Genomic DNA, 57,671 nt, shown 5'->3' with positions numbered 1-57,671 from the left:
CATTGTGGCGCTTGTTTCCATCGGAGCCACATCGCGCATTGAAACGAGTATTCCTGGCCTCGGCTTACAGGTGATCGCAGGAAGCCTGATTCTGATCGGAGCAGGCGTCATCCACCTTGGGGTCACATCGGATGTGCTGCGAGTTACGCTCGGTTTGCTTACCATGCTGACCGGGTTCGAAATCCTTTATGCGGCAGTAGAGAGTTCCATTCTAGTGGCTGGCCTGCTGGCGCTGACAAATCTGGGATTGGGAATCGTTGGTTCCTATTTGATGATCGCGGGCTCTATTCCGCTTGAAACCGAGGAAGACGTATGAGCGCGCCGGTCATTTGGATTCTCGTTCCATTTCTCGCCGGGGTTCTGATTCTGTTTCTGTTGCAGGAACGTGTTTCGTCATTTGTCGGCGGGGTCGTATCCATGCTTCTGGCGTTGACCGCCTTGATCTTCCCCATCGATACGGCGCTCCTGCTCGGTACTGTCTCCATCAAGATCTCAGCGTCTGTTCAATTTTTTGGGCGCAGCTTCGCGCTCAACACCGCAGATGGACCGTTGCTCGCCATCATTTATGGATTAGCCACCCTGTGGTTCTTCGGCACGCAGGCGTCGGGTACCGCCAATCGATTCGTTTCGCTGGGATTGATGATCGTGGCATTGCTGACAGCCTCCATTGCAGTGGAACCTTTTCTTTTCGCAGCACTTCTGATCACCATGGCGGCCATGTTGGTGATTCCGCTGCTGGTTCCGCTGCACCAGCGACCGGGTCCCGGTATTGTGCGGTTCCTCATCCACCAAATTCTTGCGATGCCTTTCATCCTCTTTTCGGGGTGGATGCTTGCAGGCGTGGAAGCCAGCCCTGGCGACATCGGCAACACCATTCAAGCAGGCACCATGCTCAGCCTGGGGTTTGCCTTCCTGCTGGCGGTCTTTCCACTCTATAGTTGGATTCCCATGCTAACCGAGGAAGCATCGCCTTATGCTACAGGTTTCCTGTTGTGGGCGCTGCCAACTTTCACAGTGATCTTCCTGCTCAATTTTTTAGATCGGTACACGTGGCTGCGCAGCACTCCCCAACTTTCAAGCGCCATCCAATATGCGGGCGTGTTCATGGTCGCCAGCGGCGGACTCTTCGCTTCGCAGCAAAAGCACATCGGGAGAATGATGGGCTACGCTTCGATCGTGGAAACAGGTCTGTTGCTGCTGGCCGCAGGCTTGAGATCAAACGAAGTTGTAAATGTCACCTTCCTTCTGCTCACCCCGCGCGGATTGGAACTGGCGGTCTGGGCACTGGCGATTTCAATCATTAAACGCAAGGTATATTCTCTGCGTTTTAGTGAAGTCCGCGGATTGGCTCGTAGTTATCCCATTGCTGTGACTTCCATTATTCTGGCGCATCTCTCGATGGCAGGTTTCCCATTGCTGGCAGGCTTCCCATCACGAGCTGCATTATGGCAGGAACTGGGCGGAGAATCTCTCACCATTTCACTGTGGGTGTTCATCGGGTTGCTTGGATTGCTCATTGGGGCAATACGTACCTTGGCGGTATTCGTCATGGCCGAGGAGAACAAGGCCTGGGAGTTGAATGAAACCTGGGTACAGGTGATCATGCTCGGGGTGGGTGTGATCGGGCTCTTCATCCTCGGAATTTTCCCGCAGGTATTGCAGCCATTTATCGCAAATCTGCCTGCGTTGTTCGAGCATCTCGGCCAATAATCCCGTTTTGCGGGCGTGCTATAATTTCGTACTCGAGTAAATCATTTCTCAAACAGCCATCGGAGATAAAAATGGAATTCGAACAAATCATCAAACGCCTTGAATGGTTGGACAAACAGCAGCGCAATAATCAGGATGCGCTCACAGGCCTGGACGGGCGTTTGGAATCGTTTGAGACGACCATTAACGCCGTTTCAAAACAAATGAAGAACTTTACCAGGCAAATCACCGACGTCTCCCCCATGGAAAAGCGCCTGGATCAATTTGATACGTTAATGACCCGCCAGCGCGCCGAATTCGTCAAACTGCTGGAGGAAAAAGAAAAAGAACAGACCCGCGTCACCCGCGAAAACCTGAAATATGTCCAAACGGAGTTGACCGAGATCCAGAAGGTCATCGCAAATATCAAAACGACGACCAACTTAACGGAGATCAAAAAACAACTTAAGGAACGCGGCGATGAAATGCAGCGCGTCTTGAACAATGTAGCCGATTTGAAATTCCGTGTGGACGAAGTTGCCCGCACAAAAGACGACGCTGTTCACGCCCTGAAAGCCATTGAGGAAACACGCAAAAATGACTTGAAACGCGTCGCCGATATTCAAGGCGAAGTGACAGCCCTGCGCAAACGCGTGGATGAAAACCGCGACAAAGCCACCATCACCGCCGACAGCATCCGCAATGTTGAGAATCGTTTTACCGACCTGATTGCATCGGAGCTCGAACGCAAACAGGCCCAAGCCGCCTTTCTTGAACAACAAACCCTGGCGCAGATCGACCGCGACCGCGCATGGAAAGAATGGAAGGAAAAATACGAGTCCTTCCAAAAGGAAGCCGCCAATCTCGACATCCACATTCAGAATCTGGATGAAGCCCTGCGCGGAGCAAAAAAGGCGCAGGAAACCTATCTCGAACTCAATACCAAACTCGAACGCCGCATCAATGAAGTCACTGAAATGCAGCGCCTCGCCGAAGACCGCCTGCGTCAGGAATGGGTCAGCTTCAAGACCGACGACCAAAAACGCTGGACTGGTTACAGCCTCTCCTCCGAAGAATCCTTCCGCGATATTCGCAAGGAAGTGCAAAAGATCGAAACCCGCATCACGCCGCTCGATGATGCTGCACAGGTCGTTCAAGACCAACTACACCAAACTACCGATGCAACCGAAAAGCAATTGCAGGAAATGATGAACGTCATCCACGAATGGATGCTTTCCTACCAACGCATCATGGGGCACGGAAAGAAAACAAAAAAGTCGTAGGCACAAAATCCCGCAGGGAAATCCTGCGGGATTTTTCTTTAACTTTGTGGTTAAATAGTAAACATGAGAGTCATTGGAACAGCAGGCCATGTAGACCACGGCAAGTCAACGCTTATCGCAGCACTCACCGGCACTCACCCCGACCGCCTCAAGGAAGAACAAGCCCGCGAAATGACCATTGAACTCGGTTTCGGCTGGATGAATCTACCCAATGGCGAAGAGGTGGGCATTGTAGATGTGCCCGGGCACCGCGACTTCATCGAGAACATGCTTTCAGGCATCGGCGGAATCGACGCGGCTTTGCTCGTCATCGCCGCCGATGAAGGGGTCATGCCGCAGACCAGGGAACATCTGCTGATTTTGGATCTGCTGCAGATTCCCGCTGGATTGATCGTCTTGACGAAAACAGATCTCGCTTCTGATTCAGGGTGGCTTGATCTGCTCGAAACAGACATTCGCTCTGCTGTGAGTGAGACCGTACTAAAAGACGCCCCCATCGTTAGAGTCTCTGCCAAAAACAAAACGGGACTCAAAGAGTTGCTTTCGGCCATTGAGATCCTGCTAAAAGACAAACCTTCGCGCCCCGACCTAAACCGTCCACGCCTGCCGATCGACCGTGTGTTCAGCATGAGCGGATTTGGCACAGTGGTCACAGGCACGCTTAGTGATGGTCATCTCTCGATTGGTGATGAAGTGGAAATTCTGCCTTCGGGTCAAACGGGGCGCATACGCGGTCTGCAAACCCATAAGAAAAAAGAGGAAAGTGCTGTGCCGGGCTCCCGCACCGCGGTCAATATCTCCGGCGTGAATACAGATTTGATCCAGCGCGGCGAAGTGGTGGTCCACCCCCATCAATATACAGCCACGCGCAGGATCGACGCGCGGTTTCGTTTACTGAAGGAAGTTTCCAAGCCCATTAAACATAACGACGAAGTGAAATTCTTTACAGGCGCAAGCGAAACGGTCGCCACTTTGCGTTTGCTGGGAACCGAAGAACTTCAGGAAGGCGAAGAAGGCTGGATCCAGCTGGAATTGCGCGACCCCATCGTCGCGGTACGCGGAGATCGCTACATTCTTCGCCGCCCTTCGCCAAGCGAAACCATCGGTGGCGGCATGATCGTTGACCACCAGCCTAAAGGCAGGCACAAGCGGTTTGACGAAACCGTGCTGAAATCTCTGGAGTCCCTCGCGCAAGGTTCGCCCGCCGACGTTTTGTTTGAAGCCGCGCTGGCATTGAACGCCGCTTCGCTGAAAGAAATGACGGCGCGTTCGCGCCTTGAACTCAACCCTGCAAATGAAGCGTTGAACGAATTGATCGCAGACGGCAGGTTGGTCGCCCTTGAAGAAGGAGAACTGTCGGCCTCGAGCAATATACTGGCCATTACACTCCCGTATTGGAATTCCCTGCGGGAAAAGACCATACAGCTTGTCGATGCTTATCACAAACAATATCCATTGCGGCGCGGCATTCCACGTGAAGAATTAAAGAGCAAACTAAAACTCACACCGCGCGTCTTCAATGCGGCGATCGGACTCCTTGTCAACCGCGCACAGTTGGTGGATTTGCGCGGCTCAGTGGCTCAAACCGTCCATGAGATAAAATTCAATGGACAGGATCAGGCCAGGGTTAATGGGTTGATGCGTAAATTCGCCGAGAATCCTTTCGGCCCGCCAAGCGTCAAAGAATGTCAGGCAGAGGTCGGCGAGGAAATCTTCAACGCCCTGATTGAAATGAATGAATTATTTGCCGTATCTCCGGATGTGGTTTTCAAAAAACAAGACTACGAATTAATCGTGAGGAAGATACGCGAAGAACTTGAAGCAAAAGAAACGATCACTCTTGCAGAGGTCCGCGACTTATTGAGCACGACCAGAAAATATGCGCAGGCCTTGCTCGAACATCTTGATGCGATCAACATCACGATGCGTGACGGGGATGCTCGCAAACTCAGGAAATAAACTTTCATTATGGATAATATATTCAAGCCACCCACGTTTGACAACGAGGAAAAGTCTCACAAGGCTTTTTTGTTGCATGTCATCGTGTGGGGCTTGATCTTTGTCCCCGTTCCCTACCTGATATTTACTCTGGTTTCAGAACCGCAGGATTTCAGCCGGGCAGTGATACAGTCGATGTTTGGTGAAGTTATCAACTTTCTGGTTCTGTATTTATCCAGAAAAGGATTTGTGCACCAGGCATCGATTATTCAATCTGGGATGTTGTGGATATTCTTTACCATCACAGCTTTTTCCGGAGACGGCGCGCATAGCGAAGCCTACGTCATGGGCTATCCGCTGGTGATCCTCATTGCGGGAATTCTTTTTGGAGGGCGAGCGGCTTCCTACGTCACCGTCCTATCGCTTTTAGCTGGCACGGGGATGATCTACGCGGAAGTCGACAAACTGATCGTCGTTGAAAGCCTCAACACATCCATGAACATGTGGGTGATCAGTCTGGTCATATTCCCCATGATCGCAATATTGCAACACCTTTCTGGACGGTCAGCACAAAATGCATTAAAGCGCGCCAGGATCAGCGAACAAAAATACATGATGCTTTCCAACATCAGTACAGATTATGTATTCGAAACCAAGGTAGATGAAAACGGGAATAACGACTTGTATTGGGTGGGTGGCGCCTTTGAAAAGATGACAGGCTACACTTTCGAGGAATATCTGGCCGCGGGCAGCTGGGTCGCTCATGTTCACCCGGACGATCTCGAAAAAGACAATCAGGATATGGAAGCACTTGCCCGGAACGAGGACATAAAATCCGAGATCCGCACGATTACAAAGAGTGGAGAGATCCGATGGGAAAGAATATTTGCGCACCCGATCTGGGATGAAAGCAGGAACAGGCTTGCAGGCGTCATTGGCGCCGTGCAGGACATCACCGAAGTCAAACTCGCCGAAGAAACCCTGATCGCCGCCCTTAGCCAGTCTGCGGAAATGGTGCGGACGATTCCCGACATGGCCTGGTTGAAGGATGTGAACAGTAAATACATTGCCGTTAATGCGAAGTTCGCAACAGTGGCCGGTCTTCAAGTAGAGGATATCGTCGGAAAAACCGATGCAGAAATTTGGGCAGAAGCCTTTGCCCAAAAATACCGCGAAGATGACCTGATAGTCATTGAATCGCAAAAACTCAGGCGAATCGAAGAAAAACAAATGGACCACACAGGCAGGATGTACTGGGTGGAGACCATCAAAACTCCCATTTTCAACGGAAAGGGCGAAGTCATCGGCACCACCGGTGTTGCCCGCGACATCAACGAACGCAAGGAAGCTGAACTTACCGAAAAACGCCGCGGCGAAATGCTCGAAAAAGTGATCGAGCTTGGCAAGCGTGTTACTGAATCAAGCGACTTAAAAGGGACTATTCATAAAATATGGCACGGCGTTCACGACGATCTGCAATTTGACCGGCTTGCGATCTTCCTCTACAACTCCGAGCGCAATCAAATGGATGACACATTGGGAACGGATAAACACGGTCAAATGACAGATAACTATGGCATATCCTTCCCTGTCGGCGAGGATACAGATGGATCGACATTTGCCTATCTGCTTGAAAGACCCGACGGTTTTTATTTCACGAACAATTACGCCGCGGAAAACAATATTCCGCCCGAGCATGAAATGCACAAAGTCAGGGATTACGCGGCTGTTGCGGCATGGGCAGGCAACAAACCCGTTGCCGTGATCTGCGCAGACAACCTGATCTCGCAGCGCCCCATTACAAGCGAACAGTTGGAAGGGTTGCGGTTATTCGCTGGCTATGCTGGTCTCGCCATTGAGAATACACGCCTGAATACCGCCATCCAAAATGAATTGAACTTGCAAAAACGAGCGGAACAACGCGAAGCACGCCGTCGCGCCACTCTCGAAAAAGTGATCAAGTTGGGGCAGGGCGTGACCGAGGTACACAACCTGCGCGCCACTCTCGAAAGGATCTGGCATGGCGTCCACGACGGGTTGGGATTTGACCGTCTGGCGATCTTCCTTTATAACGCCGAACGCAACTCTGTCGACGGCTCTCTGGGCACAAACAACGATGGACAGATCGTGGAGGAATGGGAATACTCTCATTCTCTTAATCGGGAAAGCCCGTCATCTTTTACGGTAACACTGGAGAGTTCAGACGGCCTGTATTTCTCGAAGAATTTTGGCGTTGAAAATAACATACCCGAAGGCCATGAAATGCACGACGTAAAGGACTTCGCCGCCGTAGCCGCGTGGGCAGGTGAAAAACCTGTTGCCATCATCTCTGTGGATAACCTCCCAAGCGGCCGCCCGATCACGGAAGAACAACTGGAAGCGCTCCGTCTATTCGGCGGCTATGCAGGGTTGGCAATCGAAAATGCCCGCCTGAATGAAACCATTCAAAAAGAACTCTCTGATGAGATCCTTTTGCAGGAACGGGAGAAACGACGCCGCGCGATCCTTGAAAAAGTTGTCAAGCTAGGCCAGAGCGTGACCGAAGTGAATGATCTCCGCACTACGTTGACAAGAATTTGGCAGGGCGTTCACGATGGGCTCGAATTTGACCGCACTGGAATCTACCTCTACAATCCCGCGCGGACTTCCATGGATGGCACATTCGGAACAAACGATCTGGGAGAAATGGTTGATGAATGGCATACCTGGATTTCCATCGCACAGGATGGCAAAGACGCAAAATCATTCATCTACCTGCTGGATAATCCTGATTCAATTTATATTACGCACAGCTACGACGATGAACACAACGCCCAACCGGGCAACATTATGTATGGAGTAAAAGATTTTGCCGCTGTTGCCGCAAGAGTGGGTGAAAAACCGGTGGCGATCATCTGCGTGGATCATAAGATCAGCGGGCTTCCCATCTTGGATGAACAGCTCGAAGCCCTGCGGCTATTTGCGGGGTATGCAGGTTTGGCCATTGAGAATGCACGGCTCAACACGGCACTTCAAAACGAACTCGTTCAGCGAAAGACCTTTATCGAAGAGCTTGAAGCAAAAAATGCCGAGTTGGAGAGATTCACCTACACCGTCTCTCACGACCTGAAATCACCGCTGGTCACCATTCGAGGATTTCTCGGTTACCTCGAGCAGGATGCCGTTTCAGGCAGTTTCGAAAAATTCAAGCAGGATATTTCACGCATCGAAACCGCAGTGGAGAAAATGCAAAACCTGCTCAGGGACTTGCTTGAGCTATCGCGCATCGGCAGGTTGATCAATCCGCCGACCTATATCGCATTCAACGAGATCGTCAAAGACGCGCTGGAGATCGTCCACGGGCAGATCGAAGGGAGGAGTGTTCTTGTCATTTACAAAGAGACCGATGTCAAAATACACTGTGACCGGGTGCGCCTGACGGAAGTGATGCAAAACCTGATCGAGAACGCAATAAAATTCATGGGCAGCCAGTCATCCCCTTGTATCGAGATCGGCACATACAACGGTGAAGAAGAGCAGGCTGTGTTTTACGTAAAAGATAACGGCTCAGGCATTGCCCCTGAGTTCCACGAAAAGATATTTGGTCTGTTCAACAAGCTTTCCAGCGATTCCAGCGGAACCGGCATCGGCCTCGCACTCGTAAAAAGGATCATCGAAGTACACGGTGGACGCATTTGGGTCGAATCGCAAGCCGACAAAGGCGCAACATTTTTCTTTACGCTGCCATAAGATAAGGAGATACCATGTGTGGAAGATTTACTCTTACTGTTGACCCATCAGAATTACAGGACGCATTTTCGGATTTCACATTTCCAGATCAATTCTCCCCGCGTTTCAATATCGCGCCAACCCAACCCGTCCTTGCCATTCCAAATGATGCAAAGAACAAAGCGGATTTTTTCCTTTGGGGGCTGATCCCTTCATGGGCAAAGGATCCGTCCATTGCCAACAAACTGATCAACGCACGCGGCGAGACCATTTCTGAAAAACCATCCTTTCGCGGCGGATTCAAATACAAGCGCTGCCTCATCATCGCCGATGGATTTTACGAATGGAAAGCGCAGCCCGGTGTTAAAACCAAAACGCCCTATTTCATTCACATGAAAGACCGCAAGCCATTCGCCTTCGCAGGCCTTTGGGATGAATGGCATTCCCCGGATGGCGGCTCGGTTCGCACTTGCACCATCATTACCACCGAACCCAATGAGTTGATGTCGACTCTGCACAACCGCATGCCGGTGATCCTTAACCAAAAGGATTATGCCGACTGGCTCGACGCCGCGCCTCGGACTCCCGACAGCCTGCTACACCTTATCAAATCTTTCCCCGCTGACAAAATGTCCGCCTACCCTGTTTCGACCATGGTCAACGCTCCAGGCAATGACCGTGCCGAATTGGTGGTTCCCGTTCAATAAGATAAATATTTTCAGGAACGGATTCCGTCGCTCTTTCTTCGTCAACTCACAACATGCATAAAATCCAAATCCTTTTAGCACAACGCTTTCCAGCGTTAGGCTCGCGTGATTTCGCCATTTTTTGGGTAGGTCATCTCACATCTCTGATCGGCACATCCATGCAAAACACGGCTTTGCCATTACTGGCTTACCGCATCAGCGGCCGTCCGTTCGATTTGGGGTTGATCGGTTTTGCTGTAACCCTGCCAACCTTCTTTTTGGCGTTGCCCGGTGGCGTGCTCATCGAACACGTGGACAAACGCAAGGCGATCATTTTCCTTCAATCCATCATGATGCTGGACACTTTTGCGCTTGCCATTCTTGCATTAAGTGGGTTCATACAGATATGGCACATCGTGATCACATCGCTAATTCTCGGCATCGCCACGGCTTTCGAGATCACAGCACGCCAGGCCATGCTGATCGAACTGGTTGGGCGAGAATCCCTGCCGAATGCCATTGCACTGCAATCCACAGCCTTCAACATGTCACGTGTACTTGGGCCTGCACTCGCGGCCCCTGCCCTCCTCCTCTTTTCAACCAATGGCGAAGGCTGGATATTTCTTCTCAATGGAATCAGCTTCGTCGCCATCATTACCAGTTTGTTTTTTGTGCAGACTCGTTACAAGTCACCAGTGTTGCCACGCACCCGCCCAATGTTGGTTGAATTACAGGAAGGCACCCAGTATCTTTTCAAGAATTCGTCTGTGGGGCTGTTGGTCGTCATTGCGGCCATATTAGGAGTTTTCGCTTTCCCTATTATTCAACAACTCCCAGTAATTTCCAAAGACCTGCTAAAACAGGCAAGCGATACAAAAGCCATAGTGGATATACGCAATAGCCTGCTCTATACCGCCCAAGGCGTAGGCGCATTGACCGCAGCATTTTCGATCGCCATGAACAACACCTCACGTTGGCGTGGTTTGCGCCTTTTGCTGGGCGAAGCGGCTTTCATCCTGGGCATGATCGTCATCCCCATCTCGAACTCTGTTTGGATCGCAATGATCATTATTGCATTAATGGGCTGGGGAGCCGTCACACAACTGGCTACAATGAATACACTTTTGCAATTGCAAGTGCCAGACATACTGCGTGGACGTGTTTTCAGCATCTATCTTTGGGCGCTGCAAGGCATTGCCCCATTTGGCAGCCTGCTCGTCGGCTGGATGACACAGGAATTCGGCCTGACCAACACGACCCTGTTATGCGGCTTGATTTCCCTGGGAATTATTGGCGGAATTCAGGTATTTCGCCCGGATATACGCGGAACGACGGGTTAATATAGGATTAGCGTTTGATATGCATCTTGACTTTGATTTTTTGGGCATGTTATGATGAACCATATGCAAAACGATTTTAACGAAGAAGCAGACAATTCTCCGAGAACAAAAGAGAAAAATGAGCAGCCATCACCTGAAAGACGGCGCAGTTTTATTACACGCTGGATGAATACGCTCGTTCAAATGGGACTTGGTGAATCACTTCTGCGAAGCGGCACGAATCTGTTTTCCATCGTCGCCATTGCCGTGGTAATTCTGCTCGTGCAGGCGTTCAATCGCCAAACGGCGAATCCACTTTCAGGAAACAGCAATCAGGCATCAGGTTCCGCTCCGACCGTTGAAGTGGATATCAATTCGATCCCCGCGTTGGAAAATCCACTGGTGGCAGGCATCTCCCGTTCGGCACAAATTCACACGAATATTCCTTCACGTCCCCGCAATGAGATCACCACCTACACTGTGCAGGATGGCGATACCGTGTTTGGCATTGCAGAGAAATTCGGGTTGGAGCCGCAAACCATTTTGTGGGGTAATTACAATATTCTATTGGATGATCCGCACTCCTTGAAGCCTGGCCAGGAATTAAGCATTCTGCCAGTGGACGGCGTGTATTGGGAGTGGCTCGGCGGCATTCCATTTGGAGATTGGGCCGAGTTCTATGGTGTCACTGCCGCTGAGATTATCGAATATCCCACCAACGAAATCGATCTCAATACGGTTGGCGATTATTCCAACGCAAATATCAAAACTGGCACATGGCTGATCATCCCCAATGGAAGACGGGAGTTCGTTAATTGGAGTGCGCCGTTAGGCGTGACTCGTGAAAACCCCGCATCGGCCCGCGTGCTTGGGCAGGGCGCCTGTGAACCAATCAGTGGTGGTGCTGTCGGTTATGGCACCTACGTCTACCCGACGAACAAACACTTCCTCTCGGGGTTTGATTACAACGAAAAAACAAATCATCGCGGCCTTGACTTTGCAGGCAGCGAAGGCGAAGGCGTGTATGCCGCAGATGCTGGCGTGGTTGTGTACTCTGGCTGGAATAATTACGGCTACGGCAATATGATCATGATCGATCACGGAAACGGCTTTCAATCACTATATGCCCACTTGAGCGCGATCTATCGCGGCTGCGGCCAGAGTGTTGGTCAGGGTGAGGGAATTGGCGCTGTTGGTTCCACCGGGCGCTCCTCAGGCCCGCATCTCCATTTTGAGCTGATGACCGCCACATGGAAGGTCAATCCTTGGGATTATTTGCCTCCGCCGTAGGCACTTGCCAAAGGTGGAAGGCTATACTATAATGCCCATCGTTCCCGGGCGCGTAGCTCAGTTGGTTAGAGCGCATGTATCACACACATGAGGTCGGGGGTTCGAGCCCCTCCGTGCCCACCAAAACAAAAAAAACTGCCAATTGGCAGTTTTTTTTGTTTTGGTGGGTTACTATTTTACTTTGAGGCCACAGGCACAACTTCCCATATTCGATTCTCATCCTGCATACAAGTCTTCGTTTTGAAAACTGGGGGGGTATGAACATTTATCTTATATGCCACTATGTAATCTTCCGAGTTCCCATAAATAGGCATAAGACTCATCCAAGAGGGTATGTTGTCAGGAGAAGGGACAAAATCCATATATAAATGTCGTACAGTATAGTTTTTTTCATAGGCAACATAAGTATATCCCTGGCGGTAAGCCTCCTCCCAGAATTCATCTGTGCTCCTTAAGGATGCAGCGCGAAGAACGGAATACTCATCTGCCTTTGTGGAACACGCAAAAAGATCGGAACGGAGATAATATCTGAATGCGCTCAAAGTTAACACCCGCTCCCCAAGAGCAGCCTGGTCACTTATGGGTTTTAGATAATCGCAAAAATAGTAGTTATTGCACTGGGGATTTCCACGCGAATCCAATGGAGAGTAAGTATCAAGCGAAATATAAATAACTCTAAAATTGACAAACAACAAGACTACAACGAGCATTAATTTCATAATCTTACCTATGTCATCTTTTAGATCGAACAAGCCTTCAGCAATCACAGCGAGGGGCATGAATAGAATTATCCATAGAAAAAACACATATCGAATTTCGACCACTGTAAAGAAAAGCATTATCCAAAGGAGTAGTGTAATCAAAGTTAGAGATGTCAGATACAACAATGTTTTTTGTTCAAAAAGTCTTTCCCTGACATTTTTTATGAAAACCCCAGGAAAAAACGCCAGAAATAGCGGGGAAATAGTGCCAAGGCTTTGGGGAGAATTCAAAAATGTTACGACGAATGGATAGAAAGCCCGAAATGCCCATATCTCATTTGGGTCGAAAGACCATTGCCATCCTGAGGTGTTCAACTTTGCGGCGTTTGTAAAAGCTGCCAGCGGGTCACCTAGGATCATCCAGTTGGCGGCTAGATGAAATAAAGCGAGACCCAGAAGCGCCGAGAGGAGCCAGAAAAAACGGCTGAAGAGAGATTTGAGATTCAGTCCATCATTTTTCCACGCTGAATACATTTCTTGTAAATAGAAAAGCGCGAAGAAGATGCCCAATAAAACGGCGTTAAAAGGTCGCGAGATGATGGCGAAACCTGCCAGAAAGCCCACGAAAAAGAATCCGCTATTGCGCGCTTTGATGCCGTTTACGACCATCCAATAAACAGCAGCAACGGCGGGCGCGGAAGCTGCGAGGTCAATTTTGCCGTCTCCCAATAGGTCGGTAAACGCGGTGGTGGTTAGGAGCAGGGCTAGCAATATCCGCCTTGCCTGTTTGGATAAGCCGAGTTGTTCTCCCAGCGCCAGGGTGAAGATGATAATTACAAAACCGTTGGCCCATGAATACAGCCGCGCGGCCTGGTCTCCAAATATCTGGGCAATTGCTGCATACTGTATCCCGGTGTGGAATGAACTGGCAATAAATGAATCGTTCAGAAAGTATTGGATGTGATTCGTCATTGCAGTGATCTTTGCATCTGAAAAATACAAGGCAACTGAATCGTAGCTCAGCCGCGATGAGGAATACATCAAACTTAATAATAAAATGCCGAGGGAAAGCCCGTAAACCAGTCTGGCGTTATTGTCTGTCCCTTCAAAAAGATTGAAGCTGTGATCTTCTGCATGGGTCTTGATAAATTTCACGAATGATCGAAGCCCCAGGACTAGTCCGCCAAGTGTTATTGCGATCACAAAAGCAGGCGTTAGCTTGTATAGTCCGCCGAGGGTAAGAAAAATAATGGAAAATAATTCGCTCCCGATCAAAAAAGCTGACCCGATCAGGACGGGACGGGCAGGCTTGTTTGAGATGTCGCTTTTCTCGTCCCATAACAAAGAGGTGAAGATAGTCCCCAGTGAAGTACATGCTAGGAAAAAAAAGGCGACTCCGAAAAATGCTCCAATGATGTCGGCAAGATAATTGATTGGCTCAATTCTTGAAAGTTTGGGCAGGATGATTTCCCAATTAAAAAGAAGTGATCCATGCAAGACGCTCGCCCTGCCGGAAAACAAAACAAAGAGGGCAACGCATAAGGTTGCCCATGCGCTAAAAAATATTCTTCCGTACATTGACCATTTATTTGCTCGTTGCATTGGGTCTCCCTGCTGTAGATTTTTCATTTTTTGTCCTATTGTATCTTGATATAATTGAAAGAAAGGAACCGCTTCCATTGAAAATTCTACTTGTAGGTAATTATTATTATCCAGAACATCTGGGGGGCGTTGAGATCGTTTCTTTCAATCTGGTAAAACATTATCGCGAATTCTCGCACGAGGTGCGTTGGATGGCGGCGGATGTGCCCCCTAATTTGCGAGTTGCTGGTAGGGGTGATGTACCTATCTCCTCCTGGAATATAGCTGAGGAGAAACTGGGCTTTCCCCATCCCTTGCCGCATCCAAATGTGTTGAAAAAATTATTTGACAATATTCAGTGGTGCGATGTCGTGCATTTGCAGGACAGCTTGTATTTGATCAACATCCTTGCTTTTTTTATCGCCAAACTGCTGGGGAAACCTGTCCTCCTTACCCAGTATGCAAAATTTATACCTTATAAACAATATTACAAACGTTTTTTGCAGACCGCGGCGTATCGAACCGTTGGCTGGCTTATGTTCAATCTTGCAGATCGTTTAGCGTTCATTACTGAAAATGTGCGCGCGGGCATGGCGTATCTTACCCCGAAGTCCAGGCAGGAGGTGGTTCCGCTTGGCGTGGATACAGACCTATTTGTTCCGTTGGCGAAGGATGAACGAGCGCGCCTGCGTGAACAATTGAGCGGAAGTGTGGAAAGACCGATCATCCTTTTTGTAGGTCGTTTAGTAGAACGTAAAGGTGTGCATCTAATACGCCCTTTAATAGAAAAACATCAGGAATGGTTTTGGGTATTAGTTGGCAGGCCCGATGACTTTAATCCCTCTGAATGGCAATTACCCAACTTAAAACATTTGCAAAACCTTCAAGAAGATGAATTAAGCAAACTTTTCGCCAGCGCAGATATTTTGGTTCATCCATCCGTCGGGGAAGGAATAACTTTAACAGTTTCCAACAGTCTCGCTTGTGGAACGCCTGTGGTAATTTCTGAGGAATCACTATATGAACTAGACACAGCGTCACGCAAATTATTCTTTGCTGTATTGCCACAGACACATGACATAGAAGAAAAACTAAATATGGCACTTTCTAATTGCGCCGCTCCAGAAAACCTTCGTGCTGCCTGTAGAGATTTTGCCATTAACCAATTAAGTTGGAAAAAGATGTGCGAGCGATATCTTGAAATATTGCAGGATATTGCTCGCACAGCACAGTAAAATGACAACAAAATTCCCGTTAAAAGCGGTTTCGCTCTTTTAACAAATTTACACTTTTTCTTCAGACAATGTAACAGGCTTTTGGCAGCTACAGATCATGGATTCTGACCAACATTTCTGAATACGCCCAATTTCTGCAAATTTAATAATCATTGCAAAAAGCCGAATCACCTGCCATATCAAAAAAAGAGGAAAGTGAATAAAAAGACCCGGCCCAAGCTCCTTTATTTTCACATTATCAAAATTTGTAACAGTCAAGATATTCTTTAGTGACAAAGGGGACAAAATTGTAAAATGAGTTAAATCACCGTAAATAACATAGTTCGGCATCAAGCCATCACCATTGGGTGTCTGGATAATAAATAGCCCGCCAGGCTTCAAAGCTTGTTGTATTAACACAAGCAATTCATAAAGCTCCTCTTTTTTGAAGTGCTCAATTATGTCAATCGCAACAATTATCTCATACTCATCCACATGCTCCTTCAAGAAGGACATCACATCTGCATGAAAAACATTAAATCCACGCTCTTTTGCTATTTTGACTTGCTCTTCTGAAATATCCACACCTGACAAGTTGGTAAAACCAACAGATTGCAGGTACCTTAACATAAATCCTTGCCCACACCCCAAGTCAAGGATGGCTTCATCCCGTTTCCTTCCTTTGAACAAAGGCAGGTATTTTTCGTTGTACCAAAGTTTGAGATGCAGAAAACCAAACTTCTCTCGCGGTTCCCCCATCTTAAAAGCGGAATAGTATTTTTCATAAAGCGGCTTGCGAATATCTTTCATGAGTTTAGAGCCTTTCTTTATAAATATTCATTGCGTTTTACGCTGAATAGTCTTGATTTCTTAATCCCTGATTCTTATTCCCAAAATACTTAATACAAAACTGGTAATGATGATCTGCCATCCCAGCGCCATAGCAAGGCACCCACCAAAGACCAGGCGAATACTTGTGTTAAAACCAATCGCGTTAAATTCGGGAGAGAGCATGAGCGCCTTAATTGTTATAAAGAGTCCAAGCATAAACACTACAAACCCAATCCCCAAACCGAACTCAAGAGTAAAATACTTGAACAACGGGTAAAACTCCGGTTTTGAAGGAAGGAGTTTAGTATTATAGGCGTAAACCCGCGTTATCACAGCAAAAGAGATCATGTTTACTGCAAGCATCATGATTGTTCCTGTAACAATGAAACTGTGAAAGTCGATCAGCCTAAAGCCAATGTTCACAGGGCCAAAGAACAAGGCCAGGTTGAAAACCCCAGCTAATGTCAGCAATACAAGACCCGGATATAGAAAGAGCCAAGTGGGGCTATACATCAATAGAAATCTCAAATGTCTCCATCCATCGCGGAAACTGCGAAGATGGGGAGGTCTATCCCTTCCGTCAGGGGACAAAGTTGTGGGAACCTCGCAAACATTCATTTCCATTACGGAGGACTTGATGACAATCTCACTGGCCAGCTCCATCCCCGTTGTTTGTAATTCCATTCTTTCAATGGCTTCTTTTGTAAACCCGCGCAAGCCACAGTGGAAATCATTTACTGGAGTTTTAAAAAAAAGCTTTCCGAGGAAGGATAATACAGGATTCCCTATATATCTATGATGCCAAGGCATGGCTCCTTTTTTGATGCCGCCCTTAAAACGATTACCCATAACAAGTTCATATCCTTCGCGTAGCTTCTCAATAAAAGGCGTGAGGTTTTCGAGATCGTAACTATCATCTGCATCCGCCATGATGATGTATTGTCCAAGCGCTGCCACAAATCCACTGCGCAGAGCATTACCATACCCTTTTTCCTCAACATGGATAACCCTCGCACCAAGCGAGGCTGCGATCTCTACGGATTTATCCGTGCTACCATTATCCGCCACGATCACTTCACCATTGACTTCTCCCTTTTTCAGGGAGTATAGAGCTTTTTTAACGCAGACTCCCACTGTACGTTCTTCGTTAAGGCATGGCAATACGATGCTTACTTCCATCCCATCAGGAGTTTTTTTGTTTATCTTGATTGGCATATGTATCCACCTTCTCAGGTTACTCTGACATTTCCCATTCTAGAATGGGGTTGCACAATGGTATGGATAAAGTTGTGTTTTGCTGAAAATTAAGAACAAGCGCTATAGCGTCAGTTTTTTCTATATTCAAAACAAAATCCCCGGCTCCTGAGGTAATTTGTTTTAAATATAACATCGAGATGGGTTCGGATAGCGAAAACACCTGCATGGAAACACCAACAGGAGGGCATCCTTCATCTGAAAATTTCGCCTTTCCGGTTATTAGATATTGGGCAGGATCGGCACCAGCATAAAGAAAAGAAAGCGATGGAGAATCCTTTGATATTGTAACAGAGTGCTTTTTTCCGTTAATATCATATACAAGACTTGCCTCTGCTGATGGGGTAATTAGAATCCAATCTGGTTGTCCGCCCGGTAAACGGCCGATATATTTCCGCATCTGACTGAAGGTCAAAAGTGTAGTTTCGAGAGAGGTGGGTACTTGACGCTTATACACAGACAAAACCGCCCCATCATACAAATGAAACTCCTCAGGCAGTTTTTTGAAATCTTTTCTTATTTTCCACTGGTATGAGAAAATATCAAATACAAACTTTACAACTTTTTGCTCATCCTCGCTTAAATGGTATTGAAAGGGAGTGGTGACTACAACGTATTCGGCTTGAAGCAATGGCGCCAATGGGTAAAAATCCCGTGAATCTATTTGAGGAGAGTGTAGTATCCGCAGAGATGTATGTTCTCCATACAGGGACACTTCAGCATGATGTATGATTTCGTCGTTCATTAACTTTGACGAATCCACAATATAAATACTTCCATTTCCGCCAGCGATTTCGCGTAAATAAGCAACCAGCCGTGCTACCTCATCGTAGTCCGGGCGATACAACGGGGGATGGTTTAGGGTTGTTGGAATGGGGACTAAATGCACGGGAGCTAATCCTGCCCACAAGTTGTATCCAAGCAAAAGGAAAATACCGGGGGTGAGCAACCAGTGAACAAGCGTTTTGGGCTTAATAATTACCCATACTATAAGCGCAGAAATACCCAGTAAGATTGGCAATGCAACATGCAACATGTACTGTGTGCCCGTTTGACGGGGAATGGCAACCCATATAAACACAGAAGTCACTCCAAAAAGTAAAATAAAGCACAACGATTTCTGATCCGCGTTTTCGCCTTCAAGCTGAAAAACCTTCTGTATTTTGGGAATGCCCGATGCAAAGCCCAAAACAACCAGAAACCACAAAACACCATAAGTCTTTAAAAAATAAACAAAGACCTGAAAAGGATTGAGAGAGTATGATGAATACAGACTTAGATAATTTACATAAATGATATTCAGCAACAGTCCCGGGGCCAATAAAACAATGGAAAGCACGAGAAAGGCCAGTATAATTTGCATTTTTATCAAGACATTCCAAAACTCAGATAAACCCTTCCTCCAGTTCTTTTCGGAACGTTGCAGGGCAAAGAATAATAAAAATGCTCCTATAGAAAATAATAAAGACGCCACATTATAAGCAAAGTGGCGTCGAAATATAATCGCCAATCCGCACAATATTCCAATCACAGGAAGTTGAAGACGCCATTTTTTCAGTTCCATATCCAGCAGATAAATGACTATAGCAACTGCGATCAGTAGAACTGCTCCAGTATCTGGATATCCTCTAAAAGCAGAAGCCCAAAACGCTGGAATTAAAGCCCCTGTAAAAATCGTAATCCATCCGGCATAAGTATGGGATGGAAAAATTCTTCTGGCAATATGCCCAGATACAATCAACATAGGGATATGGTAAACAAAAACTAAGCCAATGATATACCCTAATCGAGAATACTTAAATAACTCCATGAATGGAATTAGCGGCAATGCAAAATAGTAGTTATAGTCCAACCATGTAGAGAAATAAACAGCTTTTAATGCCTGAAAAGGGTTCTGGATAAACATTCTGCTGGTGTCATCAGCTATTTCCTTGTAGAAAGCATAATCCCACCAATAAAAAATATGCTCATTTGACACATACAAGGTTGTGAGGAATCCAGCAAAGAAAATCACAATAAGAAAAAGTCCTTGAGGTTTTACCAACAGTTTTCCAAGAGGGTGTCTGAAAACCAAACCGCAAAGACTCAAAGGCACAAAGGCACGAAGCTTTTTTCTCTTTGAGTCTTTGGATCCTAGTGTATTTGTGGTAAAAAAACGAATTTTCAGACGTTTTCCAAGTAAGGACATAATCATTTCCTGTAAAAATATTAACGTATTATAACTGGCGCGTAAACCTATTCTCCAGTTCCTTATCCGGTTTTCCTAAAAATAACAACATTCTCCGAACGGTACAAAATGGAATAGTGAGCATCATCTTCTAGTGCTATTACAAGGGCAGGTACATTCTTGCGGGGTGTATTCAGGAATTTGCAATTACCAATGGGAGGCGCAGTTGAGATATAAACGTAATCATAGTCCTCTCCAAAATAACCAGACTCACCATCAAGGCATTCCAGTCCCTCGTCAATGCAGTCTTGAATATTTGCCCTATGTTCTGCAAATACATCAAATTCGTTTCCAAGCAGCCATTCTCGCCCCTGGATTGTTGTCAGGCTTGTTCTTTGCGCTAAAGCCGGGAACCATTCTGAAAGAGAATCACACATCCCATCAGGATTGCCCGTCAGCACCAAAAAGCGGCTGTTTCTAGGCGTATTTTCTGCGACCCATCGCATGTCAGTTCGACCCTGTTCATCAACATGGTTTTGAGAAATCATGGAACTATTATAAGTTGAATTACACAAGAGGTAGGGTACTGTAAACACAGCCAAAATAACCGCAGTTCGCCTCGAAATACCGCTCGGCTTACCATCAAGATCGTCCCCAATATCAGACAAAGTTGGGATAATAATTTCCATCAAAAAAAAACCACCCGCCAATGCAAAAGAAATGTTCCCGACCGTATGAGCACTTCTTGGTCCAATCAGATAGATAACAGCAAGCATACCTGGAACAAAATATTGTCTTCGAATCACCAACGTAATAATACCCAACACGCCCAACACCCCTAAAAGATCAAGATAAGGCTCAGCCGTAATACTATCCATATTTAAAATAATCAAAGGCGACCAGACACTATGCCCGCCTGTTTGCATTGCAGAAAGCAGTGTTTCAAAACCATGCCGGTATAGGATCAATCCATACCAAGGGGCGGTGGCCATCAACACAGCGAGTGAAACCAAAATTCCATCCAGGAAAGCTTTTAAAGTGCGCGATTTCATAAACCAAATATATGTACAGATCCCTACGGTGTAAACAATCGATTCTGGGTGGCTAAGAATGGTCAAACTTCCAAACAGGATCGTTCTCCATGGGTCATAGCGGATATTCTTTGTAAATAGACGATATGCATATAACACAGTTAAAATCATGAATAGCATTCCAAAGCTGCGTGTCAATCCGCCACCCATAGAATTCCAATCAGACATATGCGGTATCAATGCAAAAATAAGTGTAGCTGCCGCAGCCACCAGCCTGCTCTCCATAAGCTCTTTTGCCGTAAAAAAGAAGGCCAGTACGCAAAACGTACTCGTAATTCCCGGTAGCCAACGGACAATCTCAACAGGTGAAATATGGAGAACGTCGCTAATAATTGCTCCAACATAAAACGCCAAAGGTGGATAAGCAAAAGGAATATTCAGGTTGTTATAAGAGGTGTAAAACGGCAGCAGGTAATGATTCATCTGCAAGTCTTCTATCATTGTATAAAACATCCCGCCATCATTTACAGGAAACCCGGCTAAAAAGGCGGGGAAAATTCGAAACCACCCCCCTAGTAGTATAGACGTCATTACCAAAAGAGTCGCAACATCGTCCGAGCTTAAGTTTTTTTTCGACATATTTTTCATCATTTCGTAAACCGCATCCGCCATTCGAACAATTTATTCAACGCTTCGATGGGTGAAAGTGAATTCACATCCAATTCCCTCAACTCATCCAAAAGCGGATTGGTTTCTGGGAACAGCGCAACCTGCTGGGCAGCATTCGGGTTGATCTTCACGGCGCGCCCTGAAGTCTTTTCAAGTTCAGCCATGATCTCGGTGGCGCGTTGGATCACAGGCGCGGGCAGCCCCGCAAGCTGCCCAACGTGGATTCCATACGAACGGTCTGCGCCGCCTGGAATGATCTTGTGTAAAAACACAACCTTGTTATCGGCTTCGCTCACCGCCACGTTGTAATTACGGATGCCAGGCAGCAAGTCTGCAAGCTGTGTCAACTCATGATAATGCGTGGCAAACAAGGTCTTGGCACGCAAGTGCGGATGATTGTGAATGTACTCGATGATGCCCCACGCAATCGAAAGCCCATCGTAGGTCGAAGTGCCGCGCCCGATCTCATCCAGGATCAACAAACTACGCGGTGTGGCGTGATGCAAAATATTCGCCGCCTCCACCATCTCCACCATGAACGTGGATTGTCCCGCGTGAATTTCATCCTGTGCGCCGATGCGGGTGAAGATGCGATCCACCAGCCCGATATTTGCTGACGCGGCAGGCACGAACGACCCCATCTGCGCCATCAACACGATCAGCGCCGTCTGCCGCAGGTACGTGGATTTACCCGACATATTCGGCCCCGTGATCACGCGCACTACTTCGCCTTTTTCGAAGATGACATCATTGGGGATGTATCTGTCTGATTTCAACAACTGTTCCACAACAGGATGCCTCCCCTCATGGATTTCCAATCCGCTTCCTTCGTGGACCTCGGGCCGGGTGTAGCCTCCGAGAGCAGCTGCCTCCCCCAAAGCAGACAGCACATCCAATTCGGCAATTGCGCGGGCTGTGGCAAGGATTTGATTCGCGGCTTTCGCCAATTCGGCGCACACTTCGCGGAATAAACGAGTTTCAATTTCCTTGATTCGTTCTTCTGCATTCAAAACCAGCGTTTCATATTCCTTCATCTCAGGCGTGATAAACCGCTCCGCATTGACCAGTGTCTGCTTGCGGATGTAACTCTCGGGCGCTTTATCTGCCGCGCCGCGTGAAATTTCGATGTAATAACCAAACACCTTGTTGTATCCGACCTTGAGGGTTTTGATGCCCGTTTTTTCACGCTCCACACCTTCGAGGTTGGCGATCCAATCACGGGCATGTTTTGAAGCGTCAATGACACCATCCAATTCAGAGGAATAACCAGGGCGGATCACACCCGTATTTTGCAGTGTCGCAGGCGGGTCATCGTCAATGGCATTTTGCAACAGGGAAAGTTCATCCGCGCACACTGACCACTGATTACCAGCCGCTGCCTTCTGCCCGCTGATCACTTCTCTTATCTTCGGCAACTCCGCCAGTGTGGAACGCATCGCAACCAGATCACGCGGTTGTGCCTGCCCCGCCAGCACGCGGTTAACCAATCTCTCCAGATCGGAGAGGGGTTTCAGGGTGGCGCGTAATTCCGCACGAACCATGCCATGATCTACAAAATATTGCACGCCATCCTGCCGCTGGATGATCTTCGCCACATGCAGCAAAGGCTGACTCACCCACTGATGCATAAGCCGCTTCCCCATCGGGGTGACTGAAAAATCAAGCGTGCCAAGCAAGGACCCTTTGCGTTCACCGCGCAGGGTTTCATCCAATTCCAAATTTCTGCGCGTGGATGCGTCCAATGTCATGAATTCGTTCAGGCTGTAGGCGCGCAATGAGGTGAGTAGATTCAGTGCATCGGGCTGGGTTTCTTTGAGGTATTGCACAATGGCACCCGCCGCTCTTGCGGAGAGACCGTTATCCTTTAAGCCGAAACCTGCCAGAGTGGATGCTTTGAAATGCGATATCAAAACCTCGCTGCATTTGCCTGGCTCGAACTTCCACGCAGGCAGGGTGGTGATATGACCTGTGATTCCGTCGGGTAAAACTTGCGAATCGGGGTGAATGATCTCGGCAGGGTGAAGACGGGTCAACTCGGCGCGCAAGGCTTCGAGCGGCAATTCAGTGACGGCAAATTCTCCGGTGGTGATATCTACATAGGAAACAGAAGCAGTGGTCGGGTTGGAATTGACCGCTGTTGTCGTATCGAGAATGATCGAGGCGAGATAATTATTCGCATCGCCGGGCAGTAATCCTGGTTCGGTCACCGTCCCCGGCGTGACCACACGCACGACCTTGCGCGGAAAAATCCCCTTGACGGGTTGTTCCCCAACCTGCTCACAAATGGCAACGTGATAGCCTTTTTCGATGAGGCGCGCCAGATAATTTTCAACGGCATGATATGGAATGCCCGCCAACGGCACACGCACACCGCCGCCCACGGGGCGCGAGGTGAGAACGATATCGAGTTCGCGGGCTGTGATCTCGGCATCTTCATCGAAGGTCTCGTAAAAATCACCGAGGCGGAAGAAAACGATTCGGTCGGGGTGCTCGCGTTTGATCTCGAGATATTGCTGGCGTACTGGGGTCAGGTCATCGTTACTGGGCATGGGGCTGCTCTACATGGGATTTAATGTGTGATTTGACTTATTATTATAACTGGAGTATAAGCCTTTATTCCAACCCTAAACATAACCTTTCCATTCATCCAACGAGCCATGTTTAATCACCGACTTCCAAAACTTAACGATGTGCTGTCTGTGTATGCGGTCATCGCGACCATGCTTTTCGCATGGTCAGCGTTGTTGTTCTTTTGGTACCTGCCATCCTGGATGCATTTCATGCTCATTGGTGAAATAGCAGCCACATTTTCGTATGTGATTGTGGCAAGTTTTCTGGAGGGGTTGAGCTTTCTGCTCTTTTTGCTGGTGCTGTGCTTTTTTCTGCCGCCCGAATATCTGCGTGATGAATTCGCCGCGAGAGGGACAGCCCTCACCCTGCCCATCATCGGCATGATCATGATCTACTTCCGCATTACGAACGAGAATATTGCGCGGATCATCTTTTCGGTCACAGGGTTGGTGATCTCACTGGTGATCGTGCTTCTCTTTTATTTTTTGGCGAACAACCCGCGGATCAAAACAGCACTTGCGGCACTGGCGGACCGATTTACGGTTTTTCTGTACATCCTGATTCCGATCTTTGTTTTGTCACTGCTAAGCATTGCCGTGCAAAACATCTTCTAAGAGGGAAATGTGAAACGTTTTAGCAGGCGTGACTTTTTGAAAGCAGCCGCGGCCTTTTCGGCTGGCTCGCTCCTCTCCATGGCTCCTGCGCTTCGAAATATCAAGGCGCAAAGCGGCAAGCCGAATATCATCGTGATGGTCTTCGATGCCATGTCGGCTCGCAACTTGTCGGTGTATGGCTACCCAAGAAGCACCACCCCCGGGCTGGAGCGGATTGCCGAACGGGCGACGGTCTATCACTCGCATTATTCGGCAGGGAATTTCACCACGGCAGGCACGGCTTCCATGTTGACAGGGCTATATCCGTGGACGCATCGCGGAATCAACCTGAGCGGCATGGTCAACAAGAAGCATGTGGACCATAATATTTTCAACCTCATCGGGGATGAATATCACCGCACGGCTTTTTCACAAAATTATCTTGCCGATGTTTTGCTCGGGCAGTTTCAATCAGGTCTGGACAATCACATCCCCGCGCCGACCTTCTACGACCAACTGGAACATCCCCTATTTGGGCAGTATTTTCCCCGCGACCCGATCCCCGCTTATTACGGTCTCGATGATTATCTTTTCTCTGGCGGCATTGACCGTGTGGGTAGTGTTCCCTCCGCGCCTATCTTTGGGTTTTTGAACAAACTGGCGCGCAGGAAACAGGATTTCAACAAATCACTGCCCGATTATCCGTATGGGATTCCGAACAATACGTTTTACAGTTACAAACATGAAGTGGTGTATGCGGGCGTGTTGGATGAGATCAAGAATCTCGCCAGTGAACAAAGCCCGTTTCTGGCGTACTTTCACCTGTTCTCGCCGCACGAGCCGTATCGGCCCCGCAAACAATTCACCGATATCTTCCCAGAATTGGAAATCCCCTTCAAAGCGCCGACGAAATTCTCCACGCTGGATATTGACAACGACCACATCCTCTGGCGACGAAAAACCTACGATGAATTCGTAGCGGACGTGGATTTCGAGATCGAGAAACTGGTCAATGCCTTGGACGAAGCGGGCATTTTGGAAAACACCTATCTGATCCTGACAGCCGACCACGGGGAGTTGTTCGAACGCGGAGAGTACGGTCACGTTACCCGACTGCTGTACGACGCGGTGGTACATATTCCGCTCCTCGTCATTGCCCCGGGACAAAAATCCCGCGTGGATGTTCACCACCCCACCAGCAACATTGACCTGCTGCCGACGCTGTTGCACATCGCTGGCAAAACGGCCACAGCTGACCTCGAAGGCAGAATCCTGCCCGGGCTGGGCGGAAGCGAAGAGTCCCGCAGTTTGTATGCGATTGAAGCCAAGGAATGTTCCGCGTTTGGCAACCTCAAGGACGGCGCGACTGTGTCGCTGATCCGAGGTGAGCATAAACTCATTTACTATACGGGTTACCCGAAAAGGCCTGACACCTTCGAGCTTTACAACTTGAAAGACGACCCCGATGAAATGAAAGACCTGTCCACGCTTGATACGACCACCACCGCAAAAATGAAAGAAGAAATGCTGGATACTTTTGAATCCAACAGGAAATTAAAATAGGTTAAACCTCTCAAATGGACAAGGGTTGTGATGTCAGATATAATCTTTAACCGAAAAAAGGAGTGTCTCAAATGTATATTGATCCAAACACAGGCGGCATCTTATTCCAGGCTCTCGCCGCAGTATTCGTAGCAGGTTCGGGCGTTTTGTTTTTCTTCTCCCGCAACATTCGTGAAGCTATTGCAAAACTCCGCCGCCGTTTCCGCAAGGAAGACGAAGAGCAAAATCAGTAATTCGGCTGCATGAAGACGATCATTCTTGGCTTTGACTCATTTGACCCCGCCGTGTTCGAAGACATGGCGGGGCAAAATAAATTAACGAACTTTTCGAAATTCATGGACGCCGGGGGATATTCACGCCTTGAGGTATGTTCACCACCGCAAACCGAAGTCTCGTGGACAAGCATTGCCACCGGCGCAGACCCGGGCGGGCATGGCATCTTCGATTTCGTGCATCGTGACCCCGCCACGTACGCCCCATATGTTTCGATTTTACCGATGAAGAAAAGCGCGATGGGAGAGCAATTTGTCCCTCCGTACATCGCGAAGACCCTTTTTGAAGAAGCTGCCAGCATGGGTTACCCTGCCACCGCTTTGTGGTGGCCTGCCATGTTCCCTGCGCGGCCTGAATTACCCGTCAACACTTTACCCGGGCTCGGCACCCCCGATATCCGCGGACAGTTGGGCGTTGGCACGCTCTTCACCACCGAAGACGAAAAGAAAAGCAAGACCGCGGTGACGCGTTTTGAATCCACGGGCAAGGGCAGATTCTCTGCTTTGTTGAATGGTCCGCAGGTGCAGGCAAGAACGGCCCTCAGCCTGCCACGTTGCCGATCCAGCTTGAAGCGTTGGACCAGACCTCGGCGCGGGTCACGATCGGCGATACGCAGATCCAACTCCGCGTTGGCGAGTGGAGCGACATCGTGGAAGTCAAATTCAAGGCGGGATTATTCCTGAGCGTTCACGCCATTACCCGCATGATCCTGACCAGTTTGAACGGCGTTGTGCGTTTGTACACACTGCCGCTGCAAATTCATCCGCTGCATGCGTTATCGCATTATTCTTCTTCAAAATCATTTGCAAAAGACCTGTGGCAAAAGGTCGGGCCGTATCTCACGCTGGGCTGGCCGCAGGACACTACAGGCCTCGAAGATGGCTGTATCACCGACGAGCAGTTCATTGCCTTGTGCGACATGATCTTCGAACGCCGCAAGCAGATTTTCTTCCATCTGCTTGGCAATTTCAAGGAAGGCGTTCTCGGCAGCATCTTCGATGACCTTGACCGCGTTCAGCACATGTTCTATCACAACCGACTCGACGTGGCGCAGGCCTGGTATCAAAAACTGGATGCGTTCGTTGGTGAGGTCAGTCAGCGCGTAGAAAAATGGGGCGGCAAATATAACTACCTCATCATGTCTGACCACGGCTTCACGACCTATCAGCAAAAGATTCATCTCAATCGCTGGCTTGCTGAAAATGGATATCTCACTTTGAACAACGGCAGCACTGAAGGCGATCTTTCAAGCATTGACTGGCAAAAGACCAAAGCCTATGCGGTCGGCTTGAACAGCGTTTACTTGAACGTGGCTGGGCGCGAGGGCAAAGGCATCGTGGGCGCGAACGAGATCGAACCCCTGCTCGCTGAAATTCAGCAGAAATTGATGGGCTGGAATGGCCCTGACGGAAAATCGGTCATGCAGCGTATTCGCCTCAAGCACGAAGTGTATAACGGCGCTTACACCCGCCTCGGCCCTGACCTGGTGATTGGGTACGCGCCCGGATATCGCGCCTCCTCCGAAACAGGTCTCGGCAAAGTGCCGCAAAATTTGGTTGAAGCCAATCACGATCACTGGGGCGCCGATCACTGCGTGGATTCTGATGTCGTCCCCGGTGTGATCTTCGCCAACCGCGACCTGCAAAACTTCGGCGGCGTTTCCTTCCGCGATATCCCCTTCCTCGCCATCGGCAAGCATCTCGATCAATCGCACATCAAACCGCCGTCACAAGTCAGCGGTGGAAGCCAAAAAGATCTGGAAGACCGCTTGAAGGGTCTTGGTTATCTTTAAATCACCCGTAGTAACGACTAATGTCGTTGCTGCATTCAGGTAATCCTTTGAAAAATCTATTCTCACGCCAAACACCCAAAAAGATCAACGAAAAGGTCATCGTCGTTTCTGGCCTGCCCCGCTCGGGCACATCCATGATGATGAAAATGCTCGCCGAAGGCGGACTCCCCACCGTGGTGGATTCGCTTCGTCAGGCCGATGAAGACAACCCAAATGGTTATTTCGAGATCGAACAGGTCAAAGCACTCAAAGACGGTGAAAAAAATTGGATCTACGATGCGCGCGGCAAGGTCGTCAAAGTTATTTCGTACTTGCTCGAATTCCTACCTGAAGACGTTTCCTACGATATCATTTTCATGGAGCGCGAGATCAGCGAAGTGCTCGCCTCCCAGCGCAAAATGCTTCAACGCAGAAATGAGACCTCCAACCTCACCGACGCCGAAATGGAAGCCCAATTCCGCGAACATTTAAAAGCCGTGAAATATTGGGCTGCCCGCAAACCCAACATGCGCATTCTTTACGTCAAATACAGCGAAATGGTTGGCAATCCTGAAAAGTTGTGCAAGTCAATCGCGGACTTCCTCGAACTTCCGCTTGACCTCAACGCCATGCAGGCTGTCCCCAATCAGTCGCTTTATCGAAACCGCTCATAACTGGAGTACATCATGTATAAACTTGTTCTCGTCCGTCACGGACAAAGCACCTGGAATCTCGAAAACCGCTTCACTGGCTGGACCGATGTTGACCTCACCGACCTCGGCCGCTCCGAAGCCCGCGAAGCAGGCAAGCTTCTGCGTGAGGGCGGCTACGATTTCGACATCGCCTACACCTCCGTGTTGAAACGTGCCATCAAAACGCTCGGCCTCGTTCAGGAAGAAATGGACCGCGAATGGCTGCCCGTTATCCGCGCCTGGCAATTGAACGAACGTCATTACGGTTCTTTGCAGGGTTTGAACAAATCTGAAATGGCCGAAAAATTCGGCGAAGAACAAGTGAAGATCTGGCGACGCTCCTACGATGTACCGCCTCCAGCCTTGGAATTGACCGACGAACGCCACCCGAAATTTGACCGCCGCTACGCTTCTTTGACTCCCGAACAACTGCCAGCCACCGAGTCGCTTAAGATAACCCTTGACCGTGTCCTCCCATTCTGGCATTCCACACTTGCGCCTGAGATCAAATCGGGCAAACGCCTGTTGATCGTGGCACACGGCAATTCCATCCGCGCGATGGTGAAATATCTCGATAACATCTCCGAAGCCGAGATCACCGAACTCAACATACCCACTGGCCTGCCGCTCGTCTACGAATTGGACGAAGCTCTCAAACCCATCAAACACTATTATCTCGGCGACGCCGCAGAAGCCGCAAAAAAAGCCGCCGCAGTGGCGAATCAGGGCAAAGCCAAGTAAAACTCGTTTCAAAATTACAAGTCAAAGCAGGCATGGATGGAGCACAACACCTGTCCATGCCTTTTTTATCCAGTCAGTGAGAGTTAGCCCATGAAACTACTGAAGCTCATTTCTGAACGAATGCCAGATTCGAAAAACATTTTGGCGGTGTATGCCTTCATCGTCACGTTGGTCTACTCGTGGACCCTGTTCACATCCTTTTACAAACTGCCTTCATGGCTGTTCTATCTCTCCATTGGACAGATCCTCTCGGTGTACGCTTACGCCTTTTCCTTTGACCTCCTCGAAAGCCTTATTGCGTTGACGGTCATCCTGCTTCTGGATTTCACGGTTTTCCTCTTCCTGAAAAACAAAGAGGAATTTCAATCACGCTCCATGATTCTGGCGGGTATTTTATTGGGCACGTCCATGCTGCGGCTGGCGTTATTCCAAAATTATGAAGATATCACCGCCTTTTTGAGCGGCGAATTGCTCTGGTGGGCCATCGCCATTCCGCTGGGATTGGTCCTCGCTGTCTTCGCGCCGAGAATCAAATTGGTCAGGACCATTTTTGAGGGATTCGCAGAGCGCGCCACGGTCTTCGTCTATATTTACATTCCGCTGAGTCTGATCTCGCTGGTTGTGGTTTTGATCCGCAATATCAACTAGGTGAACCGATGACAAATTTCTCTCGCAGGGATTTTCTCAAACTCCTCGGAGCGGCATCGGTCGGCGCGCTTGCCTCTGAGCGTGTGCTTTCGCTTAAAGCTGCCGATAGCAGCAAGCCGAACATCATCATCATTTTATGGGATGCGTTTTCGGCGAGACATTTATCGTTGTACGGCTATCCGCGCCAGACCACTCCCAATATTGACGCCTTCGCGGAATACTCCACTGTATATCACAACCACTACAGCGGCGGAAATTTCACCACCTGCGGCACCGCCTCGATGTTGACAGGCATGATTCCCTGGAAGCATCGTGCCATCAACTACGATGGGCTGGTGCGGGCCGAGTATGTTCACAACAACCCGTATACCCTGCTCGGCTCCGATTACAAACGGTTGATGTTTGCGCAAAATCCTTGGCCCGATCGTTTGGTGGGCCAATACTACGAAGATGTGGACCGCTTCCTCCCGCCCACCGCTTTCAGCCTGCTTGAGGATTCCCCCGCCTTTTTCGAAAATGATCGCGCCATCGCTTCCGTGGCAATGAGCAGTTTCCTGATGCCGATTCAAGGCGGGAATGCGCCCGTGGGTTCATCCATTTTGGGTTACATGAACAAGAGCAAAGTTTTGAATTTTGCCGATGGACAAAAATCCCCGCGCTACCCGAAGGGCATCCCCGAAGCGATGAACATGGGATACATGATCCCCTACCTCAACGAGGATGTGTATGAAGGGCTGTTCTCAGAACTGACCCAGCTTGAAGCGAATGGCGACCCCTATTTTTCATATTTCCATTTGTATTCGCCGCACTATCCCTACCGTCCGCGCAATGACTATTTGAAGATGTTCCGCGATGACGGCTATGCCCCCGTCTCAAAACCGATTCATCCACTATCGGTTGGTTTGCAGCAGGATTACCTGAATGGCCAAAGAGACATGTACGACAGACAGATCGCCCAAATTGACGAAGAATTTGGCCGTCTGATTCCACGCCTTGAAGAAAGCGGCGTGCTTGAAAACAGCTACGTCATTTTCACCGCTGACCACGGCGAGTTGTTTGAAAGAGGCTTTGCGGGGCATGGATTCCAATTCATGTACGAATCGGTCCTGCACATTCCGCTCATCATCCACGCGCCAGGGCAGACAAAGCGGCAGGATATTCACGCCCTCACCAGCAATACCGACATCCTTCCAACCATGCTGTCCATTACGGGCAAGGAAACAACGCCAGACATGGATGGAAGAGTCCTGCCTGGGCTTGGCGGCGAAGTGGACGAAGACCGCCCGATCATCTCCCTCGTCGGTGTGGATAACTCCGCGTTCGGTGTTATTAAAAAGGCCGTCATTGCAATGCGGAAACGCGAATTCAAATTGATCGCATATCTGGGCTACGAAGACAATTACAAAAAGTCATTCGAGTTGTACAACATCGAAGCCGACCCCGAAGAACTGGATGACCTTTCAGACCGTGACACCGCCACGCTTTCTGCCATGAAGGATGAATTAATGACCTATCTCGATGAGGCCAATAAACCGTTCAGGAAGAGTTAGCGATTCCATGGCACAGATCACGAGAAGAGACTTTCTAAAATTGGCGGGCGGTGCCTTGGCGGGTTCGCTGGTTTCCAGCAAACTGACTTCGCTGGCGCAGGGCGACAAAGACTCTCCCAACATCATCATCATTTTATGTGATGCCTTATCCGCACGGCACATGTCATTGTATGGCTATCCGCGTGAAACGACGCCTTACATCAGCGCCTTTGCCGACCGCGCCACGGTCTATCACCAGCATTACAGCGGCGGAAATTTCACTAGCACGGGCACGGCCTCGCTGTTGACGGGCATGTTTGGCTGGAAACACCGCGCCATCAACCAGGGTGGATTGGTGCTGCCCGAATACGCAAAGACGAATCCTTATTCTCTGCTCAGCACCGACTATTTCAAATTCGCATTCTCCCAAAACCCGTGGTCAGACCGTTTGATCGGGCAGAACAGCCGCGCCGTCGATAAGTTCCTGCCAGTCACTTCGTACAGCCTGCGCGAAGAAAATCCGATCACCAGAATTTTCAAGAATGACCGTACGCTGGCTTCGATCGCCCTCGATGATTTTATGATCCCCATACAGGGCGATACTGCAGGCTCCGCCATCCTCAGCACCTACTATAAGAAGAAAGCCATGGACACTTTCTTGAAAGACAAGAACAACTCTGCGCGCTATCCTGATGGGCTCCCTGAAATTCTCATCGGCGGATACGTGGCGCCGTACTTGAACGAAAGTGTGTACAACGGCGTGTACGAAGAAGTGTCACAACTTGAAGCGAACTCACAACCTTATTTCGCTTATTTCCATTTATTCTCGCCGCATTTCCCATACAGTCCGCGCAGGGAATATCTGAAATTATTCCGCGATGATTTTTCGCCGCCGATCAAACCCATTCATCCGCTTTCGCCGAAATTGCATAAAGATTTTTTGAATTCAAAAAGAACCGCCTACGACCGACAGGTGGCGCAGATCGACGAAGAATTCGGCAGGCTGATCGCCAAGCTCGATAAGATCGACGCCCTCGCCAACAGTTACCTGATCTTCACCGCAGATCACGGCGAATTGTTCGAGCGCGGATTTTCGGGTCACGGTTTTCATTTCATGTATGAAGGCGCGCTGCATATTCCGCTTTTGATCCATGCCCCGGGGCAGTCATCTCGCACTGATGTTCATTCAACAACGAGCATCACAGATGTGCTGCCCACTTTACTTCAGATCACGGGGGAAGACATCCCAACAGATATTGATGGCAAAGTGCTGCCCAACTTCGGCGGCGCAGAAAACCCAGACCGTCCGATTTTTTCCGTGTATGCGGTGGATAACTCGGCTTTTGGTCCGTTGAAAAAATGCGTCATCGCAATGAGAAAAGGTGCATACAAACTCATCGCGTATCTAGGCTACAAAAACTTTGATGAAGTCTTCGAGTTGTACAATATCGAAACCGACCCCGAAGAATTGTTTGACCTTGCCGCCAAAGAAGTGGACCTGCTCTCGAAACTGAAACAGGAATTCCAATCACATCTTGAAGAAGCGAACAAGCCGTTTTTCAAAAAGTGAGAGCGCGACACACTCTGACAACACGCGATAGAATCACCGCATGACCCTCTCCCCCGATTTTCTCCACGAATTGAAAAAGCGCTTCACTGGCGACCTGCGGCTTGATTCTGCGTCACGAACCTTGTACTCCACCGACGCATCCATATACCAGATCGAGCCGTTGGGCGTTGCGATTCCCAAAACGCAAGACGATCTGCAGGCTGCTGTGGAACTCGCTGCGAAATATGCCATTCCCATTTTGCCGCGCGGGGCGGGATCATCGCTGGGCGGGCAGGCCATCGGCGAAGCCTTGATTCTGGATTGCTCACGCCATCTGGATTCCATCCTCGAAATTGACTCTGACTCTCAAACAGCGACCGTGGAACCAGGCGTCGTTCTTTCCACGCTGAATGCTGCTTCTGCCAAATTTGGCCTGACCTTCGGCCCTGACCCTGCTTCTGCCGAACGCGCTACGATGGGCGGAGTCATCGGCAACAATGCCACGGGCGCACATTCCATCCTCTACGGCATGTCTGCAGACCATTTGGTTTCAGCAGACGTGATCATGGCAGATGGGAGTCTTGCGGTTTGGAACAAAATCGTTTTGGAGGAAAGAGGAAAGAAGAAAGATGATTCACTTCTTTCCTCTTTCCTCTCCACAGCACTTGATGTCCGTGAAAAATATTCAGACGCCATAAAACAAAATTTCCCAAAAACCTGGCGCAATTCAGCTGGCTACAGGTTGAATTATCTTTTGCCGTGGAGTCCATCTTCCCCTCCGCAGTGGATCGGCGCTTCGTATCCAGCAAACCTTCAGCCTTCCACTTTCAACCTTGCAACGCTTCTCGCTGGCTCCGAAGGCACACTGGCGGTGATGCGACGGGCAAAGGTGAATTTGGTTCGCAAGCCGAGGCATACAATTTTGGGCGTGCTGGCGTATCAAAGCATTGCCGATGCCTGCGACGATGTTCCGCGCTTGCTGGAGTTCAAGCCCAGCGCCATTGAGCTGATTCCGCAGATGATCATTCAACTGGCTCGCGGGGTTCCTTCGTTTGCCCGCCAAATGGGTTGGATGACGGGCAACCCTGCCGCGGTGCTGGTCATTGAATTTAGCGGGGATCAGCCGTCGGCTTTGAAAGAAGCGGTTCGTCGCGTCGGCAATGTCATGACGATCGCAGAGTCACCCGAAGAACAGGCCCGTGTATGGAACATCCGCAAGATGGGGTTGGGGATTTTGGATTCGCGTCCGCAAGCCGCAAGGCCTGCAGCATTCATCGAAGATTGCGCGATCCCCGTGGAGCGATTGGGCGAGTTTGTGCGTGAGATCGAGCGGATTTTGCGTGAGCACCACACCGAAGGCGGAATTTACGCGCACGCTTCGGGCGGCTGTTTGCACATTCGCCCGATTTTGAATCTGTATCGCGGAGAGGGCGTGCGCGCTTTGCGCAGCATTGGCGAACAGGTTTTGCATTTGGCATTGAGCCTTGGCGGCTCAATGAGCAGTGAGCATGGCGACGGAATCGCAACGGGCGAGTGGATCGAAAAAACATACGGCGCGGAAGTGACCGAAGCCATGCGCGCCTTGAAACGCGCCGCCGACCCGCAGAATATTTTGAACCCGAAGAAAATGTTCGATGCGCCGCCCATGGATACGAATTTGCGATACGGTGAAAATTATCAGACAAAAACCTGGGTTCCATCTTTGCATTTCAACCACGAGCGCGGACTGGCTGGCGCAATTGAACATTGCAACGGACAGGGCGTGTGTAGAAAGCACAACGGTGTGATGTGCCCATCTTTTCAGGCCACGCGAGATGAGGCAAATTCAACAAGGGGCAGGGCGAATCTTTTGCGCGGACTAATTACCAATCGTCATTTACCTTCAGCCCAGAAAGAGCTCGAGCAGGCAACCTATCACGCCCTTGATCTTTGCCTTGCATGTAAGGGCTGCACCTCCGAGTGTCCCAGCGGCGTGGATATGCCGAAGTTGAAATACGAATTCATGAACGAGTATTACAAAACCCACCGCAGGCATTTGCGCGATTATCTATTTGGGTATTTCCATGTGGTTTCAAAATGGCTTGCGCCTGTTGCGCCGCTGGCGAATGCGTTTATGAAAATGGGCTGGTCGCAGAAATTGATCGCACGTGTAACGGGCATTACCGAGAAACGGCCGTTTCCGTTATTTGCAACAGGACGTAGATAGCAGGAAGATTCAAATACACGGAAAAGGAAGACGTCATCTTTTTATCGGATGTGTTCTCGCGTTACCTCGAACCCGAAGTGGAGCAGGCCACTTTTGATCTTTTACATACCGCAGGATACGAAGTGAAGGTTCTGCCCATTGTCGGGGCGGGGGCTTCACTGCTTTCAAAGGGATTCGTTGACGCAGCGCGAAAACATGCCGAAAAGGTTCTCAGCGAAATTCGTGCGCTCGATCCTGATTCAACTTTGAGCGTGGTCGGGTGCGAACCGCCAGAGGTGTATTGCCTCAAGCATGAATATTCTGCCCTGCTGCCAAATCGCCGCGCGGAACTTGAATCCATTTCAAAGCGGGCGTGGTTAGTGGATGAGTTTTTGTTACGAGATGAAAATCTGGAAAGATTGCAACAGGCGGGAGAAAATGCTCCCCACAATGACATCATCAACTTTCATCCCCACTGCCATCAACGCGCCGAAGGGCCTTCAGAAGATGGTTTGCCCAGCGGAACTGCCGCCACGATGGAATTGCTGCGCCGTTTCGGCTTCCAAGTGAATCTGCTGGATACAGGCTGTTGCGGCATGGCAGGCACCTTCGGCTACGATGCGGATCATTATGAGCTTTCGATGCAGGTCGGTGAATTGAAATTGTTCCCGAAAATCAGGGAATTGGGAATCAGAAATGGCGAAATCGTTTCATCTGGCTCGGCATGCAGATTGCAGATCAAACAGGGAGCGGGGAAGACTGCAGAGCATCCGCTGGTGGTCATTGCCAGGCACATCGCATCAAACGGGTAAATAAAATCCCGCCCAGTAGAAATCTACTGGGCGGGATTCTTGCATTAAACCAGGTGCTACGTATCTTCGTTTACTCTTGCGAGATCGTGACGCTTTCCATCACGTCGCCAGTAAAGTTGGGATTTTGCTCTGGGTCACGAAGTGTAAGCGAATTGACGACATCCATACCACTGACAACTTGGCCGAAAATAGTGTAGCCGCCGTTCAGCCATTCTGTTGGGGCAAAGGTGATGAAGAACTGACTACCATTTGTATCAGGGCCAGCGTTGGCCATTGCCAGAATACCAGGTTTGTCAAAGGTCAGGTCGCTGTATTCGTTGACGAACTCATAACCAGGTCCGCCCATGCCCGTACCAGTGGGGTCACCGCCCTGAGCCATGAAACCTTCCAACACGCGGTGATATGTGAGGCCATTGAAAAATCCCTTGCAGGTGAGGAAAACAAAACTATTCACCGCGATCGGGGCTTTATCGGCGAATAGCTCGATCTTGAATTCGCTGCCGTTCGCCATCTTGACCGTGGCGAAGTAGTTTGCGGTGGTATCGATCAGCAAATCAGGCGCGGAATTATATTGGGCCGCCGCAGGAATCGAATCAAAAGCCGCGCAGGCGGGGGAAGATCCACTCACAGGCTGGACAACCGCAGGCGCGGTCGCCTCGGCAACTACGGGTTCAGTGGCAAGTGGTTCGGAAGTCACCGGGGCGGATGGAGAGAGGGAACAGGCGAATGCGGCAATCAACAGAACGGCAATCGCAAATAGAAACTTGTTATTTTTTTGCATGAAAAGACTCCTTGAGTTTTTTGATAATTGAAACGATTTTCTCGAAAAATCTGTCCTTCGACTACGCTCAGGACAAAATCTTTAGAGGCGGGCTATTTTATGAGGATAATGAAAATCCTGCCACCCCAAAGGCCACGGCAACATTGAATGAGCGCTTCTGCCCGCGCATGGGAATATGGAAAATTGCATCGGCAAGTTCGAGCAGTTCGGGGTCAACACCAGTGACCTCACTGCCGACAAGCATCACGATTGGATGTGAAAATTGAAACTCAAAAAAACGCGAAATGGGAATCGAGCGCTCGTCTTCTTCAAGTGCAACAACTTTCCAACCTTCCAACTTTAGACCTGTAACCAACTTCACGGCATCCTTGTGGTGACTCCAGGTCACGAACTCATCGGCACCGAGGGCGGTCTTGCGGACTGCGTCCACTTCGGGCGTGGGTGTGATTCCGCACAGGTAGGCATGGCTGAAACCGAATCCGTCCGCGCTGCGCAGGATCGAGCCGACATTCCACGCAGAGCGGATATTATCCATCAGTACAGCCTTCATTTCTCGCTTGCCTTCCTCCTTCGAAGCCCCCTCCCCACCGATTTGTTTGCTCAAAACGACAAGTGTCTCGCCGAGGCAATGCGGACAGCGCACTCCAAAGGAATGACCGACGGTCAACGGGTAGCGTAGCCCGCAACTCTGACATACTCTGATCTCAAAAGATGATATTGGCATGTGACGGATTATATTCGCTTGCCACTCAAATCCAACCTGGTTTTTGACTGGTAATTGAGATAACAAGCGGTAAAATTAAAACATGCAGATCACACGCCAGCTTGTTCCAGAATTCATCTATGAAAAATACCGCTTGGGAGAAACAAAAGGAGTTTTTCAGGGAGCCGCCATGTTCGTGGATCTCTCAGGCTTCTCCACCATGACAGACGTACTTTCTGCACACGGCACGCATGGTGCGGAGGTTTTGGCAAACATGATGCGCGTGGTGTTCGAGCCGTTGGTCAATGCGGTGTATGAACAGGGCGGGTTTGTGATCGGATATGCCGGGGACGCGTTCAATGCCGTTTTCCCCGCCGAACAGGATTCAGGTCAGGTGATGAAGCGTTGTTTATCTGCGGCGCTTGCAATGCAAATGCACACAAAAGCCAACTCGCCCGTCTCAACTCCTTATGGCGTGTTTTCCATCCGTATCAAGGCAGGAATCGGATTCGGGCAAACGACATGGCAAATATTTAAATCCATCAATGGCAAGCGGGCCAGCTACTGGTTTCGCGGAGATAGTTTAAGCGGCGCAGTACTCGGCGAGGAGCACGCCTACGCAGGCGACATCGTGGCGGACCCGGTAGCCTATGAATTGCTGAAGGATGTTGTTCGCGCCACACCTGTTGATCAATGCTTTCTAATTCAGGAAACCACGGCAGAACTACCCAGACCGCTTCCCACCCCTGAACCAAATCCTGCCGACGATCTTGCTGATATTTTTCTCGCCGATACAATTGCCCACCTTCCCATCTCAGGGGAATTTCGTCAGGCGGTGAATCTTTTTATCGATATTCCAGTGAATATCTCTGATGAGGCCCTGGTCACGCCCTTCATGGAAACGGTTTATCTTTTGCAGGATCAATACAACGGCGTTTTTCTACGCCCTGACCTGGGAGATAAGGGCTTTAATCTGCTTATGTTTTGGGGCGCGCCAATCTCCTACGAAAACGATATCGACCGCGCCTTGAATTTCATTATTGAGCTTTCGGCTCGAACCCGCATCACGTTGCGGGCTGGCATTTCGTACTATATGGCATATGCGGGATTTATCGGCTCAAGCAAACGCGAAGATTATACGGCCTATGGATGGGGTGTGAATCTGGCGGCACGCATGATGGAGAATGCCGGTCAGGGTGAATACTGGATGTCGGAAGATGTTGCCCGCCGCGCTGAAAAGCATTTCAATTTCAAATTCCTTGGTGAGTATAAATTCAAAGGCTTCAAGCAGGAACAAAAAGTATTTACATTAAGCGGGCGAAAGAATATTGTGGAGACCGTCTATTTGGGACAGTTGGTCGGCCGCGAAAAAGAACTAGAAACACTTAATACATTTATTGAACCGATCAAGCGCGGACAATTCGCAGGCGTCATGGTTTTGCAGGGAGAGGCGGGCATGGGCAAAAGCCGACTGGTCCACTCCTTTCAATATTCTGAATATTTCAAGGAGCATCCAGCAAATTGGGTGGTCTGCCAGACAGACGAAATCCTGCGGCAGCCGTTCAACCCATTCAAGGATTGGCTGAAGAAACGCTTTGAATTGCTCGAAGGCCAGCCTGACGAGATCAACTCGGTCGCATTCAATCGCGATCTTCAGGAATTGGCCAACATTACGCCCGATCCCGAACTGGCATCGGAACTGATGCGCACTGGCTCAATGCTGGCAGCTCTGATCAACATCACCCAACCCGCTTCTTTGTATGAAAGTCTCGATGCAAAAGGTCGTTACGAAAACACACTGATCGCGTTGAGCGTGCTTCTGCGTGCCGAAAGTTTACAAAAGCCTCTCATCCTGTTCATCGAAGATACGCACTGGCTGGATGAAGATACAGGCACGTTTCTGTCTTATTTTGTACGCACATTGCTTTCAGAGCCAGATAAAAAATATCCCATCGCCATCATTGCCACGCAGCGCCCCGAAGGCAGTTCAACATGGGCGACCGATGAAGTTTCAATTCAAGAAATAAAACTGGGCAGGCTGTCCACACGAAGCATGGCGCATCTGGCAGAAGATGTGTTGGGTGGGCCAATCGCAGATTCCCTGCTCACACTTCTTGACGCACGCACGGATGGAAATCCATTCTTTGCAGAACAGATCCTACGCTATTTACTGGAGCAAAATGCGCTGACTCTGGATGCGAATAAAAATTATTTTGCACACGAGCAGGCAGAAATATCCCTGCCAACCGATGTCCGCGCAGTTCTCGTAGCACGCCTGGATCGATTGGCAAAAAAGGTAAAGGAAACTGTCCAAACCGCCTCGGTCCTTGGCCGCGAATTTGAGATCCGCGTGCTGAGTGAAATGCTTCGCGCCGACAAAAATCTATCAAGCCATGTGGCCGAGGCTGAAAACGCCAACATCTGGACGCACTTGAGTGAAATCGAGTTTATCTTCCGCCATGCGTTATTGAGAGACGCCGCTTATTCGATGCACCTGCTATCACGTCAGCGCGAATTGCATGGGCTGGCTGTCTCAGCAATGGAAACGGTTTATCAAGATGATCTTGAGCCGCACTACGGCGAACTGGCCTATCATGCCGAACACGCGAATCTGGATGAAAAAGCGCTTCACTATCTTAAGCTGGCAGCTGATTTTGCCTCCCAAGCCTATCAGAACGCCCAGGCCATTGACTACCTCACCCGTGCCCTTGCACGGATTCCGCAAAACGAAGTTCGTGCCCGCTTCGAGATTCTTTACAAACGCGCCATTATCTATTTCAACATTGGCAATTGGGCCAATGAAGATAGCGACCTGACAACCCTGGAAGAGATCGCCGTCAACTTAAAAGACAACCGCCTCCTCGGACGCGTATTAATGCGCCGCACTTATTATTTCGCAACCAAAGGTGAAAACTTCGTGGCGATCTCCTTTGGCGAACGCGCCATTCCGCTCGCCAAGGCTGCCAATGATCTGGAAACATTGAATGGGGTTTACAACGTACTGCCAAGTGCATTTACACGGGTTGGGCATCTCGATGAAGCCTTCGCAAGTGCGCAGGAAGCACTGGAACTTTCCCGCTCCACAAAAAACCGCCTTGGGGAAGGCAATGCGCTCACATCACTTGGCCTAATTGCCCTCGAAAACAAGGGGCCTTCAGAGGCACATCAATATCAAACCCTCGCACTGGAAATCGCCCGCGAATTGAGAAATCGCGATCTGGAAGCAAAGGTATTATCCAACCTTGCCAACATCATCGGGTTGTCGCAGGGTGATTTCGCCACAGCACGTGATTATTTCGAACAAGCCCAGATCATCCACCAGGAACAGGGAAGTCTGTATCCCTCCGGGCTGGCGTTGACCAATCTCGGCTGGGTCTCCAGCATGCTTGGAGACTATGAGACAGCCTTGAAATATCACACCCGCGCACTCACCATCGCGCGCGAAGTGGGCAACCGCACGCAGGAAATGTACACTCTGATCAATTTAAGCGCCTCCACATCTGGCAAAGGCAACAACCCCGCCGCCGCCATCTACTGGGCAGAAAAAGCACTGGCACTATCCGAAAAAATAGCCGACCAGATCGGGGCGGCATGGTCATTCTTTTATCTCGGCTACGGCTACTTATTAGACAAACAATACGCACAAGCCCAAAAAGCGTTCATCGATTCATTGAGAATCAGGGAAGGGATCAATGCAAAAGTGCTGGCAGCTGAATCTCAGGCAGCCATCGCCCAGACCTCGCTTGAAGTACTGGATATCGAATCTGCATTAGCCGAGGTTGAGAAGGTAATACTTTATATGCAGGAGAATCCTCACCTCGAAGGCGCTGAAGAGCCGTTACGCATCATGCTCACCTGCTATCTTGTCTTAAAAGAGAAAAAAGACCCGCGTCACAAAAACATTTTGCAAGCTGCAAATCTGCTTTTGGATACGCAGGTCTCAAAACTACGTTCAGAAGAGGCGCGCCGCATCTACGTGGAAAACGTGCCCTGGCGGCGCGCGCTAAGAAGCCACTACAGGGAATTAAGCTAATTCTCTACGGCCAGTGTCCAATGGCGGGGTCGCCATCTGTCAACTCAAATTTATTATTCTTGATCTCGCCGGTGTAATAGTACGGATTCCCATTCCCATCAAAAATAATCAATCGCGACGAGCCAATATCTGGAATAGACACAAAGTATCTTTGATTAATATATTGTCCGTTCTTCTTGACGGAGAAGTTGTTGATCCATGTAATGGGGTTTCCATCGGTCATGTTTGTCGGCAATCCGTCAATGCTGAGTTTTTCAACAAGATAATCCCCATCGTCGACAATATCGATCGTCACATCTGATTCGGAGCCTTTTTCCTTTTCGATCTTATATTTTTTGTTATTATCCTTGTCCTTTTTTACCTTGCCCGGCACAACAACTTTGTTTTGCATGGTATTCTCCTCTGAGTTGGGATGAATGAAAAATCAGCCTTTTGAAGGCATCTTTCAAAGAATAAACACATTATATCGCCAGTCTTTGCTGACGGATAATCCTATCCCCTACCCAGCCTCCTGATTTCTGCCAGCACGAAAAAGCATAGACACACCCACTCCGCCATACACGGCCATGATCAGGAGCCAAAGCCAGGTGCCTGCCAATGCCCAGTTAACTTTCTTTTCCGGGGGCACTACTGCGTCAACCAGTAACAAGCCAATAATGGCACAGGCACCAATTACCAGCTGAGTCAGACCGAGCGTTTTCCATTCCAATGATGATGCGCGACTGGCGATCAGAAATAACCCAATGGCTGGCGTGATGAAGACAACACTGTACATTTGCCCGTGGAATCCATCAATAGGCCACGGCCAAAACGCTGAAGAAGCTGTCGGAAAAAACAACAAAGCCAGTCCGTACACCCCGAATAGCACAGATAAAATCAAAAAGGAACCACGCCAGTGACTGGGAGTGGAAAATGAATCCGCGGATTGGCGATCGCGATAGAGCCATAAATGATAAGCGCTGTTGATGGGCAGAACAATATACAACAGAAACCAGATCCACGGCTGCCATCTTTGAAGGTCAAATTGATCGAGATGAAGGAAAGAAACACCAAGAACAATCGTTGTAAAAATAAAGATCATCGGCAAGACGATGCGCCCAGGCGACCAGCGTCCATGAAAAGCCATGAGCATGGCCGACACGAATGAACCAAGATATACGGTTCCGACAAAGCGCCCATTGAATGGAGCAATGGCCCAGGGCCACTGCTCACGTGCCAGATCGGGCAAAAAGAAAAGCCCGCCGCCCGTTACGATCAAAACAAGAACTTCCAACCAGGTAATTCCACGCAACAATGAAGAAATGGGGGGATTGGCTGAATTCAATTGCGCATCGTTCATTATGATCTCCTATAGAAATAAAATTCTCACTTCCCATTTGCATGAAGTTCAGGCACGAGGATTCTCATTCACAGAGCTTAGATACAGGTCTTCAACTCTTTTTCTAGCCCAGGGCGTCCTCCTCAAAAACTTCAAACTGGATTTGATGCTTGGGTCATTCGTAAAACATTTGATCACAATGCGCTTCCCCAGCTCCTCCCAGCCATATTGCTCGACCAGTCGGGCAAGGATCATTTCAAGCGTCACACCGTGCGGGATATGTTTAGGTTGTTCGGGATTCATTTTTGTGTCTCAACTATTCTGCCTGGGGCAAAGGCTCAAGACCAATTAACTGGGAAACGGTCACAAGGGTATATCCCTTGTCTTTCAAATAATCGATGACGAGGGGCAAAGCTTCGGCAGTATGCCAGCCTCTCCCATTTCCGTGCATGATGATGATCGAACCATTCTGCACGGTTCGTTGGACTTCAGAAAGGATTGTAGCGGCATCGAAAGTTGGGTCCGGGTCTCCCGTAACCGAATCCCATTGAATGGTGTACAGTCCGTGGCTGGCAACGACCTGCAATGTGGATTCGTTATACAGCCCGGATGGAAGACGGAAAAGTCGCGAGTGCTTCCCAGTCAACTGAAAGAGCATGTCCTCGGTCATATCGATCTCCTGACCGATCTGCTCCTGCGTGAGTGTCGTAAAGTCGGCATGGCTCCAGGAGTGGTTGCCAAATTCAAAATTCAAGTTCGCGGCCAGGGCTTTTGTTTCGTCTGGATGCGTACGCATCCAATCTCCACCCATGAAAAAAGTGGCTGGGACGTTATACCGTTGAAGCACATCCACCACCCCGATATCATAGCCTGCAGGATACAACGGGTCCTGACACATGTCAAAAGTAAGCGCCACATACGGACTCGTCCAATCACCGCTAGTAATGAGTTCCGCAGGCGGGGTCGGCGTCAGATAGGGTGTCGCCGTGATCGTGGGAAGCGGAGTCTTTGTATAAGTAGCGCTGGGAATTGAGGACGGGGTGACCGTAACACCAGATTGAGCACTGAGGGTGCAGGATGTCAAAAACAGAAAGATCAATAACAACAAACTGGTCTTTTTTTTCATCACCCATCTCCGCTTCAGTGCAGGAATTGGCTTTTACGGGCTGCTTACTTCGAAATAATCAAAAACAGCAGGGACAGTGGTACTGATGCCATCCACGTTCTGGCCCGCGAGAACTCCGATTTGCAATGGCGTCATATCGCTTTCATGTGAACCGACCTTGTAAAACACCTTGCCATCCCCACTGATCTCGAAAATATAACTGGTCCCTTTGCGGACGAGCCGCAGGACCACGACATTATTTTTATAAACCTGGGCAAAATTGGGAGGGACGATCAGGCCTTTCCCATAATGGTTCATATAAATTCCCCTGCTCACACAACCACCGCCACGGCAATAAGCCTGCCCGGCTTGAATAAAATTATTGTTATCCTGATAAATGACCAAGCCAGCAAACTGGTGATTCTGATCAGGCTCAAAGGTTAGAAGGGTTTCAATCTGGAAATCTCCTGCAGGGGCAGGCCTCAGGAGGATATTGGTCATTGTCTCCGCGTTGACCGACCCGCGGCCGCCAGCGATTCGCAAGGAACCTGGCACCTTTTCAAGACTCCATTGTCCGGGAATCTCACGCAACCACGTCCACCCGCCTCCGAGCACATCGTCAAACTCATCCCGAAAATAGGTGGGGTCAATCGTTGGGGTAATAGGAAGTGAGGTGGGCTGGAAGAACGAAGGGGTGGGTGTATCTTCAATCAGGAGTGGCGCGATCACAATCGTGGGGGCAGGCGCAGACGGCGTAATGACTGTCCGTTCACAAGCGCCCAGCAATATGGCTGTGATAAACAAAGCAGGAAACAAGATAAAGCGATTCACCGTTTTCATCCACCAGATTATAAAGCCTATTACTCATAATGCTCAACCTGCCAGGCGCGACAATGAAATTGCATTAAAAAATAAACAGCGAACGCCTGACCGGCGTCCGCTGGCTTTGACAATTTACTTGCCTATCCTTTGAAGAAGTTTGAAATGAAAAACCAGATATTCGCAGGGCGTTCAGCAAGCCGGCGCATAAAATACGGATACCAATGCGTACCAAACGGAACATAGACACGAACGGGATATCCTTCCTTGACCAGCTTTTCCTGCAAGTCACGGCGGATTCCATACAACATCTGGAACTCAAGCCCATTTTTGGGAAGGCCAACCTTCTCAGCATATTGCCTGGCAAACTCAATACGCTTCTCGTCATGGGAGGCGATCGCAGGGATGGGTGGAATGCGGCCATCGCTGGAGAGTGTTGTCTGGAATGTAAGAGAGGCATCGATCAGGATCTTTGTCAGCAGATCATAATTTGCATCTACATCGGCTTTTCGGGGGAAGGCTTTTTCGGGGGGTTCTTTATACGCGCCTTTGACAAGACGGATGGTCGTTTTATCCTGTGTCAGGCGGCGGGTATCGGCTTCAGCACGATATAAATAGGATTGAACAGCCATGCCCACATTGGTATAGCCTTTTTCGTGCATCAAGTAATACAGGTTGATGGTCTTATCGGTATAGGGCGTATCTTCAATATCAACGCGGACAAAGGTATTGTTCTGCTTTGCCCGGGCGAGGATCCTCTCCAGGTTTTCAGCACACAGGTTCTCGTCGAGGCCAAGACCGATCTGCGTCAACTTGATGGATACATTACCGCGCACAGTCGCATCCGCTCCCAACGCGTCGAGTGTTGCAAAAATATCATCTGTTGCCTGTTGTGCTTCTTCCGGAGTATTCGTATGTTCCCCCAAATGATCGAGTGTTGCGTTGATCCCCTTTGCATTCAAGTCCTTGACGACCTGGATGGCCTCACTGAGCTTTGTCCCTGCGATAAAACGGGAAGCAGTGCGCCAGGCAAAGCTCCAATTCGTGATCAGGTTTTGCGCCCAAGCTGCTTTGGATAGGTAGATGAAGAAAGAGCGGAGCATGTCAATCCTTTTTGTAGGAAATATACAGCGATTAATGTATTTTAGCACAAGCAACTGTTTTGGTGTGTTATACTTTTTTACGTGATATTTGTCATTTCTTGGAGGCTATGTGAGAAATCGTAATACCAACACAATCCTTCGGGGTGTGTCGATCTTATTTTTGACAGCCGCGCTCGTACTCAGCATTATCTCCCTAATTACCTACAGCCGACAACGGAACAACTATCCAGCCAGCATGACCATTGCCGGCGTACCCGTTGGCGGGTTGACCCCTGTTGAAGCATCGCAAAGACTGCTCGAAGTTTACACATCTCCAGTTGAATTACTCTACAATGATGCCATCATTCATATCGATCCTGCGGTGGTTGGTTTCGAACCCGATATTGAAACCATGCTGGCCGCAGCCGATCTCAGCCGCACCGGCGGATCGTTCTGGGGCGGATATTGGGATTTTCTCTGGAATCGCACCCCCTCTGAAATCGCCATTCCTTTAAGCCCGAAGTTTTCAGAGGAACGCCTGCGCGAATATCTGCAAAATGAGATCGCTGCGCGCTACGATCTCCCCCCCTCCCCAGCCATACCGATTCCAGGCGGGACCGATTTCCTGCCCGGCCAACCCGGGCAGACTCTTGACCTTGACCGCGCCGTGCTGCTCGTCACTGATGCGCTCCGTTCCCCAACGAGTCGCTCCGTTGCACTCACCTTCACCCGTGGCTCTGTGGCCAGACCCACCATTGAAAACCTGACCATTCTGCTCAAGCAGATCATCACCGTCTCCGATTTCGATGGATTGATCGGCTTCTACATGGTAGACCTGCAAACCGGGCAGGAGATCCATTTTGCGATCAATAACAAACAGGAAATCAGCGTATCGCCCGATATTGCCTTTTCGGCATCCAGCACCATGAAGATACCGGTTGTGGCTTCCTATTTGATCAATCGAGGCAGCAACCTCACCCCCGATATTTCCAACAGCATCTCACAGACGCTTGGAAAATCCAGCAATGACGCCACCGATATCGTTCTTTCAGCCATCGAGCCCAACCGCGGTCCCGTGATCGTCACAGAAAACATGAGGACCATCGGGTTGGAAAACACCTTCCTTGCTGGTTTCTTTACCGCCCCGGCGTATCTGCTTCCATCCATTCCTGTCACGCCCGCCAACTCGCGTGTGGACATAACCACCGAGCCCGACTCGTATTCCCAAACAACCCCCTCTGAAATGGGATCCCTGCTGGCCGATATTTATCAATGTGCCCAAAACAATGGCGGTGCATTGATCGCCGCCTTCCCAGACAAGGTCAGCCCGCAGACTTGTCAACTGCTCATTGATTTCATGGCCCAGGATAAACTCGGTTCCCTGATCCAGGGCGGCGTGCCAGACGGCACGCTCGTTCCACACAAACATGGATACGTCCCCGCCTCCGATGGCGTTGTCCGCGACACAAGCGATGTGGGCATCGTTTACACCTCCGGCGGCAACTTCGTATTATCCATCTACACATACCATCCCGTCACCAATATTTGGGATATCACCAACCCGCTTTTCGGAAACCTGACCAAAGCCGTATATAACTATTTCAACGTTTCCACTCAATAAGCCACTCCAAAATCACCTTACAGTTCAATTACTCCCCGACCCGTATTCAACCGAAAACGGGTCTTTTTTTCCCACATCGTATATAATTCAAGTTATGAGCGCTTCGTTGGGACTGTACCGCCTGCAGCAAGTGGATCGTCAAATCGACCGTACGCGTTCACAATTGGACACGATCCGTCAGACTCTCGAGAACGACGCTGAAATGCGCGAATGTCTCAAGCAAGTGGAAACAGCCAAGGCTGCGCACCACCGCGCCCATCACGAACTCAAAAGCACGGAAGTGGAAGTGGAAGCCCAGAAAATAAAAATTGAGCAGGCAGAATCCAGCCTGTATGGCGGCAGGGTTCAAAACCCCAAGGAATTACAAGACCTTCAAAAAGATGTTGCCTCGCTCAAGAAACATCTCTCAACCCTTGAAGAACGCGAATTGGAAGCCATGCTCGCCGCAGAGACCGCAGATAAAAACCTGCAAAACGCAAACACGCAATTGGAATTGATCCAGGCGCGCCTTGGAAGCGAACATAAAAAACTGATCGCAGATCAATCCACCTTTGTAATGGAACTCGAAAATCTCGTCGAAGAACGCGAAGCCACGCTAGCACCAATAGATTCCAGCCTGCTTCAAATCTACGAAGACCTGCGTCAGCAAAGACGCGGCATTGCCGTTGCAGAGATCACCGATAACGCCTGCGCCGCATGTGGTGGTACGCTCAACTCCGCCATTCAACAAAGCGCACGTTCTCAAAAACTTGTAAATTGTCCAACGTGTGGACGAATCCTATATTCGAATTAAACGCATTCCATGTCACGATTTGCGATTGACTCCTACTCCTTCATCGTCGGTTTTATAGCGGCATCCATTTTCTGGCTGCTGGTATCACGGGCGCGCCCACTCTGGGCCGAACTAGTAGCAGGCATCAAGGAACAGCGCGAAATCGCGCAAACACGCAAATCCAGCACGGTGGAAGAAAATCATCGCCGCATTACTTTGCGCCGCGCACAAGGTATGCATCTCGCTGCACCGCTTTTCTCACTCGATGAGATCATCCTTGAACCCTTGCTCATCGCCCCGCCACAGATCGTCCAACCCGGCACACCTCCAAAGTTCGAAGATGTAGTTTCGCAAACCCTGCCATACCTGCCCATGTGGCCTGAAATTGCCGCATCCTATCACGCGCAAACCATAACACTTTCACAATCCTTATCCGGCAATGCCAACATTGCCATCATCGGTCAGCCCGGCGTCGGCAAGACCGTGGCCCTCGCGCACCTCGCATCTCTCGCCGCGAATCGCAGCGAAAAGTTGGAGAAACTCAAAGACGCAGTCCCATTCCTGTATCATGTCGCAAATCTAAAGCTTCCGTTATCCGACCCCAAAAAAGATATTCTCATGCCGCTTATCGACGCAGCCTCTGAAAACGCGCCGTTGATGGACGTGAGTCGTCTGCCGAACTTCTTCGAAACCGCATTCAAAAGCGGAGATGCGCTCCTGCTCATCGATGGCTTTGATGAAGTCACACCCGAAAGCCAGCAGCTCATCACCGATTATTTCAAGATCATCATACAGGCCTATCCAAAGACACGCATCGTCACCACTGGCGCGCCAGAATACCTGGATGGTCTGGTCATGCTTGGGTTTACTCCGCTGACATTAATGACATGGTCACAGCGTGAAAATCAAAAATTCATCGACCGATGGGGCGAACTGTGGTCTCAAACGGTCGCGATGGAAGCCTGGGCTCAGACGGGACCTGAACAAGTGGACCCGCTCCTGCTTAACGTTTGGCTGGGTGCCGACAACGCAAATTTATCTCCCCTTGAGTTGACACTCAAAGCATGGGGCGCCTACGCTGGCGACAGCCTTGGCCCGCATGTGCTCGAAGCCATTGCCACACATATCCGCCGCATCGCACCGACAAACACTCCGCTCGCCGCTTTGGAAACACTGGCCATGCAGGTTATGGTCAATGCCCAACCCATCTTCGATCCGCGTGTTGCGCGTGCCTGGGTGAAATCTTTTGAAGTGGTCGAAGAGGCCGCACCCGTCGACGCGGCCGAAACGCCCGCCGAAGAAACCGCAACAGAAGAAAAGCCCGAAGACACCAAGCAAAAAGGCAAAAAGGTCGAAAAGGTTTCCACTCCTACTTCCGGTCTGCTCGGCAAAATGGCATCCAGTGGACTTCTCGTTGTTTACCCGAACAATAAAATGCGCTTCACACATTCCGTCTTTGCGGGCTTCTTAGCTGGCCGCGCATTGATGAATTTTAAAGCCGAAGAGACCATCCTCAATCAGGCCGATTGGTCTGGCAAGTATCTTGCCATGCGGTACTTCGCCGCCCATGGCGATGCCAGCAAACTGGTGCAGTCCCTCATGGAATACTCACGCCTGCCCATGCACCGTCCGCTGTTTGCAGCGGCGCGCTGGCTGCGTGATGCACCGCGGAATGCGCCATGGAGAGGCAAACTATTCGGAACACTGGCCGCCATCATGCAAACGGAAGGCCTGCCGCTCAACTTACGTGGACAGGCAATGGCAGCCTTTGTCGTCAGCAATGACCCAAGCGCAACGACTCTCTTCCGCCAATTCGCCACCACCCTGTCATTTGAACTCGTTCATCTGGCAGTATTGGGTGCAGGCGCGATGCGGGATGCAAAATCATTGGAACCCTTGGAACGCGCATTACAGGCCCCCAGTATGGCAGTCCGCCGGGCGGCGTGTATGGCACTGGTCTCCATCGGCACAAATGACGCACTGGAAACTGTAGCCCACACCCTGCTCAACGGAGATGAAGACATCCGCCGCGCCGCTGCAGAAGCGTTGGCGAACGATCCCCACGAAGGTTATGCCATGCTTCGCGATGGCGTCACCATTGATGACATTCTTTTACGGCGTGCAGTCGCCTACGGTTTGAGCCGTGTCAATGAGGATTGGGCTATTGATACCTTGCGCAAGATCCAGATCGACGACAAGGAATGGGTCGTCCGCAACGCCGCCACCGAAGTGCTGGATTCAAAAACCAGTGCTGGTTCGCTTGCACCGCACAAGCTCAAAGCTCCATCCGAATCGCCATGGTTGATCGAATTCGCCGCCAAACAAGGAATGGGTATTTCTCCCGGAGTCCCTGCCACTGACATCCTTCTGCTTGCGCTCAAGAGCGAAGATGCAGAAACACGTATTGCGGCGCTCCCGTATCTCAAATACACCCCGAATGAAGGCGTCATCGCACAGCTCTATGCCGCAATGTACAAGGAAGACGACCACGAATTACGTGAAGCTGCTTACAATATTTTATGGGAAATGGGCGCTTCCGGTGTGAAGCTTCCGCACCCAAGCCAATATGGATTCGGTTAAACATGCTCATAACAAATGCAACCATCGTCACCTGGGAATCTGAAAATCGGATTCTCGAAAACCATGCGATCCTGATCGAAGGCGACCGCATCAAAGAGATCGGCACCACAAAAGCACTGACCGCAAAATACCCCAAAGCAAAGACGCTCGACGCCCACGGTCAATACGTGATGCCAGGCAGTATCTGCGCGCACACACATTTTTACGGCGCATTTGCGCGCGGCATGGCCATCCCCGGGCCTGCCCCAAAAGACTTCCCTGAGATTCTGAAAAAGTTGTGGTGGCCGCTTGACCGTTCGCTGGATTCGGAAGCGGTCCGCTTCTCGGCGCTGGTCTGCCTTGTGGATGCGATCAAGCATGGCACAACGACCCTGATCGATCATCACGCCTCTCCTAATGCGATTGATGGCTCACTCGACATCATCGCTGATGCCGTGGATAAAAGCGGCTTGCGCGGCGTGCTGTGTTACGAAGTGACCGACCGTGATGGCAGCGAAAAGGCCAATGCCGGCATCAACGAGAACATCCGCTTTTTGAAACGCCTGGCGGCCAATCCGCATCCGCGCCTCGCCGGGACATTCGGTCTGCACGCCAGCCTGACGCTTTCGGGCATCACTTTGCAGGCTTGCCGCGCCGCCGTTCCTGAAGGGACGGGCTTTCACGTCCACACCGCCGAGCATGAGTCAGATGAATACGACAGCCTCGGCAAAAGCCAGATGCGCGTCGTTGATCGCTTGCAAAAGCACGGTATCCTTGGCCCCAATACCATCACTGCGCATGGCATTCATTTTGATGCGCGTGAAATGGAAATCCTCAAAGAGACTGGCACCTGGCTTACACACCAGCCGCGTTCAAATATGAATAACGGTGTGGGAGTGGCGCCTATTGAATCGATGCTGCGTTTGGGAATCAAAGTCTGTCTTGGCAACGATGGCTTCTCCAACGCCATGTGGGAGGAATGGAAAGCCGCGTATCTCCTGCACAAGATTCATCACCGCGACCCGCGCCGCATGGGTGGATACGACGTGACTCAAATGGCAGTGTATAACAATGCCGCGCTTGCAAATCAATTCTTCCCCGCCGCGCCGATCGGGCAGATCACACAGGGCGCATTCGCCGATCTGATATTTGTTGACTATCATCCCTACACCCCGCTGACCTCTGGCAATTTGCCCTGGCAGATCATCTTCGGGTTCCAGCAAAGCATGGTCACCACCACCATTGCGGCTGGAAAAGTCCTGATGAAGGACCGCGAATTGCTCACTTTGGATGAAGCGGAGATCGCCGCACGCGCCCGAGAAATTGCACCGCGCATCTGGAAACGCTACGAAGAAGAAGTAGCGAAGGTTATGTAATTTTGGAGCGCGGACCCCAGTCCGCCTGCTTATACAAAAAGCGGATATAAAATCCGCATTCCCAATTCTTTGGAGACTTCATGAACGACTCACATCTTTTATTATCCATCGCCGTATTAGGCGGCACAGGCAAGGAAGGCAAGGGACTCGCATATCGCTGGGCACGCGCAGGGTATCATGTTTACATCGGCTCACGAAGTGCCGAAAAAGCGATTGCCGCGGCGAATGAGATCAGGGAAATGCTCGGGGATGGAATCTCCATCGCAGGCATGAGCAACCCTGAGGCGGCGCGCGAAGCGAATATCGTCGTATTGACCGTTCCCTACTCTGCACATCGTGACACATTGGAATCCGTCAAAGACGAACTCAAGGGCAAGATTCTCGTGGATGTGACCGTGCCGCTCGTGCCACCCAAAGTTGCCACTGTTCAAATGCCCGCCGCTGGCTCCGCCGCGCAGGAAGCGAAAGAGATCGTCGGCGAGGATGTGCAGGTGTGTGCTGCGTTTCAAAATATCTCGCACGAACATTTGCTGGATAACTCTGATGTCGAATGCGATGTGCTGGTCACTGGCACAAGCAAGGATGCCCGCGCTGAGACCATCAAACTGGTTGAAGCGGCTGGCTTGAATGGCTGGGATGCTGGCCCAATCGAAAATTCTGTTGTTGTCGAAGGGCTCACCAGCGTGCTGATCGGCATCAATAAAAAATATGGCTCCACCCATGCAGGAATCAAGATCACAGGTGCGAAGCACGCTTCTTAATTCGCGAGATTGGTCTGCGAATTTCAGCAAGACGCTTCCCGAATTTTATGTCTCTAACCATCACCCCGCTTAAAAACATTCCACTCATCCGCCAAGGCGATAACTTGGCGGATATTCTTGTCGATTCGATTCTGAATTCGACTATTCAACTTGAAAACAACGACATTCTCGTCATTGCCCAAAAGATCGTCAGCAAATCTGAAGGGCGGATGGTGAATCTCGCTACAGTCACACCTTCAGAAAAGGCCATCGAATTAGCGCAAAAAACTGAAAAGGACGCACGCGTCGTACAACTTATGCTTCAGGAAAGCAACGAGATCGTGCGGACGCGCATTGGCGCGATCATTGTGGAGCACAAACTCGGTTTCGTGTGCGCCAATGCAGGCATCGACCATTCCAACGTGGCTGGTGATGGCAGCGAAAACGAGGAATATGTTCTACTGCTTCCCGAAGACCCCGACGCGTCAGCCAAAGCCCTGCGCGACCAGATCAAGCAAAAAACCGATATCAACGTCGGCGTAATGATCATCGACTCGCATGGCCGCGCGTGGAGAAATGGCACGGTTGGCGTTTGTATTGGACTGAGCGGAATCCCCGCCATGATCGACGAACGCGGCTGGAAGGACTTGTTCGGCTTCACCCTGAAGATCACTATCGTCGGCGTGGCAGATGAGCTTGCCGCTGCCGCATCCCTAATGATGGGACAGGCCTCCGAAGGAATTCCCGCCGTACACGTGCGCGGTTTTCCATATCCGCTGGGCGAAGGCTCGCTCAAGGAATTGATTCGCCCAAAACAACAGGATATGTTCCGTTGAAAAACTAACATAAATCTTATCCGCAGTTGATACACTCAATCTGAAAATCACAACCATGAAAAACTTCCCAACAGAATATCTCGACCTGCTCAAGGACGAAACCAAGGCTTACCTCTTTCTCGCAACCATCATGCCCGACGGCTCGCCTCAGGTTACGCCGATCTGGTTCAACACAGATGACCAGTATATTCTCATCAACACGAACGAAGGCCGCACAAAAGACCGCAACATGAAAGCCCACCCCAAAGTGGCGCTTGTCATTCAAGACCCCAGAACCCCCTATCGTTACATTCAGATCCGCGGCGAAATTGCCGAGTTCACAACACAAGGCGCAGATGAACATATCAATCAACTCTCGCTCAAATACGACAACGAACCCTGGAGACATCGCGAAGGACAAAAGCGGATCATCTTCAAAATCAAACCAACTCACTTTGACCTCCACTGATCTTCATACCTTTCTGCGGACTCGACGCTCGATCCGCCGCTTCAAAACGGACCCTGTGCCTGATTCGGTGATCGAACGCATTCTCGCCACTGCCACATTTTCCCCATCCGCGCATAACCGCCAGCCGTGGCGCTTTGCCGTAGTGACAACGGCAACCGTCAAAGAAAAACTCGCAAACGCCATGGCCATTGAATTTCAACATGACCTCGAAGCCGATGCAGTTCCCCCAGAAGAAGTTCAAAGAAAGGTCGTCCGCTCACGCGAAAGAATCACCGCTGCTCCTGTGGTCATCATCCTCAGCGTGGACATGACCGAGATGGACACCTACCCCGATACCCGCCGTAAAAAAGCCGAATACATCATGGCAACCCAGTCCGCATCGAATGCAGGCATGCAAATGCTCCTCGCCGCCCATGCCGAAGGGCTGGGAAGCGTCTGGGTATGCAGTCCGCTGTTTGTGCAGGAAACCGTTCAAAATGTTTTAGATTTACCGAAAACTTGGGAACCACAAGCGATGTATTTCCTGGGTTACCCATCTGAAACCCCCGAAGTACGTGAAAGAAAATCCATCAAGGAAATTGTAAAACGTATTGACGTTCAAACGTTAACACGTTGAAGCCCAATCCATGAAAATCACTGCCCTCGCGGGCGGAGTCGGCGGCGCGAAACTGGCGCATGGACTCGCCCAAATCCTCCCCCCTGAAGATTTGACCATCATCGTCAACACTGGCGACGATTTCGAACACTTGGGGTTATCCATCTGCCCCGATCTGGATACGGTCTGCTACACCCTCGCTGGGTTGGCAAACCCTGAAACTGGCTGGGGTCGAGTCAACGAGACCTGGAACACCATCACAAATGTCGAAAAGCTGGGCGGACCGAACTGGTTTCGCCTCGGCGATCAGGATATTGCCACCCATCTTGAAAGAACCAGAAGATTGAAAGGAGGCGAACCCCTTTCTCAAATTACAAGAGATTTTTGCAAAGCCTGGGGTATTTCGCATACAATTTTGCCGATGACCGATTCACCAGTGCGAACCATTGTGGATTCAGATGAAGGCGAGCTGGCCTTTCAGGAATATTTTGTCCACAGACAGTGCGGGCCGAAGGTCAAAGGCTTTCGGTTCGACGGAGTCGATGTCGCTGAACCAGCTTTCGGCGTGCGCGAAGCGGTCGAATCAGCGGAAGCCATTGTCATTTGCCCGTCAAATCCCTGGGTGAGTGTCGATCCGATTCTGCGGGTTATCCCGCTTCCAAAAAAGAAAATCGTGGCGGTTTCCCCGATCATCGGCGGAAAGACGGTCAAAGGCCCTGCGGCAAAGATGTATGCAGAATTGGGCATTGAGCCCTCCGCGCTGGCGGTGGCTGAACATTATCGAGACCTTTTAAGCGGTTTTGTGTTGGATAACGTGGACGCACATTTATCGGATAAAATCAGGACGAGGACATTGGTAACAGATACACTTATGAATTCACTTACAGATCGCGCCCGATTGGCGATGGATGTGCTAAACTTTATCGGGAGTTTATAAACATGACACTTTGGGCAATTGTCCCTGTAAAACCTTTACGACGAGGGAAGTCCCGCCTGGCGGGCATGCTGACGGAAGATGAACGAACTGCATTAAATCAGGAGCTACTGGAGCGGACACTAAAGACGCTTTCAGCCCTGAAAGAGTTAGACCAGGTGCTGGTGGTCAGCCGCGACCCAGCAGCACTGACCATTGCCCGCAATCACGGTGCAAAAACGGTGCAGGAAGATGGTCAGCCGCATCTCAACACAGCATTGATGCGAGCCACGGTTGTGGCACAGGTGCACGCCACGCAGGGAGTTTTGATCCTGCCCGCTGACCTGCCCCTGCTCACCCCAGAGGATGTGCTGACCTTGATCGACCGCGCGGCCAAACCGCCCGTGGTTGTGATCGCCCCTGACAGACACGGCAAGGGAACGAACGCCCTGTTGATGGTCCCCGCGGGTCAAATTGAGTACGACTTCGGCGAAGGTTCATTCCAACGTCACTGCGAACGCACCAAACAATCGGGCGCGCGGCTTGAGATCGTGGAACTGCCCTCGCTCGGCCTCGACCTCGACCTGCCTGAAGACCTGGAAATGGTACGGAAAATGGAAGCTTTGAAGTTATAGGAAATCAATTGACTCAAGAAGTCAATGAATCTATTTTTCTCAAGGAGAAAAACCCATGACCGAACGTGTTGCCCTATACCTGCAAGACTCACATGACCTACGCGATGGATTGGAATACGCCAAATACGCGGAGGAAAAAGGATTTGAAGCCGTCTGGCAGGCGGAGAGTCGTTTGGTGCGCGATGCCATCGTGCCCATGGCTGGTTACGCCGCCGTGACCAATAAGATCAAAGTGGGATCAGGCGTGATCAACAACTGGACCCGCAACATTGGCCTGCTGGCCGCCACCTTCCTGACATTGGATGATCTTGCCCCAAATCGCATTATTTGCGGCATCGGTGCATGGTGGGATCCGCTAGCAAAAAATGTAGGCATAGAGCGTAAAAAACCCCTGCTCGCGATGCGCGAAACTGTCGAAGTGATGCGTCGCCTGCTAAACATGGAACGCGTTACCTTTCACGGTGAATTCCATCATGTCGATAACATCGAGTTGGATGTGGTGCATGGCCGTCGTGAGCCGCGTAATATCCCGATCATGATTGGCGCGACAGGCGATTTGATGATGGAAATGACCGGCGAGATCGCAGATGGCTGCGTGATGAATTACTGCGTTGCCCCTGAATACAATGACAAGGCGCTTGAACTGCTTGAAAAAGGCGCAAAGAAATCGGGACGCAAAATCGAAGATATTGACCGCCCACAGTTGATCGTATGTTCCGTGGACGACGATCACGACAAGGCGATCGAGTACACAAAAGAATTGCTTTGCCAATATCTCGCCCAACAACCGCACATTGCCAAGGCTTCGAATGTTTCGCAGGAAGTCATCAGCAACATTCAGGCTACTTTGGGCTGGCCTGCCACGAAGGAACAGATCAACAAGGCCAAGCACTTCGTCCCTGATGAGCTGGTCCACAAAATCACAGCCTCAGGCACGCCCGACGAAGCCCGCGCCAAAGTCGCTGAATACACGAAGCGCGGATGCACCTGCCCCATTCTCTACCCCGTAGGCGGCAATTTCAAACTTCTCATTGATACCTTCGCGCA

The 57,671-nt window shown here is 50.0% G+C and carries 47 protein-coding genes and 1 tRNA gene (2 of these 48 running past the window's edge); 34 read left to right on the top strand and 14 right to left on the bottom strand.

The features are described from left to right. From IPI86_RS19835 to IPI86_RS19795, 9 genes are all read left to right on the top strand, one after another. On the top strand, positions 1-316 hold the 3' portion of the coding sequence (locus IPI86_RS19835) for a hypothetical protein (RefSeq protein ID WP_345299753.1). 296 nt of this gene lie to the left of the window's left edge; 316 of the gene's 612 nt are visible here — the last part of the coding sequence; the start codon falls outside the window, past its left edge; it ends in the stop codon at positions 314-316. Next, positions 313-1,710 carry a proton-conducting transporter membrane subunit gene (locus IPI86_RS19830; protein WP_345299752.1) on the top strand — a complete coding sequence of 466 codons (1,398 nt, stop codon included), beginning with the start codon at positions 313-315 and terminating at the stop codon, positions 1,708-1,710. Before IPI86_RS19835 ends, IPI86_RS19830 begins: the two co-directional genes overlap by 4 nt. A 71-nt stretch (positions 1,711-1,781) precedes the next feature. Next, positions 1,782-2,972: a hypothetical protein gene (locus IPI86_RS19825; protein WP_345299751.1), complete on the top strand. Its 1,191-nt coding sequence runs from the start codon at positions 1,782-1,784 to the stop codon at positions 2,970-2,972. Positions 2,973-3,035: 63 nt separating this feature from the next. Further along, positions 3,036-4,931, top strand: a complete 1,896-nt coding sequence (selB, locus tag IPI86_RS19820) for a selenocysteine-specific translation elongation factor (protein ID WP_345299750.1) — start codon at positions 3,036-3,038, stop codon at positions 4,929-4,931. A gap of 9 nt (positions 4,932-4,940) precedes the next feature. Next, positions 4,941-8,639: a PAS domain S-box protein gene (locus IPI86_RS19815; RefSeq protein ID WP_345299749.1), complete on the top strand. Its 3,699-nt coding sequence runs from the start codon at positions 4,941-4,943 to the stop codon at positions 8,637-8,639. Positions 8,640-8,653: 14 nt separating this feature from the next. Next, complete coding sequence (locus tag IPI86_RS19810) at positions 8,654-9,325, top strand: SOS response-associated peptidase (protein WP_345299748.1); 672 nt, start codon at positions 8,654-8,656, stop codon at positions 9,323-9,325. Positions 9,326-9,378: 53 nt separating this feature from the next. Beyond that, entirely contained in the window at positions 9,379-10,644 is a 1,266-nt protein-coding gene (locus IPI86_RS19805) for an MFS transporter (RefSeq protein WP_345299747.1), read from the top strand. Positions 10,645-10,707: 63 nt separating this feature from the next. Continuing rightward, positions 10,708-11,913 carry a peptidoglycan DD-metalloendopeptidase family protein gene (locus tag IPI86_RS19800; protein ID WP_345299746.1) on the top strand — a complete coding sequence of 402 codons (1,206 nt, stop codon included), beginning with the start codon at positions 10,708-10,710 and terminating at the stop codon, positions 11,911-11,913. 46 nt (positions 11,914-11,959) lie between these two features. Further along, positions 11,960-12,036: transfer RNA gene (locus IPI86_RS19795), tRNA-Val, on the top strand. 53 nt (positions 12,037-12,089) lie between these two features. Here the strand turns inward: IPI86_RS19795 and IPI86_RS19790 are convergent. Next, on the bottom strand, positions 12,090-14,294 hold the full coding sequence (locus IPI86_RS19790; RefSeq protein ID WP_345299745.1) for a hypothetical protein: 2,205 nt from the start codon (positions 14,292-14,294) through the stop codon (positions 12,090-12,092). On the opposite strand from IPI86_RS19790, the gene IPI86_RS19785 reads away from it, so the two are divergent. Beyond that, positions 14,294-15,430 (top strand): glycosyltransferase family 4 protein, encoded by a 1,137-nt coding sequence (locus tag IPI86_RS19785; RefSeq protein ID WP_345299744.1) that lies wholly within the window; start codon positions 14,294-14,296, stop codon positions 15,428-15,430. The two genes, IPI86_RS19790 and IPI86_RS19785, sit on opposite strands and share 1 nt — an antisense overlap. A 48-nt stretch (positions 15,431-15,478) precedes the next feature. Here IPI86_RS19785 and IPI86_RS19780 read toward each other — a convergent pair whose 3' ends face one another. The 5 genes from IPI86_RS19780 to mutS all read right to left on the bottom strand — a co-directional run bounded on the left by IPI86_RS19780 (position 15,479) and on the right by mutS (position 23,910). After that, positions 15,479-16,219 (bottom strand): class I SAM-dependent methyltransferase, encoded by a 741-nt coding sequence (locus IPI86_RS19780; protein ID WP_345299743.1) that lies wholly within the window; start codon positions 16,217-16,219, stop codon positions 15,479-15,481. Positions 16,220-16,279: 60 nt separating this feature from the next. Then, positions 16,280-17,455 carry a glycosyltransferase family 2 protein gene (locus IPI86_RS19775; RefSeq protein WP_345299742.1) on the bottom strand — a complete coding sequence of 392 codons (1,176 nt, stop codon included), beginning with the start codon at positions 17,453-17,455 and terminating at the stop codon, positions 16,280-16,282. A 19-nt stretch (positions 17,456-17,474) separates the two neighbouring features. Further along, positions 17,475-19,682: a hypothetical protein gene (locus IPI86_RS19770; protein ID WP_345299741.1), complete on the bottom strand. Its 2,208-nt coding sequence runs from the start codon at positions 19,680-19,682 to the stop codon at positions 17,475-17,477. A 62-nt stretch (positions 19,683-19,744) separates the two neighbouring features. Further along, complete coding sequence (locus tag IPI86_RS19765) at positions 19,745-21,364, bottom strand: glycosyltransferase family 39 protein (protein ID WP_345299740.1); 1,620 nt, start codon at positions 21,362-21,364, stop codon at positions 19,745-19,747. Next, a complete protein-coding gene (gene mutS, locus IPI86_RS19760) occupies positions 21,340-23,910 on the bottom strand; it encodes a DNA mismatch repair protein MutS (protein ID WP_345299739.1) in 2,571 nt (856 codons plus the stop codon). The genes IPI86_RS19765 and mutS overlap by 25 nt, the downstream gene beginning before the upstream one ends. 108 nt (positions 23,911-24,018) lie before the next feature. On the opposite strand from mutS, the gene IPI86_RS19755 reads away from it, so the two are divergent. From IPI86_RS19755 to IPI86_RS19700, 12 genes are all read left to right on the top strand, one after another. Next, positions 24,019-24,546, top strand: a complete 528-nt coding sequence (locus IPI86_RS19755; protein WP_345299738.1) for a hypothetical protein — start codon at positions 24,019-24,021, stop codon at positions 24,544-24,546. Between the two features lie 9 nt (positions 24,547-24,555). Next, positions 24,556-26,088, top strand: coding sequence for a sulfatase-like hydrolase/transferase (locus tag IPI86_RS19750; RefSeq protein ID WP_345299737.1), 1,533 nt, complete (start codon positions 24,556-24,558; stop codon positions 26,086-26,088). Positions 26,089-26,159: 71 nt separating this feature from the next. After that, the gene (locus IPI86_RS19745) at positions 26,160-26,321 is read left to right on the top strand and encodes a hypothetical protein (RefSeq protein ID WP_345299736.1); all 162 of its coding nucleotides are present in this window, start codon (positions 26,160-26,162) and stop codon (positions 26,319-26,321) included. A gap of 9 nt (positions 26,322-26,330) precedes the next feature. Then, on the top strand, positions 26,331-27,044 hold the full coding sequence (locus tag IPI86_RS19740; protein WP_345299735.1) for an alkaline phosphatase family protein: 714 nt from the start codon (positions 26,331-26,333) through the stop codon (positions 27,042-27,044). Positions 27,045-27,064: 20 nt separating this feature from the next. Next, positions 27,065-28,153, top strand: a complete 1,089-nt coding sequence (locus IPI86_RS19735; protein WP_345299925.1) for an alkaline phosphatase family protein — start codon at positions 27,065-27,067, stop codon at positions 28,151-28,153. Between the two features lie 47 nt (positions 28,154-28,200). Further along, positions 28,201-28,806 carry a sulfotransferase gene (locus IPI86_RS19730; protein WP_345299734.1) on the top strand — a complete coding sequence of 202 codons (606 nt, stop codon included), beginning with the start codon at positions 28,201-28,203 and terminating at the stop codon, positions 28,804-28,806. 12 nt (positions 28,807-28,818) lie between these two features. Beyond that, positions 28,819-29,565 carry a 2,3-diphosphoglycerate-dependent phosphoglycerate mutase gene (gpmA, locus tag IPI86_RS19725; protein WP_345299733.1) on the top strand — a complete coding sequence of 249 codons (747 nt, stop codon included), beginning with the start codon at positions 28,819-28,821 and terminating at the stop codon, positions 29,563-29,565. A 90-nt stretch (positions 29,566-29,655) separates the two neighbouring features. Beyond that, positions 29,656-30,213: a hypothetical protein gene (locus IPI86_RS19720; protein ID WP_345299732.1), complete on the top strand. Its 558-nt coding sequence runs from the start codon at positions 29,656-29,658 to the stop codon at positions 30,211-30,213. Positions 30,214-30,221: 8 nt separating this feature from the next. Beyond that, on the top strand, positions 30,222-31,763 hold the full coding sequence (locus IPI86_RS19715) for a sulfatase-like hydrolase/transferase (protein ID WP_345299731.1): 1,542 nt from the start codon (positions 30,222-30,224) through the stop codon (positions 31,761-31,763). Positions 31,764-31,770: 7 nt separating this feature from the next. Continuing rightward, positions 31,771-33,312, top strand: a complete 1,542-nt coding sequence (locus IPI86_RS19710) for a sulfatase-like hydrolase/transferase (RefSeq protein WP_345299730.1) — start codon at positions 31,771-31,773, stop codon at positions 33,310-33,312. Between the two features lie 40 nt (positions 33,313-33,352). After that, positions 33,353-35,497, top strand: a complete 2,145-nt coding sequence (locus tag IPI86_RS19705; RefSeq protein ID WP_345299729.1) for an FAD-linked oxidase C-terminal domain-containing protein — start codon at positions 33,353-33,355, stop codon at positions 35,495-35,497. A gap of 50 nt (positions 35,498-35,547) precedes the next feature. Then, a complete protein-coding gene (locus IPI86_RS19700) occupies positions 35,548-36,288 on the top strand; it encodes a heterodisulfide reductase-related iron-sulfur binding cluster (RefSeq protein ID WP_345299728.1) in 741 nt (246 codons plus the stop codon). Positions 36,289-36,358: 70 nt separating this feature from the next. Here the strand turns inward: IPI86_RS19700 and IPI86_RS19695 are convergent, their stop codons facing one another. Continuing rightward, complete coding sequence (locus IPI86_RS19695; protein ID WP_345299727.1) at positions 36,359-37,069, bottom strand: peptidylprolyl isomerase; 711 nt, start codon at positions 37,067-37,069, stop codon at positions 36,359-36,361. A 97-nt stretch (positions 37,070-37,166) separates the two neighbouring features. After that, positions 37,167-37,793, bottom strand: coding sequence for an RNA methyltransferase (locus IPI86_RS19690; RefSeq protein WP_345299726.1), 627 nt, complete (start codon positions 37,791-37,793; stop codon positions 37,167-37,169). An 82-nt stretch (positions 37,794-37,875) separates the two neighbouring features. On the opposite strand from IPI86_RS19690, the gene IPI86_RS19685 reads away from it, so the two are divergent. Continuing rightward, entirely contained in the window at positions 37,876-41,805 is a 3,930-nt protein-coding gene (locus IPI86_RS19685; RefSeq protein WP_345299725.1) for a tetratricopeptide repeat protein, read from the top strand. A gap of 4 nt (positions 41,806-41,809) precedes the next feature. On the opposite strand, the gene IPI86_RS19680 is transcribed toward IPI86_RS19685, so the two are convergent. The 6 genes from IPI86_RS19680 to IPI86_RS19655 form a co-directional block, all read right to left on the bottom strand. Then, on the bottom strand, positions 41,810-42,196 hold the full coding sequence (locus IPI86_RS19680; protein WP_345299724.1) for a hypothetical protein: 387 nt from the start codon (positions 42,194-42,196) through the stop codon (positions 41,810-41,812). A 108-nt stretch (positions 42,197-42,304) separates the two neighbouring features. Next, on the bottom strand, positions 42,305-43,144 hold the full coding sequence (locus IPI86_RS19675) for a hypothetical protein (protein ID WP_345299723.1): 840 nt from the start codon (positions 43,142-43,144) through the stop codon (positions 42,305-42,307). Positions 43,145-43,192: 48 nt separating this feature from the next. Then, complete coding sequence (locus IPI86_RS19670; protein ID WP_345299722.1) at positions 43,193-43,426, bottom strand: VF530 family protein; 234 nt, start codon at positions 43,424-43,426, stop codon at positions 43,193-43,195. 13 nt (positions 43,427-43,439) lie between these two features. Continuing rightward, positions 43,440-44,249: a polysaccharide deacetylase family protein gene (locus tag IPI86_RS19665; protein ID WP_345299721.1), complete on the bottom strand. Its 810-nt coding sequence runs from the start codon at positions 44,247-44,249 to the stop codon at positions 43,440-43,442. A gap of 33 nt (positions 44,250-44,282) precedes the next feature. Next, positions 44,283-45,059, bottom strand: coding sequence for a DUF1349 domain-containing protein (locus tag IPI86_RS19660; RefSeq protein WP_345299720.1), 777 nt, complete (start codon positions 45,057-45,059; stop codon positions 44,283-44,285). Positions 45,060-45,190: 131 nt separating this feature from the next. Then, positions 45,191-46,150 (bottom strand): proline dehydrogenase family protein, encoded by a 960-nt coding sequence (locus IPI86_RS19655; protein ID WP_345299719.1) that lies wholly within the window; start codon positions 46,148-46,150, stop codon positions 45,191-45,193. Positions 46,151-46,259: 109 nt separating this feature from the next. Between IPI86_RS19655 and IPI86_RS19650 the strand changes: the two genes are divergently transcribed. The 11 genes from IPI86_RS19650 to IPI86_RS19600 all read left to right on the top strand — a co-directional run. Beyond that, positions 46,260-47,750 carry a serine hydrolase gene (locus tag IPI86_RS19650; protein ID WP_345299718.1) on the top strand — a complete coding sequence of 497 codons (1,491 nt, stop codon included), beginning with the start codon at positions 46,260-46,262 and terminating at the stop codon, positions 47,748-47,750. 94 nt (positions 47,751-47,844) lie between these two features. Beyond that, positions 47,845-48,543 carry a hypothetical protein gene (locus IPI86_RS19645; protein WP_345299717.1) on the top strand — a complete coding sequence of 233 codons (699 nt, stop codon included), beginning with the start codon at positions 47,845-47,847 and terminating at the stop codon, positions 48,541-48,543. Positions 48,544-48,552: 9 nt separating this feature from the next. Next, a complete protein-coding gene (locus tag IPI86_RS19640; RefSeq protein ID WP_345299716.1) occupies positions 48,553-51,102 on the top strand; it encodes a HEAT repeat domain-containing protein in 2,550 nt (849 codons plus the stop codon). Positions 51,103-51,104: 2 nt separating this feature from the next. Further along, positions 51,105-52,457 (top strand): putative aminohydrolase SsnA, encoded by a 1,353-nt coding sequence (gene ssnA, locus IPI86_RS19635; protein WP_345299715.1) that lies wholly within the window; start codon positions 51,105-51,107, stop codon positions 52,455-52,457. 80 nt (positions 52,458-52,537) lie between these two features. Further along, positions 52,538-53,218: an NADPH-dependent F420 reductase gene (npdG, locus tag IPI86_RS19630; RefSeq protein WP_345299714.1), complete on the top strand. Its 681-nt coding sequence runs from the start codon at positions 52,538-52,540 to the stop codon at positions 53,216-53,218. Positions 53,219-53,265: 47 nt separating this feature from the next. After that, complete coding sequence (gene cofE / locus IPI86_RS19625) at positions 53,266-54,033, top strand: coenzyme F420-0:L-glutamate ligase (protein ID WP_345299713.1); 768 nt, start codon at positions 53,266-53,268, stop codon at positions 54,031-54,033. Between the two features lie 55 nt (positions 54,034-54,088). After that, positions 54,089-54,481, top strand: a complete 393-nt coding sequence (locus tag IPI86_RS19620; RefSeq protein ID WP_345299712.1) for a PPOX class F420-dependent oxidoreductase — start codon at positions 54,089-54,091, stop codon at positions 54,479-54,481. Then, on the top strand, positions 54,468-55,097 hold the full coding sequence (locus tag IPI86_RS19615; RefSeq protein WP_345299711.1) for a nitroreductase family protein: 630 nt from the start codon (positions 54,468-54,470) through the stop codon (positions 55,095-55,097). Before IPI86_RS19620 ends, IPI86_RS19615 begins: the two co-directional genes overlap by 14 nt. 10 nt (positions 55,098-55,107) lie before the next feature. Beyond that, positions 55,108-56,013: a 2-phospho-L-lactate transferase gene (gene cofD / locus IPI86_RS19610; RefSeq protein ID WP_345299710.1), complete on the top strand. Its 906-nt coding sequence runs from the start codon at positions 55,108-55,110 to the stop codon at positions 56,011-56,013. Between the two features lie 2 nt (positions 56,014-56,015). Next, positions 56,016-56,624 (top strand): 2-phospho-L-lactate guanylyltransferase, encoded by a 609-nt coding sequence (gene cofC / locus IPI86_RS19605; RefSeq protein WP_345299709.1) that lies wholly within the window; start codon positions 56,016-56,018, stop codon positions 56,622-56,624. Between the two features lie 55 nt (positions 56,625-56,679). Beyond that, on the top strand, positions 56,680-57,671 hold the 5' portion of the coding sequence (locus IPI86_RS19600; protein WP_345299708.1) for an LLM class flavin-dependent oxidoreductase. The gene runs 7 nt beyond the window's last position; the window shows 992 of its 999 coding nt (coding positions 1-992); it begins with the start codon at positions 56,680-56,682; its stop codon lies beyond the right edge, outside the window.

The organism is Candidatus Villigracilis affinis (assembly GCF_016705895.1).
GTDB classification, from domain to species: Bacteria; Chloroflexota; Anaerolineae; order Anaerolineales; family Villigracilaceae; genus Villigracilis; species Villigracilis affinis.
The sequence above is the reverse complement of the archived record's forward strand: the minus strand, read 5'-3'. Positions and strand labels throughout refer to the sequence as shown.

Bases quoted from the DNA above. Each gene is read 5' to 3' on its own strand.
- cofD (WP_345299710.1), top strand. From the start codon at position 55,108: ATGAAAATCACTGCCCTCGCGGGCGGAGTCGGCGGCGCGAAACTGGCG.
- selB (WP_345299750.1), top strand. From the start codon at position 3,036: ATGAGAGTCATTGGAACAGCAGGCCATGTAGACCACGGCAAGTCAACG.
- npdG (WP_345299714.1), top strand. From the start codon at position 52,538: ATGAACGACTCACATCTTTTATTATCCATCGCCGTATTAGGCGGCACA.
- IPI86_RS19640 (WP_345299716.1), top strand. From the start codon at position 48,553: ATGTCACGATTTGCGATTGACTCCTACTCCTTCATCGTCGGTTTTATA.
- mutS (WP_345299739.1), bottom strand. From the start codon at position 23,910: ATGCCCAGTAACGATGACCTGACCCCAGTACGCCAGCAATATCTCGAG.
- IPI86_RS19680 (WP_345299724.1), bottom strand. From the start codon at position 42,196: ATGCAAAACAAAGTTGTTGTGCCGGGCAAGGTAAAAAAGGACAAGGAT.
- IPI86_RS19675 (WP_345299723.1), bottom strand. From the start codon at position 43,144: ATGAACGATGCGCAATTGAATTCAGCCAATCCCCCCATTTCTTCATTG.
- IPI86_RS19830 (WP_345299752.1), top strand. From the start codon at position 313: ATGAGCGCGCCGGTCATTTGGATTCTCGTTCCATTTCTCGCCGGGGTT.
- ssnA (WP_345299715.1), top strand. From the start codon at position 51,105: ATGCTCATAACAAATGCAACCATCGTCACCTGGGAATCTGAAAATCGG.
- IPI86_RS19790 (WP_345299745.1), bottom strand. From the start codon at position 14,294: ATGGAAGCGGTTCCTTTCTTTCAATTATATCAAGATACAATAGGACAA.
- cofE (WP_345299713.1), top strand. From the start codon at position 53,266: ATGTCTCTAACCATCACCCCGCTTAAAAACATTCCACTCATCCGCCAA.
- IPI86_RS19705 (WP_345299729.1), top strand. From the start codon at position 33,353: ATGACCCTCTCCCCCGATTTTCTCCACGAATTGAAAAAGCGCTTCACT.
- IPI86_RS19810 (WP_345299748.1), top strand. From the start codon at position 8,654: ATGTGTGGAAGATTTACTCTTACTGTTGACCCATCAGAATTACAGGAC.
- IPI86_RS19745 (WP_345299736.1), top strand. From the start codon at position 26,160: ATGTATATTGATCCAAACACAGGCGGCATCTTATTCCAGGCTCTCGCC.
- IPI86_RS19755 (WP_345299738.1), top strand. From the start codon at position 24,019: ATGTTTAATCACCGACTTCCAAAACTTAACGATGTGCTGTCTGTGTAT.
- gpmA (WP_345299733.1), top strand. From the start codon at position 28,819: ATGTATAAACTTGTTCTCGTCCGTCACGGACAAAGCACCTGGAATCTC.
- IPI86_RS19740 (WP_345299735.1), top strand. From the start codon at position 26,331: ATGAAGACGATCATTCTTGGCTTTGACTCATTTGACCCCGCCGTGTTC.
- IPI86_RS19665 (WP_345299721.1), bottom strand. From the start codon at position 44,249: ATGAAAAAAAAGACCAGTTTGTTGTTATTGATCTTTCTGTTTTTGACA.
- IPI86_RS19620 (WP_345299712.1), top strand. From the start codon at position 54,089: ATGAAAAACTTCCCAACAGAATATCTCGACCTGCTCAAGGACGAAACC.
- IPI86_RS19670 (WP_345299722.1), bottom strand. From the start codon at position 43,426: ATGAATCCCGAACAACCTAAACATATCCCGCACGGTGTGACGCTTGAA.
- IPI86_RS19775 (WP_345299742.1), bottom strand. From the start codon at position 17,455: ATGCCAATCAAGATAAACAAAAAAACTCCTGATGGGATGGAAGTAAGC.
- IPI86_RS19690 (WP_345299726.1), bottom strand. From the start codon at position 37,793: ATGCCAATATCATCTTTTGAGATCAGAGTATGTCAGAGTTGCGGGCTA.
- IPI86_RS19805 (WP_345299747.1), top strand. From the start codon at position 9,379: ATGCATAAAATCCAAATCCTTTTAGCACAACGCTTTCCAGCGTTAGGC.
- IPI86_RS19735 (WP_345299925.1), top strand. From the start codon at position 27,065: ATGATCCTGACCAGTTTGAACGGCGTTGTGCGTTTGTACACACTGCCG.
- IPI86_RS19765 (WP_345299740.1), bottom strand. From the start codon at position 21,364: ATGGCGGATGCGGTTTACGAAATGATGAAAAATATGTCGAAAAAAAAC.
- IPI86_RS19720 (WP_345299732.1), top strand. From the start codon at position 29,656: ATGAAACTACTGAAGCTCATTTCTGAACGAATGCCAGATTCGAAAAAC.
- IPI86_RS19770 (WP_345299741.1), bottom strand. From the start codon at position 19,682: ATGTCCTTACTTGGAAAACGTCTGAAAATTCGTTTTTTTACCACAAAT.
- IPI86_RS19645 (WP_345299717.1), top strand. From the start codon at position 47,845: ATGAGCGCTTCGTTGGGACTGTACCGCCTGCAGCAAGTGGATCGTCAA.
- cofC (WP_345299709.1), top strand. From the start codon at position 56,016: ATGACACTTTGGGCAATTGTCCCTGTAAAACCTTTACGACGAGGGAAG.
- IPI86_RS19685 (WP_345299725.1), top strand. From the start codon at position 37,876: ATGCAGATCACACGCCAGCTTGTTCCAGAATTCATCTATGAAAAATAC.
- IPI86_RS19710 (WP_345299730.1), top strand. From the start codon at position 31,771: ATGGCACAGATCACGAGAAGAGACTTTCTAAAATTGGCGGGCGGTGCC.
- IPI86_RS19815 (WP_345299749.1), top strand. From the start codon at position 4,941: ATGGATAATATATTCAAGCCACCCACGTTTGACAACGAGGAAAAGTCT.
- IPI86_RS19695 (WP_345299727.1), bottom strand. From the start codon at position 37,069: ATGCAAAAAAATAACAAGTTTCTATTTGCGATTGCCGTTCTGTTGATT.
- IPI86_RS19780 (WP_345299743.1), bottom strand. From the start codon at position 16,219: ATGAAAGATATTCGCAAGCCGCTTTATGAAAAATACTATTCCGCTTTT.
- IPI86_RS19655 (WP_345299719.1), bottom strand. From the start codon at position 46,150: ATGCTCCGCTCTTTCTTCATCTACCTATCCAAAGCAGCTTGGGCGCAA.
- IPI86_RS19715 (WP_345299731.1), top strand. From the start codon at position 30,222: ATGACAAATTTCTCTCGCAGGGATTTTCTCAAACTCCTCGGAGCGGCA.
- IPI86_RS19825 (WP_345299751.1), top strand. From the start codon at position 1,782: ATGGAATTCGAACAAATCATCAAACGCCTTGAATGGTTGGACAAACAG.
- IPI86_RS19800 (WP_345299746.1), top strand. From the start codon at position 10,708: ATGCAAAACGATTTTAACGAAGAAGCAGACAATTCTCCGAGAACAAAA.